At 56.8% G+C, this 56936-nt stretch carries 53 protein-coding genes, 6 tRNA genes and 2 rRNA genes (2 of these 61 cut by a window edge); 17 read left to right on the forward strand and 44 right to left on the reverse strand.

Translation table 11 applies throughout. From position 1 onward, the window contains the following. A protein-coding gene (gene recQ, locus LGL98_RS24080) for an ATP-dependent DNA helicase RecQ (RefSeq protein ID WP_136031870.1) crosses the window boundary here: on the reverse strand, positions 1 to 479 show its 5' portion. Its footprint begins 1348 nt before the window's first position; the window shows 479 of its 1827 coding nt (coding positions 1-479); its start codon is at positions 477 to 479; the stop codon falls past the left edge of the window. A 67-nt stretch (positions 480 to 546) separates the two neighbouring features. Beyond that, the gene (gene pldA, locus LGL98_RS24085; RefSeq protein WP_136031872.1) at positions 547 to 1407 is read right to left on the reverse strand and encodes a phospholipase A; all 861 of its coding nucleotides are present in this window, start codon (positions 1405 to 1407) and stop codon (positions 547 to 549) included. 152 nt (positions 1408 to 1559) lie between these two features. Between pldA and yigI the strand changes: the two genes are divergently transcribed. Both yigI and rarD read left to right on the forward strand, forming a co-directional pair. Beyond that, positions 1560 to 2024, forward strand: a complete 465-nt coding sequence (yigI, locus tag LGL98_RS24090) for an acyl-CoA thioesterase YigI (protein WP_002883404.1) — start codon at positions 1560 to 1562, stop codon at positions 2022 to 2024. A 48-nt stretch (positions 2025 to 2072) separates the two neighbouring features. Then, on the forward strand, positions 2073 to 2966 hold the full coding sequence (rarD, locus tag LGL98_RS24095; RefSeq protein WP_004187777.1) for an EamA family transporter RarD: 894 nt from the start codon (positions 2073 to 2075) through the stop codon (positions 2964 to 2966). A gap of 43 nt (positions 2967 to 3009) precedes the next feature. Here the strand turns inward: rarD and corA are convergent, their stop codons facing one another. The 8 genes from corA to lptM form a co-directional block, all read right to left on the reverse strand. Beyond that, entirely contained in the window at positions 3010 to 3960 is a 951-nt protein-coding gene (corA, locus tag LGL98_RS24100; protein WP_002883400.1) for a magnesium/cobalt transporter CorA, read from the reverse strand. 150 nt (positions 3961 to 4110) lie between these two features. Then, complete coding sequence (gene ysgD, locus LGL98_RS26375; RefSeq protein ID WP_349815745.1) at positions 4111 to 4167, reverse strand: YsgD/CorL family protein; 57 nt, start codon at positions 4165 to 4167, stop codon at positions 4111 to 4113. A 148-nt stretch (positions 4168 to 4315) separates the two neighbouring features. Continuing rightward, the gene (uvrD, locus tag LGL98_RS24105; protein ID WP_136031873.1) at positions 4316 to 6478 is read right to left on the reverse strand and encodes a DNA helicase II; all 2163 of its coding nucleotides are present in this window, start codon (positions 6476 to 6478) and stop codon (positions 4316 to 4318) included. Positions 6479 to 6541: 63 nt separating this feature from the next. Continuing rightward, entirely contained in the window at positions 6542 to 7258 is a 717-nt protein-coding gene (gene yigB / locus LGL98_RS24110) for a 5-amino-6-(5-phospho-D-ribitylamino)uracil phosphatase YigB (RefSeq protein WP_136031875.1), read from the reverse strand. Further along, positions 7258 to 8160 carry a tyrosine recombinase XerC gene (xerC, locus tag LGL98_RS24115; protein ID WP_136031877.1) on the reverse strand — a complete coding sequence of 301 codons (903 nt, stop codon included), beginning with the start codon at positions 8158 to 8160 and terminating at the stop codon, positions 7258 to 7260. The genes yigB and xerC overlap by 1 nt, the downstream gene beginning before the upstream one ends. Beyond that, positions 8157 to 8864, reverse strand: coding sequence for a DUF484 domain-containing protein (locus tag LGL98_RS24120; protein ID WP_136031879.1), 708 nt, complete (start codon positions 8862 to 8864; stop codon positions 8157 to 8159). The genes xerC and LGL98_RS24120 overlap by 4 nt, the downstream gene beginning before the upstream one ends. Continuing rightward, positions 8861 to 9685: a diaminopimelate epimerase gene (dapF, locus tag LGL98_RS24125; RefSeq protein WP_002883394.1), complete on the reverse strand. Its 825-nt coding sequence runs from the start codon at positions 9683 to 9685 to the stop codon at positions 8861 to 8863. The genes LGL98_RS24120 and dapF overlap by 4 nt, the downstream gene beginning before the upstream one ends. Before the next feature lie 35 nt (positions 9686 to 9720). Next, positions 9721 to 9924 (reverse strand): LPS translocon maturation chaperone LptM, encoded by a 204-nt coding sequence (gene lptM, locus LGL98_RS24130; RefSeq protein ID WP_004886794.1) that lies wholly within the window; start codon positions 9922 to 9924, stop codon positions 9721 to 9723. Between the two features lie 146 nt (positions 9925 to 10070). On the opposite strand from lptM, the gene cyaY reads away from it, so the two are divergent. Further along, on the forward strand, positions 10071 to 10391 hold the full coding sequence (gene cyaY / locus LGL98_RS24135; RefSeq protein WP_136031881.1) for an iron donor protein CyaY: 321 nt from the start codon (positions 10071 to 10073) through the stop codon (positions 10389 to 10391). Positions 10392 to 10524: 133 nt separating this feature from the next. Here the strand turns inward: cyaY and cyaA are convergent, their stop codons facing one another. Continuing rightward, complete coding sequence (cyaA, locus tag LGL98_RS24140) at positions 10525 to 13077, reverse strand: class I adenylate cyclase (protein WP_002883383.1); 2553 nt, start codon at positions 13075 to 13077, stop codon at positions 10525 to 10527. A gap of 357 nt (positions 13078 to 13434) precedes the next feature. Between cyaA and hemC the strand changes: the two genes are divergently transcribed. The 4 genes from hemC to hemY are packed head-to-tail and all read left to right on the forward strand — an operon-like array spanning position 13435 to position 17516. Then, complete coding sequence (hemC, locus tag LGL98_RS24145; protein ID WP_136031883.1) at positions 13435 to 14376, forward strand: hydroxymethylbilane synthase; 942 nt, start codon at positions 13435 to 13437, stop codon at positions 14374 to 14376. Continuing rightward, positions 14373 to 15113, forward strand: coding sequence for a uroporphyrinogen-III synthase (gene hemD / locus LGL98_RS24150; RefSeq protein WP_136031885.1), 741 nt, complete (start codon positions 14373 to 14375; stop codon positions 15111 to 15113). The genes hemC and hemD overlap by 4 nt, the downstream gene beginning before the upstream one ends. A gap of 21 nt (positions 15114 to 15134) precedes the next feature. After that, the gene (hemX, locus tag LGL98_RS24155; protein WP_136031886.1) at positions 15135 to 16316 is read left to right on the forward strand and encodes a uroporphyrinogen-III C-methyltransferase; all 1182 of its coding nucleotides are present in this window, start codon (positions 15135 to 15137) and stop codon (positions 16314 to 16316) included. Positions 16317 to 16319: 3 nt separating this feature from the next. Beyond that, positions 16320 to 17516: a protoheme IX biogenesis protein HemY gene (gene hemY / locus LGL98_RS24160; RefSeq protein WP_025711227.1), complete on the forward strand. Its 1197-nt coding sequence runs from the start codon at positions 16320 to 16322 to the stop codon at positions 17514 to 17516. Between the two features lie 460 nt (positions 17517 to 17976). Here hemY and LGL98_RS24165 read toward each other — a convergent pair. The 19 genes from LGL98_RS24165 to trxA all read right to left on the reverse strand — a co-directional run bounded on the left by LGL98_RS24165 (position 17977) and on the right by trxA (position 35048). After that, positions 17977 to 18053, reverse strand: a tRNA-Pro gene (locus LGL98_RS24165). 42 nt (positions 18054 to 18095) lie between these two features. Further along, a tRNA-Leu gene (locus LGL98_RS24170) sits at positions 18096 to 18182 on the reverse strand. A gap of 23 nt (positions 18183 to 18205) precedes the next feature. Beyond that, positions 18206 to 18281 (reverse strand) — tRNA-His (locus tag LGL98_RS24175). Positions 18282 to 18336: 55 nt separating this feature from the next. Beyond that, a tRNA-Arg gene (locus LGL98_RS24180) sits at positions 18337 to 18413 on the reverse strand. A gap of 102 nt (positions 18414 to 18515) precedes the next feature. Continuing rightward, complete coding sequence (thrP, locus tag LGL98_RS24185) at positions 18516 to 19901, reverse strand: bifunctional threonine/serine APC transporter ThrP (protein WP_136031888.1); 1386 nt, start codon at positions 19899 to 19901, stop codon at positions 18516 to 18518. A gap of 205 nt (positions 19902 to 20106) precedes the next feature. Beyond that, positions 20107 to 20847: a lipopolysaccharide N-acetylmannosaminouronosyltransferase gene (wecG, locus tag LGL98_RS24190; protein WP_136031890.1), complete on the reverse strand. Its 741-nt coding sequence runs from the start codon at positions 20845 to 20847 to the stop codon at positions 20107 to 20109. An 11-nt stretch (positions 20848 to 20858) separates the two neighbouring features. Then, on the reverse strand, positions 20859 to 22205 hold the full coding sequence (gene wzyE / locus LGL98_RS24195) for an ECA oligosaccharide polymerase (RefSeq protein ID WP_136031892.1): 1347 nt from the start codon (positions 22203 to 22205) through the stop codon (positions 20859 to 20861). Next, positions 22202 to 23278: a TDP-N-acetylfucosamine:lipid II N-acetylfucosaminyltransferase gene (locus LGL98_RS24200; protein ID WP_136031894.1), complete on the reverse strand. Its 1077-nt coding sequence runs from the start codon at positions 23276 to 23278 to the stop codon at positions 22202 to 22204. Before LGL98_RS24200 ends, wzyE begins: the two co-directional genes overlap by 4 nt. Then, positions 23275 to 24525 carry a lipid III flippase WzxE gene (gene wzxE / locus LGL98_RS24205; protein WP_136031896.1) on the reverse strand — a complete coding sequence of 417 codons (1251 nt, stop codon included), beginning with the start codon at positions 24523 to 24525 and terminating at the stop codon, positions 23275 to 23277. The genes LGL98_RS24200 and wzxE overlap by 4 nt, the downstream gene beginning before the upstream one ends. Position 24526: 1 nt before the next feature. Beyond that, positions 24527 to 25657, reverse strand: coding sequence for a dTDP-4-amino-4,6-dideoxygalactose transaminase (gene rffA / locus LGL98_RS24210; RefSeq protein ID WP_136031898.1), 1131 nt, complete (start codon positions 25655 to 25657; stop codon positions 24527 to 24529). A 4-nt stretch (positions 25658 to 25661) separates the two neighbouring features. After that, positions 25662 to 26336 (reverse strand): dTDP-4-amino-4,6-dideoxy-D-galactose acyltransferase, encoded by a 675-nt coding sequence (rffC, locus tag LGL98_RS24215; RefSeq protein ID WP_136031921.1) that lies wholly within the window; start codon positions 26334 to 26336, stop codon positions 25662 to 25664. Beyond that, positions 26314 to 27195, reverse strand: coding sequence for a glucose-1-phosphate thymidylyltransferase RfbA (gene rfbA, locus LGL98_RS24220; protein ID WP_002883307.1), 882 nt, complete (start codon positions 27193 to 27195; stop codon positions 26314 to 26316). Before rfbA ends, rffC begins: the two co-directional genes overlap by 23 nt. 18 nt (positions 27196 to 27213) lie before the next feature. Beyond that, entirely contained in the window at positions 27214 to 28281 is a 1068-nt protein-coding gene (gene rffG / locus LGL98_RS24225) for a dTDP-glucose 4,6-dehydratase (RefSeq protein WP_136031900.1), read from the reverse strand. Beyond that, positions 28278 to 29540 (reverse strand): UDP-N-acetyl-D-mannosamine dehydrogenase, encoded by a 1263-nt coding sequence (gene wecC, locus LGL98_RS24230; protein ID WP_136031902.1) that lies wholly within the window; start codon positions 29538 to 29540, stop codon positions 28278 to 28280. Before wecC ends, rffG begins: the two co-directional genes overlap by 4 nt. Further along, a complete protein-coding gene (gene wecB / locus LGL98_RS24235; RefSeq protein WP_136031904.1) occupies positions 29537 to 30667 on the reverse strand; it encodes a non-hydrolyzing UDP-N-acetylglucosamine 2-epimerase in 1131 nt (376 codons plus the stop codon). Before wecB ends, wecC begins: the two co-directional genes overlap by 4 nt. A 56-nt stretch (positions 30668 to 30723) precedes the next feature. After that, complete coding sequence (gene wzzE, locus LGL98_RS24240; protein ID WP_002883296.1) at positions 30724 to 31770, reverse strand: ECA polysaccharide chain length modulation protein; 1047 nt, start codon at positions 31768 to 31770, stop codon at positions 30724 to 30726. Between the two features lie 13 nt (positions 31771 to 31783). Continuing rightward, positions 31784 to 32887 carry a UDP-N-acetylglucosamine--undecaprenyl-phosphate N-acetylglucosaminephosphotransferase gene (gene wecA, locus LGL98_RS24245; protein WP_004886849.1) on the reverse strand — a complete coding sequence of 368 codons (1104 nt, stop codon included), beginning with the start codon at positions 32885 to 32887 and terminating at the stop codon, positions 31784 to 31786. Positions 32888 to 33128: 241 nt separating this feature from the next. Further along, the gene (gene rho, locus LGL98_RS24250) at positions 33129 to 34388 is read right to left on the reverse strand and encodes a transcription termination factor Rho (RefSeq protein ID WP_002883293.1); all 1260 of its coding nucleotides are present in this window, start codon (positions 34386 to 34388) and stop codon (positions 33129 to 33131) included. A 330-nt stretch (positions 34389 to 34718) separates the two neighbouring features. Continuing rightward, the gene (trxA, locus tag LGL98_RS24255; protein WP_002883224.1) at positions 34719 to 35048 is read right to left on the reverse strand and encodes a thioredoxin TrxA; all 330 of its coding nucleotides are present in this window, start codon (positions 35046 to 35048) and stop codon (positions 34719 to 34721) included. Positions 35049 to 35389: 341 nt separating this feature from the next. Here trxA and rhlB point away from each other — a divergent pair, with 341 nt between their 5' ends. The 5 genes from rhlB (at position 35390) to LGL98_RS24280 (ending at position 41142) form a co-directional block, all read left to right on the forward strand. Next, positions 35390 to 36655, forward strand: a complete 1266-nt coding sequence (rhlB, locus tag LGL98_RS24260) for an ATP-dependent RNA helicase RhlB (protein WP_095033586.1) — start codon at positions 35390 to 35392, stop codon at positions 36653 to 36655. 118 nt (positions 36656 to 36773) lie between these two features. Continuing rightward, positions 36774 to 38282, forward strand: a complete 1509-nt coding sequence (gene gppA / locus LGL98_RS24265; protein WP_168435307.1) for a guanosine-5'-triphosphate,3'-diphosphate diphosphatase — start codon at positions 36774 to 36776, stop codon at positions 38280 to 38282. Between the two features lie 19 nt (positions 38283 to 38301). Beyond that, positions 38302 to 39228: a LysR family transcriptional regulator gene (locus tag LGL98_RS24270; RefSeq protein WP_136031906.1), complete on the forward strand. Its 927-nt coding sequence runs from the start codon at positions 38302 to 38304 to the stop codon at positions 39226 to 39228. A 130-nt stretch (positions 39229 to 39358) separates the two neighbouring features. Continuing rightward, entirely contained in the window at positions 39359 to 40357 is a 999-nt protein-coding gene (locus tag LGL98_RS24275; protein WP_136025576.1) for an amidohydrolase family protein, read from the forward strand. Between the two features lie 62 nt (positions 40358 to 40419). Further along, positions 40420 to 41142 (forward strand): DUF554 domain-containing protein, encoded by a 723-nt coding sequence (locus tag LGL98_RS24280; RefSeq protein WP_136031907.1) that lies wholly within the window; start codon positions 40420 to 40422, stop codon positions 41140 to 41142. A gap of 4 nt (positions 41143 to 41146) precedes the next feature. Here the strand turns inward: LGL98_RS24280 and rep are convergent, their stop codons facing one another. Continuing rightward, on the reverse strand, positions 41147 to 43168 hold the full coding sequence (gene rep / locus LGL98_RS24285; RefSeq protein WP_136031909.1) for a DNA helicase Rep: 2022 nt from the start codon (positions 43166 to 43168) through the stop codon (positions 41147 to 41149). A gap of 112 nt (positions 43169 to 43280) precedes the next feature. Here rep and ppiC (LGL98_RS24290) point away from each other — a divergent pair, with 112 nt between their 5' ends. Together ppiC (LGL98_RS24290) and ppiC (LGL98_RS24295) are read left to right on the forward strand one after the other, a co-directional pair. Next, complete coding sequence (ppiC, locus tag LGL98_RS24290) at positions 43281 to 43562, forward strand: peptidylprolyl isomerase PpiC (RefSeq protein WP_002883181.1); 282 nt, start codon at positions 43281 to 43283, stop codon at positions 43560 to 43562. Between the two features lie 50 nt (positions 43563 to 43612). Then, on the forward strand, positions 43613 to 43894 hold the full coding sequence (gene ppiC, locus LGL98_RS24295) for a peptidylprolyl isomerase PpiC (protein ID WP_002883180.1): 282 nt from the start codon (positions 43613 to 43615) through the stop codon (positions 43892 to 43894). 98 nt (positions 43895 to 43992) lie between these two features. On the opposite strand, the gene ilvC is transcribed toward ppiC (LGL98_RS24295), so the two are convergent. After that, positions 43993 to 45468: a ketol-acid reductoisomerase gene (gene ilvC, locus LGL98_RS24300; RefSeq protein WP_136031911.1), complete on the reverse strand. Its 1476-nt coding sequence runs from the start codon at positions 45466 to 45468 to the stop codon at positions 43993 to 43995. A 152-nt stretch (positions 45469 to 45620) separates the two neighbouring features. Between ilvC and ilvY the strand changes: the two genes are divergently transcribed. Continuing rightward, positions 45621 to 46511 carry an HTH-type transcriptional activator IlvY gene (gene ilvY, locus LGL98_RS24305; RefSeq protein WP_136031913.1) on the forward strand — a complete coding sequence of 297 codons (891 nt, stop codon included), beginning with the start codon at positions 45621 to 45623 and terminating at the stop codon, positions 46509 to 46511. On the opposite strand, the gene ilvA is transcribed toward ilvY, so the two are convergent. From ilvA to ilvL, 7 genes are all read right to left on the reverse strand, one after another. After that, positions 46508 to 48052: a threonine ammonia-lyase, biosynthetic gene (ilvA, locus tag LGL98_RS24310; RefSeq protein WP_136031915.1), complete on the reverse strand. Its 1545-nt coding sequence runs from the start codon at positions 48050 to 48052 to the stop codon at positions 46508 to 46510. The genes ilvY and ilvA overlap by 4 nt on opposite strands. 2 nt (positions 48053 to 48054) lie before the next feature. Continuing rightward, a complete protein-coding gene (ilvD, locus tag LGL98_RS24315; protein WP_002883173.1) occupies positions 48055 to 49905 on the reverse strand; it encodes a dihydroxy-acid dehydratase in 1851 nt (616 codons plus the stop codon). 60 nt (positions 49906 to 49965) lie between these two features. Continuing rightward, positions 49966 to 50895: a branched-chain-amino-acid transaminase gene (gene ilvE / locus LGL98_RS24320; RefSeq protein WP_135719612.1), complete on the reverse strand. Its 930-nt coding sequence runs from the start codon at positions 50893 to 50895 to the stop codon at positions 49966 to 49968. 16 nt (positions 50896 to 50911) lie between these two features. Then, positions 50912 to 51169: an acetolactate synthase 2 small subunit gene (gene ilvM, locus LGL98_RS24325; RefSeq protein ID WP_004886870.1), complete on the reverse strand. Its 258-nt coding sequence runs from the start codon at positions 51167 to 51169 to the stop codon at positions 50912 to 50914. After that, on the reverse strand, positions 51166 to 52812 hold the full coding sequence (gene ilvG, locus LGL98_RS24330) for an acetolactate synthase 2 catalytic subunit (RefSeq protein WP_136031916.1): 1647 nt from the start codon (positions 52810 to 52812) through the stop codon (positions 51166 to 51168). Before ilvG ends, ilvM begins: the two co-directional genes overlap by 4 nt. A 2-nt stretch (positions 52813 to 52814) precedes the next feature. After that, on the reverse strand, positions 52815 to 52868 hold the full coding sequence (gene ilvX, locus LGL98_RS26380) for a peptide IlvX (protein WP_201281575.1): 54 nt from the start codon (positions 52866 to 52868) through the stop codon (positions 52815 to 52817). An 84-nt stretch (positions 52869 to 52952) separates the two neighbouring features. Further along, complete coding sequence (gene ilvL / locus LGL98_RS24340; RefSeq protein WP_001311244.1) at positions 52953 to 53051, reverse strand: ilv operon leader peptide; 99 nt, start codon at positions 53049 to 53051, stop codon at positions 52953 to 52955. 354 nt (positions 53052 to 53405) lie between these two features. On the opposite strand from ilvL, the gene LGL98_RS24345 reads away from it, so the two are divergent. Continuing rightward, on the forward strand, positions 53406 to 54926 hold the full coding sequence (locus LGL98_RS24345) for a YifB family Mg chelatase-like AAA ATPase (RefSeq protein ID WP_136031918.1): 1521 nt from the start codon (positions 53406 to 53408) through the stop codon (positions 54924 to 54926). Positions 54927 to 54950: 24 nt separating this feature from the next. Here the strand turns inward: LGL98_RS24345 and LGL98_RS24350 are convergent, their stop codons facing one another. Then, positions 54951 to 55289, reverse strand: a complete 339-nt coding sequence (locus LGL98_RS24350) for a MaoP family protein (RefSeq protein ID WP_004886877.1) — start codon at positions 55287 to 55289, stop codon at positions 54951 to 54953. A 118-nt stretch (positions 55290 to 55407) separates the two neighbouring features. Here LGL98_RS24350 and hdfR point away from each other — a divergent pair, with 118 nt between their 5' ends. Next, positions 55408 to 56229, forward strand: coding sequence for an HTH-type transcriptional regulator HdfR (gene hdfR, locus LGL98_RS24355; RefSeq protein WP_136031919.1), 822 nt, complete (start codon positions 55408 to 55410; stop codon positions 56227 to 56229). 109 nt (positions 56230 to 56338) lie between these two features. Here hdfR and LGL98_RS24360 read toward each other — a convergent pair. The 4 genes from LGL98_RS24360 to LGL98_RS24375 form a co-directional block, all read right to left on the reverse strand. Next, positions 56339 to 56414: transfer RNA gene (locus LGL98_RS24360), tRNA-Trp, on the reverse strand. Between the two features lie 53 nt (positions 56415 to 56467). Then, positions 56468 to 56544: transfer RNA gene (locus LGL98_RS24365), tRNA-Asp, on the reverse strand. Positions 56545 to 56601: 57 nt separating this feature from the next. Then, positions 56602 to 56717 (reverse strand): 5S ribosomal RNA (gene rrf / locus LGL98_RS24370). Positions 56718 to 56813: 96 nt separating this feature from the next. Continuing rightward, a 23S ribosomal RNA gene (locus tag LGL98_RS24375) occupies positions 56814 to 56936 on the reverse strand; it runs 2779 nt beyond the window's last position.

The following is a 56936-nucleotide window of genomic DNA, read 5'->3' on the forward strand; positions in this document are numbered from 1 at the left end:
GGACGGAAGTCATGGCCCCACTGGGAGATACAGTGCGCTTCGTCTACCGCCAGCATCGCCAGGTTCCAGTTCGCCAGATGCTCAAGAAAGTTATCCAGCATCAGCCGTTCCGGCGCGATATACAGCAGACGAACCTGCCCGCTGCGGCAACCGGCCATCACCTCCTGCTGCTGCTCGCGGCTCTGCGTCGAGTTCAGACAAGCCGCCGCCACGCCGTTGGCCAGCAGTTGATCGACCTGGTCCTTCATCAGCGAGATCAGCGGTGAGACCACCACCGTCAGACCGCCCATGACCAGCGCCGGCACCTGATAGCACAACGACTTGCCGCCACCGGTCGGCATGACCACCAGGCAGTCCCGGCCTTCGAGCGCCGTCTCGATAATCGTTTCCTGGCCAGGACGGAACTGCTGGTAGCCGAAGGTTTCTTGTAAAACCTGCTTAGCCAGCGATTCCTGATTTAATACTTCCGCCTGTGCCACGTTGACCCCATTTGCCTGAAAAGAAAACAGGCGCTATTTTCAGCGCCTGCGAGCCAGAGTGCAACGATTAAAACAGATCGTTGAGCATTAGCCCGACCCCGACGCGCGTTTGGTTAAAGTTATAGTCGATAAGCGACTCGCCATAGCCGCTGTAGATCTGCGTATAGGCGCGAACATGTTTAGTGATGGGGTAGCTCACCCCAAACTCCGCCCCGCCGTAGCCGGTGTTCCAGTTATATTGTCCCTGCGCGCTGAGGATCGCCTCCCCCAACTGGTAGCCCACCTTCAGGCGGTAATAGCCCATGTATTTAGTAATGTCCGGGTTATCATCGGTGCTGCCCACCACATACCAGGGTTTCACTTCCACCAGCCAGTTGCCGTTTTGCGCCATCAGCCGGGCGTAAAGCCGGTTCCAGCTGCGCGAGGTGGGGTCGGAACGGCCATTTGAGTCGTGGTTATACCCCATCTCAATGTCGCGCAGCGTCCAGCCGGCAAACTGATAGTCGGTCGCAAAGCCTAAAAACAGCTGTGGCTCGTAATTGGTTTCGCGAAATGGCGCCGACTCTTTGCTATTGGAGAGCTGCCACCAGGATTTCTGGGTGTACGACGCGCCGAGCAGGGAATTATCGCCCAGGATACCGCGCCACAGCGGGAACGCCAGGCTCAGCTGGAACTTTACTTCATCTTTACGGGCGTTTTCGGCCCAGTCATAGCTGCGGATCGCCTCTTTATTGAGGTCGCTGGTCCACGTATAGAGCAGGTAGTTGCTCTCATAAGGGTAAAGCAGGAAAGGATTATCATGGTCCTGTAGCAGGTTGGCGATAATGCTGCCGCGCACTGCTGGTTTGTCGTGTACCGACGCGTCCTGCGCCATAACACCAGCCGGTAGCGCGCACAGCGCCGCCAGGCAGGCCAAAGAGATACGCATGCTGGTCTCCTGATAAATAGTTTTTATTTTTGTTTAACCTGAAGACATTCTACCTGTTTATTAATCACCTGCCCCCTAATCCGTTCCGAAAGTGGAAATCAATATTTTAGAAGCATAAAATCAACATTTTGTTAACGAATGGAACCGGTGTTATGTCTGAACTTACTGCCGAAGCAGCCCTGAAACTGGTGGGTGAGATTTTCGTCTATCACATGCCGTTTAACCGCGCCCTCGGTCTCGAACTGGAACGCTATGAAAAAGCGTTTGCGCAGCTTAGCTTTAATAATCAGCCGATGATGGTCGGCAACTGGGCGCAAAGCATTCTGCATGGCGGGGTGATCGCCTCCGCGCTGGACGTCGCCGCTGGCCTGGTCTGCGTCGGCAGCACCCTCACCCGGCATGACACCATCAACGAAGAAGAGCTGCGCCAGCGGCTTTCCCGCATGGGAACCATCGACCTGCGCGTGGACTACCTGCGTCCGGGCCGCGGCGAACGTTTTACCGCCACCAGCACCCTGCTGCGCGCCGGCAATAAAGTGGCGGTTGCCCGCGTGGAACTGCATAACGAAGCGCAGGTCTATATTGCCAGCGCAACGGCCACCTATATGGTGGGTTGATTGGCCAAAATCGAGTAACATCACTCTCTTTGGCAATGGATTTTACCGATGGATGCGAAACAGACGCGGTTGGGGATCATTCTGGCCCTCGCCGCCTACTTTATCTGGGGTATCGCGCCAGCGTACTTCAAACTTATCTACTATGTTCCCGCCGATGAAATTCTGACCCATCGCGTGATCTGGTCTTTCTTTTTCATGGTGGCGCTCATCAGCGTCAGCCGCCAGTGGCCGCAGGTGAAAAAGCTGCTGAAAACGCCACGCAAGATCTTCCTGCTGGCACTCTCGGCAGTGCTGGTCGGCGGTAACTGGCTGCTGTTCATCTGGGCGGTGAATAACCACCATATGCTGGAAGCCAGCCTCGGCTACTTTATTAACCCGCTGGTGAATATTTTGTTGGGGATGATTTTCCTCGGCGAACGCTTCCGTCGTCTGCAGTGGCTGGCGGTGCTCCTCGCCTTTTGCGGCGTGCTGGTCCAGCTGTGGACCTTTGGTTCGCTGCCGATCATCGGCCTTGGGCTGGCCTTCAGCTTTGCCTTTTACGGCCTGGTGCGAAAGAAAATCGCTGTCGATGCGCAAACCGGCATGCTGGTGGAAACGCTGTGGCTGCTGCCGGTGGCGGCAATCTGGCTGTTCGGCATCACCGACAGCCCGACCAGCCATATGGGCGAGAACCCCTGGTCGCTCAATCTGCTGCTGATGGCGGCAGGCGTGGTCACGACCATTCCTCTGCTGTGCTTCACTGGCGCGGCAACGCGTCTGCGGCTTTCCACGCTGGGCTTTTTCCAGTACATCGGCCCAACGCTGATGTTCCTGCTGGCGGTGACGTTTTACGGCGAAGTGCCGGGCAAGGATAAAATGGTGACCTTTGGCTTTATCTGGGTCGCGCTGGCGGTGTTTATCGTCGATGCGCTGTATACCCAGCGCAGGCTGCGCAGAGGCTAAGCCTGCCTCAGCCAGTAAAAAAGGGAGCCAACGCTCCCTTTTTTTACAGCCAGTTTTTGCGCTTGAAGTAGAGATACGGCGCCAGGCCGGCCAGCATCATAAAGACGATCGCCCCCGGGTAGCCGAAGCTCCAGTGCAGCTCCGGCATAAATTCAAAGTTCATCCCGTAGCTGGAGGCCACCAGGGTTGGTGGCAGGAACACCACCGAGACCACCGAGAAGATCTTGATGATGCGGTTCTGTTCGATGTTGATAAAACCCATCGCCGCCTGCATCAGGAAGTTCACCTTCTGGAACAGCGATTCGTTGTGCGGCAGCAGGGATTCGATATCGCGCAAGATCTCTCGTGCCTGCTCCAGCTGGCCCGCTGGCAGGCGCGCCTTGCGCACGAGGAAGTTCAGCGCGCGCTGGGTATCCATCAGACAGAGGCGCACCTTCCAGCCGATATCTTCCAGTTCCGCCAGCGTCGACAGCGCTTCGTCGTACTCGTCGCCCTGATGGCCTTCCATAATGACACGGCTCAGCTTTTCCAGGTCGCTGTAGATGTTTTCAATTTCATCCGCCAGCTGCTCGATTTTGGTCTCGAACAGGTCGAGCAGCAGTTCGTAGGCGTTGCCGTCGACCAGCGTCTGGTTACGTACACGCATACGGTAGAGGCGGAAAGCGGGTAGTTCGCGCTCGCGCAGCGTGAACAGGCGGCCTTCGCGGATGGTAAACGCCACGGTAGAGTTACCGGCGTGATCGTCGGCATCTTCAAAAAAGAAGAACGAGTGGATGTGTAACCCGTCTTCATCTTCAAAGAAACGCGCGGAGGCTTCGATATCTTCCAGTTCCGGGCGCGTCGCCAGGTTTTGACCCAGTTCCGTCTGCACGCGGCTTCGCTCATCGTCGTCAGGCTCGACCAGATCGACCCACACCGAGCTGGCGAGGTGTTTGATCTCATCGGCTTCCAGGCGCGTTAAACGATTGTTTTCCAGTTGAAATGCGCTCAGCATGACCGGGACTCCCAATGCAAAAAAATTATCGGACAGTTCGGTGGGCACACAGAAACAAATTGGGTTTCAGACCATTAAGCCTGACTCAGCGCGACGGGAATGGGGCAGGTCGCTGACAACCGCTAAGGCTATCAGCATAAGAGGATAGCCTTAGGAGTTGTTCCTGAATGACAGGAAGTTGAGCCAGCATCTACTGGGTGTGTCCAAGGCGAATGTCCTCTTAGCGTAATCGTGCGCGCATGTTACGCCAGCGCAAAATCGGCGTCAACACGCAACGGAACGCGAAAGCGCAAATCAGGCGCCTTAACGTATAAAGGTAGCAGAATATTACAAAATAATGATATTTTTCTTAAAGTTACACTTCCTCCAGCCGGGCGTAAGCCGCCACCAGCCATTTGATTCCCTGGCCCTGAAAAGCCACCTGCAGCCGGCTGTGCTCGCCGCTGCCTTCGAGGTTGACAATAGTGCCTTCGCCAAACTTCGGATGCCGTACGCGCTGGCCTAACTTGTAACCGGTATCGCTCTCGGCAATAGGTGCGCCCAGTCGCTGATGGTTTACCGGGCGGCTCACCGTGGCTCGCAGACGCACTTCTTCTACGCACTCCTGCGGCAGCTCCCCGATAAAGCGCGACGGGCGGTGATAAACTTCTTTGCCGTACAGACGGCGGGCTTCCGCGTAAGTCAGCGTCAGCTTCTGCATGGCGCGCGTTACGCCAACGTAGGCCAGGCGACGCTCCTCTTCCAGACGGCCACCTTCATCAAGGGCCATCTGGCTCGGGAACATCCCTTCTTCGACGCCGACGATGAACACCTGCGGGAACTCCAGCCCTTTCGCCGAGTGCAGGGTCATCAGCTGAACCGCGTCCTGCCAGGTGTCCGCCTGCCCCTCGCCCGCTTCAAGCGCGGCGTGAGAGAGAAACGCCTGCAGCGGCATCAGATCTTCATCTTCTTCGTTGTAGCTGAACTGACGCGTCGCCGTCACCAGCTCCTCTAAGTTTTCAATACGGGTCTGGCCCTTCTCGCCTTTCTCCTGCTCGTACATCGCGCGCAGGCCGGAGTCTTTAATCACCCGATCGGTCTGAACGTGCAGCGGCATATCGGTGGTCTCCTGCGCCAGCGCGTCAATCAGCTCCATAAAGCGCTGCAGGGCGCTGGCGGCGCGACCGGCCAGCGCTTTCTCTTTCAATAGCTCGCGACTGGCCTGCCATAGCGTCAGCTGGCGATCGCGCGACGTCTGGCGCACCACGTCCAGCGTGCGGTCGCCAATACCGCGGGTCGGCGTATTGACGACGCGCTCGAACGCCGCGTCATCGTTGCGATTGGCGATAAGGCGCAGGTACGAGAGCGCGTCTTTGATTTCCTGACGCTCGAAGAAGCGCATGCCGCCGTAGATACGGTACGGCATGCTGGCCTGCAGAAGCGCCTCTTCCAGCACGCGCGACTGGGCGTTGCTGCGATAGAGGATGGCGCACTGCTCCAGCGCGCCGCCGCTCTCCTGCCAGGTTTTAATCCGGTTCACCACGAAGCGTGCTTCGTCGAGATCGTTGAAGGCGCAGTACAGCGAGATCGGCTCGCCGTCGGCGCCGTCGGTCCACAGTTTTTTGCCCAGGCGCCCGTTGTTGTTTTCAATCAGGGCGTTGGCGGCGCTAAGAATATTGCTGGTTGAACGATAGTTCTGCTCCAGACGAATAGTTTCCGCGCCCGGGAAGTCATTGAGAAAGCGCTGAATGTTTTCGACCTGCGCGCCGCGCCAGCCGTAAATCGACTGGTCATCATCGCCGACGATCATCACCTTGCCGGTATCGCCCGCCAGCAGGCGGATCCAGGCGTACTGGATGTTGTTGGTATCCTGGAATTCGTCGACGAGGATATTGGTGAAGCGCTCGCGGTAGTGCTGCAGGATATGCGGTTTGTTCAGCCACAGCTCGTGGGCGCGTAGCAGCAGCTCGGCGAAGTCCACCAGCCCGGCGCGATCGCAGGCTTCCTGGTAGGCCTGATAGACCTTCTGCCAGGTCTGCTCGACCGGGTTGCCGTAGCTCTGAATATGATGCGGACGCAGCCCTTCATCTTTCTGGCTGTTGATGTACCACATCGCCTGACGCGGCGGCCACTGTTTCTCATCGAGGTTCATCGCCTTAATCAGACGCTTCAGCAGACGCAGCTGGTCTTCGCTGTCGAGAATTTGGAAGTCCTGCGGCAGGTTGGCGTCCAGATGGTGCGCACGCAGCAGGCGGTGCGCCAGGCCGTGGAAGGTGCCCACCCACATGCCGCCCTGGGTAGTGCCCATCAGCTGGCCGATACGGTGGCGCATCTCCGCCGCCGCTTTGTTGGTAAAGGTCACCGCCATAATCGAGTACGGCGAGCAGTTCTCCACGCTCAGCAGCCAGGCGATACGGTGCACCAGAACACGCGTCTTACCACTGCCCGCCCCTGCCAGAACCAGCATATTGGTGCGCGAGGCCGCTACGGCTTCACGCTGTTTGTCATTAAGGCTGTCGAGCAGGTAAGAAACGTCCATTGGCACCGCCGGAAGAGAAGGGGTTCCACGAACCCCTGTTAATATATACAGAGTGACTGGTGATTATATCAGCGAGGTCAGAGATGCCAACCGTGAAATTTCAATATGCGGCAGCAGGCGGCTGTCCGCGGTGTGCATCAGGTCCGCGCCTTGCGGTTTGATCCAGCAGGCCTGCATCCCACAGCGCAGCGATCCGGCCACGTCGGTCGTCAGGTCATCGCCGACGTGCAGAATCTGCCCGAGCGGTAAGTCCAGACGCTCCGCCGCCAGGTGGTACATGTCGGCAAACGGCTTGGAGCGGCCATCCGGCCCGGCGCGCAGCACGAAACGGAAATAGTCATTCAGCCCGAACAGTTCCGGCTGAGCGTTACCGTTGGTGATAGCCACCAGCGGCCATTTCTTCGCCAGCTTCGCCAGCGTATCGTGGGTCTCCTGCGGAACATCGACGCGGCTGCGCCAGTGGGCGAAGTTTTCCATCGCCGCATCGGCCCCCGCTTTCGCCGCTTCGGCGGAGAGCCCGGCATTACGCATGCCTAACTCCAGCGCGCGGTGGCGCCAGACGGTCACGTCGTGGTAGATCTCCGGCTCAGATGCCAGCAGCGTCTGACGCAGCTGGTTAAGCTCATGGGCGTCGAACTGGCTGAGCGACGGATGGTAATTGCGCACAAAGGCCAGCGATTCATGCATCGTCCGATCAATCACCGGGCGGTTATCATATAGGGTGTCGTCCAGGTCAAACGTCAGCGCGGAAATCTGGCCCAGAGGTCGGTAAAAACGCATTATTTCCCCCGTTTAGCGCGCGGATGCGCGGCATCGTACACCGAGGCAAGGTGTTGAAAATCAAGATGGGTATAGATTTGGGTGGTGGAGAGGTTAGCATGCCCCAGCAGCTCCTGCACGCCGCGCAGATCGCCGCTCGACTCCAGCATATGGGTGGCAAAGGAGTGGCGCAGCTTGTGCGGGTGCACATGGCTGTTCAGCCCCTGCTTAATCCCCCACTCGGCAAACCGCTTCTGTACGTTGCGCGCCGAAATACGTTTGCCCAGCTTCGACAAAAACAGCGCGTCGTCGTCGGTACCGAACAGGCCGCGCAAATCCAGCCAGTGCTCAATCCACGTCACCGCGTTACGACCGATCGGTAAACGGCGCTCTTTGCTGCCTTTGCCCATCACCCAAACCTCACCGCTTTCGAGATCGAGGTGTTTGATATCAAGATTGACCAGTTCGGACAGACGCAATCCCGCCCCGTACATCACCTCCAGCATCGCCCGGTCGCGCACCGCCAGCGGATCGTTGAGATCGATATCCAGCAGCCGATTCACATCATCGACATCGATATTTTTCGGCAGGTGACGAGGAATTTTCGGCGCCGCAATTCCCTTCGCCGGGTTAGCGGCCAGCTCGCCCTGGCCGACCAGCCAGTCGAAGAAACTGCGCAGCGCCGACAGGCGAAGCGCCAGGCTCGCCGGGCCTAACCCCGCGCGGCGACTACGCACCGCAAAGCTTCGCACCTGAGCGGCATCGCACTGCGACCAGCTTTTCAGTCCCGCCTCATCCGCCAGGGCGATCAGCGCGTCCAGCTGCCGCTGGTAATTCAGTAATGTGATCGGGCTGAGCTGGCGTTCAACGCCAAGGTGGCGCAAAAAGCGAGCGACGGCGGAGAAGAGAGGAGAATCGGTCATGCGCGTTCAATCCAGCGCTCCAGCAGGCCAGGCAGCATCTGCGCAATCTCCTGCAGCAGTTGCGTCCCCTGCCCTGGCTGATAATGCTGCGCATCGCGGCTGCTAAAGAGCATCACGCCGGGGGCATTATCGCCGCCCAGCAGCGACATCGCCACGGATCCAATGGCTTTCGCCTCCGGCAGCACCACCAGCAGCTCCGGACCGTTCAGCGGCCCAAGATAGTGGCGCGCCTGGCCCAGACGTTGAATGCGGATCGGCTCAAACGCCTGCCGGCTTAATGCCAGATGGGTAAACTTCGAGGGGGCGCCGAGGCGCCAGCTGTCAGGGAACAGGCGCACCGTGGCGCCCGCCAGCCCCAGCTCGCGTGCCCAGCGATGAAGGCGGTTGAGCATATCATCGAGGCTATCCGCCGCCGCCAGCCGCGTTTGCAGCTGCAGCAGGCGCTGGAACAGGCTCTCATTGGCGACCGCCTGCTCCATCAGCAGCGACATATTCTCTTCCAGCACATGAATGTGGTTACGCGCCCGCATCATGTGCCACTCCACCAGCGAAATCGTACCGCGTACCGGATGCGGGACGCGGAGATGTTCGACCTGGGCGGCATTACGAATAAAAAATTCAGGATGTTGCAACAGATAGTCCACCACCGCGCGATCGTTCAACGCGCTGGCAATCTCCTGCTGTTCTTCCCCGATTGGTTTCATAAATGAATAAATCCATCATAGACATGGGCCGCCGGGCCGGTCATAAACAGCGGCTGGCCCGGGCCTTTCCAGGCGATATCAAGACGACCGCCGGGTAATTCCACGCGTACCGTTTCCGCCAGCAGCCCCTGCTGGATCCCCACCGCCACCGCGGCGCAGGCGCCGCTGCCGCAGGCCTGGGTTTCCCCCGCACCGCGTTCGTAGACGCGCAGACGGATATGGGACCGGCCGACCACCTGCATAAAGCCGATATTGGCGCGCTCCGGAAAACGCTCATGGCTTTCCATCACCGGGCCGAGCGTTTCCACCGCTGCTGTATCCACATCATCCACCTGGATGACGCAGTGCGGATTTCCCATGGACACCACGCCGCACAATACTGTCTGCTCGGCGGCACGCATGATATAGGTCTTTTCCGCTTTGTTGGCGCGGAACGGCACCTGGGACGGCTCGAAGTTGGGCTCACCCATGTTCACCCGCACCAGATCGTCTTCCGTTACGCTTAATACCATACGCCCGTTGGCCGTACTCACGCGGATATCACGTTTATTGGTCAGGCCTTTCAGCCGGACGAAGCGGGCAAAACAGCGCGCGCCGTTGCCGCACTGCGACACTTCGCTGCCGTCGGCGTTAAAGATCCGGTAATGGAAATCCAGATCCGGATCATAGGGCGGCTCGACGACCAACAGCTGATCGAACCCGACACCAAGGTGGCGATCCGCCAGACGGCGAATCAGCTCCGGCGAGAAAAAAACATTCTGCGTTACCGCGTCAACGACCATAAAATCGTTGCCAAGGCCATGCATTTTAGAGAACTGCATCATCTACTCCAGTTGCGCGGAACAGAACGTTATCGTTAGTAATTGACCTGGCTCGGACCACCAGTATCGCCACGATCGTTACGATCCGGCGTTGAGCTCTGAATACCTGGGTTAACCGGTTTGGTCGGCGGCGGCGCAGTTTTGTCCGCCGGCGGGAAATAGAGAGGCCCTTTCAGACCGCAGCCGGTCAGGCTGAAGATCGCAAACAAAACGGCAAGCGTAGGAAAAACATTTTTCATTGATAGTTGCCCGTGATTCATTCTTTCTGCTTTCTATCATCGCAGGAGAAGACGTAAAAGCAAGCCTTTAGCATCCGACTGCGCGCGCTTTTGTTTCGCGCTATACTGCGACCCATCTTCAAAAATCAAAAAAGCAGAATAAAATTATGAACGACAGTGAATTCCATCGCCTGGCCGATAGCCTGTGGATGACCATCGAAGAACATCTGGACGACTGGGACGGCGATAGCGACATCGACTGCGAAATCAACGGCGGCGTGCTGACCATCAGCTTTGAAAACGGCAGCAAAATCATTATTAACCGTCAGGAGCCGCTGCACCAGGTGTGGCTGGCCACCAAACAGGGCGGGTATCACTTCGATCGCAAAGGCGACGAGTGGATCTGCGATCGCAGCGGCGAGACCTTCTGGGATCTGCTGGAGCAGGCGGCGAGCCAGCAGGCCGGTGAGACAGTGAAATTCCGTTAATGACGTGTTTCCCGGATGGCGGCGCATCGCGCCTTATCCGGGCTACCCGACGACCTGGAACCGTAGCCCTGCTAAGCGCAACACCAGCAGGGAATATCTGCGGATAGCGGCTCACGCCTTATCCAGGCCAAATCTACGAGTAGCGCTGCTGCAGCACCGGCGAGGCGGTAACGTCCTGGCTGGTGGGTATCGCGGCGGCAATCGCCTGGGTGCGGAAAGGGATCACCTGCGTACGCCCGTCTACCTCGACAATCTGATAGAACTGCGGCAGGTTGAAGTTGATAAAGCTGGAGCCGTAGGTGAAACGATCGTGCGATGACGAATAGAAGCGGCTGACGTCGCGCACCAGCTCCTCTTTACTGCCCTCGCAGTGATGATAGACCTCGGCGCGGTTGCTCTCGTCGAGAATATAGATGTTAAAGCCGCTGTCGTTGTTATCCGCATCTTCAAAGAAGAACTGAATAATCCCTTCGCTGGCGAAGCCATCCACCACCGCCGGCAGCTTAACGTGATTGGTTTCCACCTGCACCGACAGCCCGTGCAGCTTGTTGTGCGAGATAGCGCCATAGAACTCAATGGCGTTTTCCAGCTTCTGCACCGAAACATTGAGACGCTCGAAGAACAGCCCCCAGGTCTGGCCGGAGACGCGCAGCGCTTTAAAGCGCCCGGTATCCTGGCGGGTGCTGGACAGACGAAGTTCGATGCACTCGGAGATCATCTGCTGCACACGGGTGCGGATCAGGCCGCGCAGGTGCTGGCTATAGCAGAACACCTCCACGCTGTCCGGCGGCGCGGCGTCCTGATGCATTTTGCCGAGAATCGTCTTCAGCGCCTCGATCATCGCCTGCTCGCCGTTAAAGTGCAGCGTACGCACTTCGTTCCACGAGTTGCGATACAGCAGATCGACGCTGCCGATCAGGCATTTTTGCTCTTCGCCGAAGCTAAAGACATCCAGCTTACGGAAATCGAAGTGCACCACCTGGTTGCGGAAGGCCGCGGTTGGGTCATATTCGAGGTTGACGATAATCGCCAGGTGGCGGATTTCGCATGGGCTGTACAGCGCTTTTGGCGTCGGCGCCGGCAGGCGCAGCGGGAAGTGGTGCGACACGTCGGCCACCATCTCCTGCAGCTTCGCCAGATCGACGATGCCGTTGCCCTTAATAAACAGGCGGGTGCGTGAGGTCAGCAGGCCGTTAAACCAGGCCCAGGCCACCAGCTTATTAAGATAACGGTTATATTCCAGCGGCTGATGGCTGATGATCGATTCCATATCCGGCGCGCGGTTATACAGATACCAACCGGTACGGTTGGCACGGCCCGGCGGCACGTGGATAAAGGTCAGGTTCGGTTCCGACAGATCCGGCGAAATTTGCGGGTTCACCAGCGTCACTTTCCCCGGCAGCGCTTCAAAGGCCGCATATAGCTTACGCGTCAGCACGCCGATATCCTGCGGACTGGCGGAGACGCTGAGGTTATTGCGCCGTGCGAAGCGGATCAGATTACGATAGCTCTGCATCATGGCGTCGAGCAGTTCGTTGTGCGCCTTGCGCACTTCATCAATTTTCCAGTTGGCGCGGTTGTCGAGCATCATCAGACGCTTTTCGTCCCAGCCCCAGGCATTCACCAGCTGGCTGACAACTTCGCGACGCCAGCCGACGCAAGCGCGTTCGCGGCTGAGTTTTTCGCACACTTTCAGGTAGAAGCAGCGGCGCACCAGGTCGAGGCGGGTTTCATCTTCGATGGCCTGCAGATAGGTGGTCACGCGCTCCAGCATCATGCAGTACGGGTCGAGGCCGAAGGAGACAATCTCGCCGTCATGCAGACGCTGTTTGATATCTTTCGCCAACAGGCGGTTATTGGGGTATTCCCAGGAGTAGGCTTCCAGCAGCAGCGTTTTCAGCACTGCTTTATAGGGGGAATCAATACTCTTATACAGCTGCCACAGGCTGGCGCCGAAGTACTCTTCCGCCGACAGCGAACTGAGGCCGCCAAGATCGAGCCATTCGTTAGGCGTCAGCACGCCTTGGGCATACAGCCCCATAACGTAATCGTCGTAATGCTCTTCTTCGTCGCACGGCACCATATTCCACAGAATACGTTTCCCGGCGAGACGCACGGCGGTGCGGTAGAATTCATCGAGCAATAAAATATGCTGGGTCGAACCGCAGTCTTCGCCACCGAGGCTACCGCTTTCGTTATGGCGGAAGCGGTTTTCGTCGATCAGGAAGAAGCTGACTTCCACGCCGAGCGAGGCTGCCCAGCTCTCAAGCAGGCTGCATTTTCGCTGCAGTAGCTGACGCTCTTCGCTATCGAGCCAGGCCTGGTGACATACCCAGATATCAAGATCGGAAGAACAGCTCTGGCCGACGGAGGAAGTACTGCCCATCGAGTAGACGCCGGTGATCGGCAGCTCGCCTTTCGGCGGCTCCTGGGTCTGCATACCGCGATGCAGCTCCAGCTCTTCAAGATAGTGGCGTTGGGTTTCATCAGGCGTGTAGAGGCAAATGCCACGGGGAACGTTACCGTCAAGGTAACCCGGCATCAGCGGGTGATGATAATGTAATAACGTTGGCAGTAGACTGTAAACCTGCTGGAAAGCGGGTCCCATGGCAGCAAGGGCGCGATCCACGCGCAATTGGTTGATGGCATCCAGTCTCTGTTTCAGTGTCTCAATATAGAGGTACAAGACATATCGCCTGATGTTCAAAAACCCGAGGTACAATAGTACGGAGGATTTCAGTATTTCAACAAAAACCGTCACCATTCGTCGTCGGTGTGGTTGTGATGAGCAGCGGACGGACAAATGGTTTAAAACGTGATCAATTTAACACCTTGCTCATTGACCGTAAAGAAAGATGCGCTACATACAAGTGTAGCACCGTTTATTGCCTGTAAATTCCTCACTACGCCTCCGGCAACCGCCTCGCGCATGAAAGGTTAAAAAAGAGTAGGCCGGAGCCATCTCCCACATAAACCGTGAAAACTAACATCCGTAAGACAACAATGTTAGGATGGATAGTGGTCGATAATGACGGTAACAAGCATGTTAGACAAAGTTTTGAAAATTGCCACACGGCAAAGCCCGCTTGCGCTATGGCAGGCGCAGTATGTTAAAGCACGCCTGGAACAAGCGCATCCTGGACTGAACGTCGAGTTAGTGCCGATGGTCACGCGCGGGGATGTCATCCTTGATACGCCCCTGGCAAAGGTGGGCGGCAAGGGCTTATTTGTAAAAGAGTTAGAGCTCGCCATGCTCGAAGGGCGGGCCGATATCGCCGTCCATTCGATGAAAGATGTGCCCGTGGAATTCCCGGAGGGCCTGGGGTTGGTCACCATCTGCGAGCGCGACGATCCGCGCGACGCGTTTGTCTCCAATCACTATGCCTCGATTGATGAGCTGCCGGCCGGCAGCGTCGTTGGCACGTCAAGTTTACGCCGTCAGTGTCAGCTGGCCGCTACCCGTCCGGACCTGGTGATCCGCTCTCTGCGCGGTAACGTCGGTACCCGGCTGAGTAAGCTGGATAACGGCGAGTATGACGCCATTATCCTTGCTGCCGCCGGGTTGAAGCGCCTGAAACTGGAAGCGCGTATTCGCCAGCCGCTGTCGCCCGAGCAATCCCTGCCGGCCGTCGGCCAGGGTGCGGTAGGTATAGAATGCCGTCTTGATGATGCATGGACCCAGGCGCTGTTAGCGCCCCTCAATCATGCGGAAACCGCGGTACGCGTGCGCGCTGAGCGGGCGATGAATACCCGCCTTGAAGGCGGCTGCCAGGTGCCGATCGGCAGCTATGCGGAACTGAAGGACGGGGAACTGTGGCTGCGGGCGCTGGTTGGCGCTCCGGATGGTTCACAGCTGGTGCGCGGCGAACGACGCGGGCCAGCGGAACAGGCGGAAGCCCTCGGCATCTCGCTGGCGGAAGAGCTTCTGGATAACGGCGCCCGCGACATCCTCGCGGCGGTTTATGATGGAGAAGCCCCGCGATGAGCATCCTGGTCACCCGTCCGCTACCGCAAGGTGAAGAGTTAGTCAGCCGCCTGCGCGCGCTGGGACGCGTGGCCTGGAGCTTTCCGCTGATAGAATTTACCCCCGGGCGGGAGCTTCCCGCGCTGAGCGACCATCTTGCCCATCTGGGGTCCGAGGATCTGCTGTTTGCGCTATCCCAACATGCGGTGGAATTCGCCCATGCCCGTCTGCAGCAGCAGGGCCTGCTCTGGCCCACTTCTCCGCACTATTTTGCCATTGGCCGCACGACGGCGCTGGCCCTGCATACGGTCAGCGGGCAGCATATCCGTTACCCGTTAGATCGGGAAATTAGCGAAGTCTTGCTACAATTACCTGAATTACAAAACATTGCCGGAAAAAATGCGCTGATCTTACGCGGCAATGGTGGGCGGGAACTCTTAGGCGCGACGCTGACCGAGCGCGGCGCCAGGGTCACATTTTGTGAATGTTATCAACGTAGTGCAAAACATTACGATGGCGCAGAAGAAGCGATGCGCTGGCAATCTCGCGGGGTCACCACGCTGGTGGTCACCAGCGGCGAGATGCTGCAGCAGCTGTGGTCGTTAATACCGCAATGGTATCGCGAACAATGGCTCCTGCACTGCCGCGTTATCGTTGTCAGTGAACGTCTGGCCCTTCAGGCCCGGGAACTGGGCTGGCAGGCGATTCAGGTTGCCGATAGCGCCGACAACGATGCGCTGCTACGCGCATTACAATAACTCTCAACATTGGAAGCCATAATGACGGAACAACAAAATCAATCCGCCGTGGTTGAAGAGACCAGGGAGGCCGTGGATACCACACCACAGCCAGAGAACACTGAGAAGAAGAAGGCAGGCAATAAAACCAGCCTGGCGCTCAGCGCGATCGCTATCGCCATCGCGATAGCCGCCGGCATCGGCCTGTATGGCCTGAACAAACAGCAGGCCACGCGGCAAAACGAAACCACCTCTGAATTATCAAGCCAGGTCGCGGCGCTGCAAAAAGCGCAGGAAAATCAAAAAAGTGAACTGGAAGGTATTATCAAACAGCAGGCCGACCAGCTAAACGAAGCCAAACACCAGCAGGAGACGCTGGCCAAACAGCTGGATGAGCTGCAGCAAAAAGTGGCGGTGATTTCCGGTAGCGATGCCAAAACCTGGCTACTGGCCCAGGCCGATTTTCTCGTCAAACTGGCGGGACGTAAGCTTTGGAGCGATCAGGATGTCACCACCGCCGCCGCGCTGCTGAAAAGCGCCGACGCCAGCCTCGCCGACATGAACGACCCGAGCCTCATCGGCGCCCGCCGGGCGATCACCGACGACATCGCCACCCTCTCAGCAGTAAGCCAGGTGGACTACGACGGTATGATCCTCAAGGTGAATCAGCTGGCAAACCAAATCGACAACCTGCGGCTGGCCGATAATAACGATGACGATTCGCCGATGGACTCTGATAGCGACGAGCTCTCCAGCTCTATCAGCGAATGGCGCGTCAATTTGCAGAAAAGCTGGCAGAATTTTATGGACAACTTTATCACCGTGCGCCGCCGCGATGAAACAGCGGTCCCGCTGCTGGCGCCAAATCAGGATATCTACCTGCGGGAAAATATTCGCTCTCGCCTGCTGGTCGCCGCGCAGGCAGTGCCGCGCCATCAGGAAGAGACCTGGAAACAGTCGCTGGATAACGTCTCGACCTGGGTACGCGCCTATTACGATACCGATGATGCCACCACCAAAGCCTTCCTCGACGAGGTGGATAAGCTCAGTCAGCAAAGTATTACCATGACGGTGCCAGAGACGCTGCAGAGCCAGGCGTTGCTGGAAAAACTGATGCAGACCCGGGTGCGTAACCTGATGGCACAGCCTGCCGTCTCCGCGAGCAGTGCGCCCTCACCAGCCCCTGCTGCACCGGCCGCCCCTGCTGCGCCGCAAGGAGAGTAACGCATGCTGAAAATTCTTTTACTCTTCGCACTGTTGATCGCCGGGATCGTGCTTGGCCCGATGATCGCCGGGCATCAGGGCTACGTCCTGATCCAGACCGATAATTACAATATCGAGACCAGCGTGACCGGGCTGGTGATCATCCTGATCCTCGCCATGGTGGTGCTTTTCGCCATTGAATGGCTGCTGCGCCGCATTTTCCGCACCGGGGCGCATACGCGCGGCTGGTTTGTCGGCCGTAAACGCCGTCGCGCGCGTAAGCAAACCGAGCAGGCGCTGCTCAAACTGGCGGAAGGTGATTACCAGCAGGTTGAGAAGCTGATGGCGAAAAATGCCGATCACGCCGAACAGCCGGTGGTGAACTATCTGCTGGCGGCGGAAGCGGCCCAGCAGCGCGGCGATGAAGCGCGGGCCAACCAGCATCTGGAGCGCGCCACCGAGCTGGCGGGCGATGACCTGATCCCGGTGGAAATCACCCGCGTTCGCCTGCAGCTGGCACGTAATGAAAATCACGCCGCGCGCCATGGCATCGATAAGCTGCTGGAAATTACCCCGCGTCATCCGGAAGTGCTGCGCCTCGCCGAACAGGCATACACCCGCACCGGCGCCTGGCAGTCGCTGCTGGACATCATTCCGTCGATGGCGAAAGCTAACGTCGGCGATGAAGAGCATCGCGCTGCGCTGGAACAGCTGGCATGGGTTGGCCTGATGGATAAAGCGCTGGCCGACGGCGGCAGTGAAGGGCTGCGCGAATGGTGGCGCAACCAGAGCCGTAAAACGCGGGCGCTGGTGCCGCTGCAGGTAGCGATGGCCGAGCGCCTCATCGAGAGCGACGATCACGATACCGCACAGCAAATTATCATTGATGGTCTGAAGAAACAGTATGATGACCGTCTGGTGATGCCGATCCCGCGTCTGAAGACCAATAACCCGGAACAGCTGGAGAAAGTGCTGCGCCAGCAAATCAAAGCCGTTGGCGACCGTCCGCTACTGTGGAGCACCCTGGGCCAGTCGCTGATGCGACACGGCGAATGGCAGGAGGCCAGCATCGCCTTCCGCGCCGCGCTTAAGCAGCGTCCGGATGCCTTTGATTACGCCTGGTTAGCCGATGCCCTTGACCGCCTGCATCAGCCAGAGGAAGCCGCTACGATGCGCCGCGATGGTCTGCTGCTAACGCTGCAGAAGAACCCTCTGCAATAACCTGCCTTTGCTATCGCCTCTTGTGGGGCGATAGCCCTTCTCCCCCCCTTCGCATTGACGGATCCCTGAAAGAAAAAAACGCCTGCGCTGAAATCAGGGCAGGCGTTAAAACAGGTCTGTTTGACAACAAATTGGGTGCTTCACTCAACGTAATGTCCATGGTGTTTGATGAGGCATAAATGCGACATCTGTCAGTGGACGATAAGCACCGTAAGAACGGCTCTGCATCATTCCGGAGTTTATGAGGCACGAAGGCGAACATAAGAGATGGAATGAGCATCTACCCAGTTATTATCGCACAGGATCCCGGGGAATTGCATCTACCACAGTGATGAATTGAGAGTTTTCCTGACCCATATTCTTATGCGCGTCGAAGATTTTTTATTAGCAAGATCAGGGGAATAAGGAATGACAGGAAACGGCAGAAAACAAAAAACCCCGCCGAAGCGGGGTTCAAAATTGGTCGGCGAGAGAGGATTCGAACCTCCGACCCACTGGTCCCAAACCAGTTGCGCTACCAAGCTGCGCTACTCGCCGAAATACTGCTTTTTGAATTTTTAGTTCAATTCGTTAAAGTCGTGGTGCGAGGGGGGGGACTTGAACCCCCACGTCCGTAAGAACACTAACACCTGAAGCTAGCGCGTCTACCAATTCCGCCACCTTCGCAAATTCACAACTCTATCAAATAATGGGGTGGCTAATGGGATTCGAACCCACGACAACTGGAATCACAATCCAGGGCTCTACCAACTGAGCTATAGCCACCACTGCAAACCTTTTACGCGGTATTAAAACCACCGCAGCTCCAGCACCGGGTTAATGGTGCGCCCGACAGGATTCGAACCTGAGACCTCTGCCTCCGGAGGGCAGCGCTCTATCCAGCTGAGCTACGGGCGCTTAGCGCCGTTGCGGGGTCGGATAATACGGACTTCCTCCCCCGCTGTCTAGTGCCTTTTTAAAGAAAATTATCGTTTGCTCATGCTTTGTTCGTTTTGACGCTTATTCAGCCGTATTATTGATTTGTCCCTGTCTCCCGAGGCCAAACAGCTTATAAATCAGGGTAACGGCGGCCAGGAAAATAATGCCGACAAAGAGCGACATCCGGGTTTCATCATTCAGTCCCATCCCGACCAGCACGCAGATCAGGAAGGCCATCGTGAAATAGTTGGCCCACGGAAAAAGCAGCGAACGGAACGGATGGCTGGCAATCGCCGCCCGGTGAACGCGACGGAAACGTAACTGACTAATCAGGATCACAAACCATGGCACCATCCCTGGCAACACGCTGGCGCTGTAGACATAGACAAACACCCGCTGCGGATTAGTAATGATGTAATTCAGGCAGGAGCCCACCAGCAGGATCAGAATCGACAGCGCCACGCCGACGACCGGAACGCCGTTGCGCGATACCTTACCGATCGCCGCCGGCAGTTGGCGGTTCTTCGCCAGGGCGTACAGCATACGTCCACAGCTGTACATTCCGCTGTTGCAGCCGGAAAGCGCCGCCGTCAGCACCACGAAGTTGATAATTCCCGCCGCCGCGGTAATCCCGATTTTGGCAAACGTCAGTACGAACGGGCTGCCGTTGGAGCCGATTTGATCCCACGGGAAGATAGTGACGATAACGAAAATCGCGCCGACGTAGAAAATCAGGATCCGCCACAGCACTTTGCCCACCGCGCTGCGCAGGGTCACCTGCGGATTTTTCGCTTCACCTGCGGTAATGCCGATGAGCTCCACCCCTTGATAGGACGCAACCACGATACACAGCGCCGTCAGGAAGCCCTTCCAGCCGCCGGCAAAGAAACCGCCATGTTCGGTCAGGTTGCCAAAACCAATGGAGTGGCCGCCGTTGCCAAAGCCGAAGAAAATGACGCCCAGGCCTACGACGATCATCACGATAATGGTGGTCACTTTAATCATGGCGAACCAGAACTCGATTTCACCGTACAGCCGGACCGCCGCCAGGTTAGCCAGCGCCACCAGCCCCACGGCAATTAACGCCGGGATCCACTGCGCCATCTCCGGGAACCAGAACTGCACATAGACCCCGATGGCGGTAATCTCCGAGATGCCCACCGCCATCCACATAAACCAATAGGACCAGGCCGTGAGATAGCCGAAGAACGGGCTCATATAACGGTGCGCGTAAACAGCGAACGAGCCGGTTACCGGTTCGAGGAACAACATTTCGCCCATCGAACGCATGATAAAGAAAACAAATAAACCGGCGATAATATACGCCAGCAGCACGGAAGGCCCAGCCCACTTCAAGGTACTGGCCGCCCCCATAAACAATCCCACGCCAATCGTCCCGCCAAGGGCGATCAGTTCAATATGCCGGGCCTCCAGTCCACGCTGGAGCTCCGCTTTTTTCTCAGTCATATATCCTCTTGTGTTTGCTGTATTCCGGGTACTCCCGGTTATTGTTATTAACTGAAACCATAGCCTTGCCGACGCGCAGGTCTCCCCCGCGCGTATGAAGCCTGCGAATGGTTAATTAATTTTGCGGAAATGGCAAATAAAGTATCAGGCGAGTGAAGAGATTACATAGAATATGTATGCAAACTCGCCTGGTTGCAGTGGAATATCAGAGCTTACCGGAATAATGCCAACGTAAATAGCGCAGTAGGCGGAACTGTCTCTTGATGCGGCTCGGCTGCAAAAGCAGGCGATAGAACCACTCCAGCCCCAGATCCTGCCAGAACTTCGGCGCCCGATGGACGTGCCCGGTAAAAACATCGTAAGTGCCGCCGACGCCCATATACAGCGCGTGCGGATACAGGCGCCGGCAGTCGCGCATGAAGATCTCCTGGCGCGGCGACCCCATCGCGACGGTGACGATTTTCGCCCCGCTGTCGCGAATGCGTTCGAACAACGCCTGGCGCTGCTCAGGGGTGAAATAACCGTCCTGACTACCGACGATGTTCACCTGCCAGCGCTGACGCAGCCTGGATTCTGTCTGCGCCAGGACCTCAGGTTTACCGCCGACCAAAAACACCGGTGTCCCTTCAGCGCCGGCGCGCTGCATGAGCGCTTCCCAGAGATCGGCCCCCGCCACGCGGGACACCTGCGCCTGCGGGTATTTTTTGCGCAGCGAACGCACCACGCTGATGCCATCGGCATATTTAAACTCTGCTGCCTCAATCAGCGCCCGCACCTCCGGGTTATCTTCTATGGCCAGCATTTTCTCGGCATTAATCGCCACCAGCGTTCCCTCCCGGAGAGCGCCGTCGGCATACAAATAATCCAGAGCGTGCTGCATATCGCGCCAGCCTATGAGCTGCAGCCCTCTTAACAGGTACAACGGCGCGGAAATGGTCCCAGTCATGTCCATCCTTCTCAGACTTGCGGTTGCGAAAGCGGTTTTACGCGCTTATGAATCAGTCCCACGCTATCCAGGAACCAGTACAGCAGTTTCGCCGCCAGCAAGCAGATACCAAAGATCACGAGGAAAAACACCACGCGTGAGCCGAACGAATCCAGTCCCTCGCGCGCCAGCACTATCATGTTGAAGATAGCGCCGAAACAGAAACTGTGCAGGATAGCCGCTTTATAGCGATTGCTCTCCCGGTTGCCCAGCTCATACAGCCAGTCGAACCATTTAATAATCAACCCGACCGCCACGGCGCCCAGCGGCACAAACCAGACGCCGCCCATCACCACCAGCGAGCCAATCAGCGTCGGCGAGATCGCCAGCCCCGAATGGTTGTTTAATACTTCCCAGGTGAAGTAGTTGGCGGTATTGAGCACCATCGTCGGGCGACCGTGCCACATCCAGCTGGGGATAAAGACGTAGAAGTCGCGGATCATCGGCGCCAGACCCTGGAAATCGATCTTGTCGTAGTTCTGCAGCAGCAGCGCCAGGTTTTCCCACGGTGAGAAGGTATCGCGCGTGAGATACAGGAAGGTATAAAACGCTTCGTCGCCGCTGACGTTCATTCCGTAGCGCTTCAGCGCCAGCCAGAACATGCCGACGATACCCAGCACGCCCGCCGCCGCCAGCATCCACAGGCTGATCCAGCCGCGAATAATGCCGATAAACAGGAAGATGGCGAAGGCGATGATGATATTGGCGCGCGTCCCGCCGACGATGGCGTAGGTCAGCAGACCAAAGGCCACGGTGCTGACGAGGAAGAAGATCCACGCCTTATAATCCTGGCGCAGGAAATAGACCACCAGCATCGCCGGAATAAAGAAGTAGAAGAAGCGCTTCAACGCCACGCCAGACACTTCGGCAGAGAAGATCTGGCTATAGGAGTTGAGCTTAAACAGCAGGAAACCGTTGTGGGCGAAGAAGATGCCGACGCACAGCAGCGCCAGCCCCATCAGTATGCCCCAGGCCAGATGGGTTTCCACCCGGTTCATGGTAAACAGCGGGCGATGCACAACCTCACGCGATGCCGGACGCAGCCGTGTTTTATAGGTCACGTAGTAGACTGCGTAGAAGCACACCGCGATCAGCAGCGTCTGCAGCAAAATCTCCGGCGGCGCCACGCTGACGTCAAAGCGGAACACCAGAATACTGGTCAGCGGGAAGCCGAAGAAAAAGGTCAGCAGAAACAGCAACGAGAAAAAGACGTTGAAGTTAAAGCGTACCCGACGGAACTCAAACCAGGTGGCGGTGGCGATGAACAGCGTCGACAGCAGCCAGACCACCAGCAGCCCGCTAAATTGCATTAACGTCATGCCTGCCCCTCCGCCGCTAACCGTAGCGCCCGCTGCCAGCCCGTCAGATAGTTCGGCCGGAAGAAAGCGATAGCGGATTTATCCACGCTCGCCAGCTGACGCTGCGCTTCGCGCACCACGCTGACGTCCAGCGCGTCGCTGGTGAACAGCACCGGCACATGCTGCTCGGCCATATCCTGCCAGAACGGGTTTTCCCGATTGAGCACGCAGGGGATGCCCGCCTGAATCAGCAGGCACAGGGTGCCGATCCCCTGCTGGCGGGCAAACAGAAAATAGCCCAGATCGCAGCGGCGCAGCAGCGCCAGATAATCATGAAACTCCAGCTTCTCGCTGAGGATCTGCAGATGCTCACCGCTAAACAGCGCCGCCCCCGCCTCGCGAACCTCGTTGATATAGGCGTCGTTTTTCGCTGGATAGCCCATCGGCACGATCACGTTTACCGTATCGCCAAACTGCTGATGGATTGCCTTCAGCGCGGCAATATGTTCATTGCTGCGATCCCCGGAGTTGCCGACCAGAATAGTCAGGGTATCACCGCGCGGAGCGTTATCGGCCAGGGTATTCAGCGCCGGATCCATACGGGTCGGGAAGTAGAGCAGCTCGCCCGGGACGCGTGGATGGCGGTTAGCGAACCAGCTGAGATCGCCGCGGGTGGCGAAAACGCGCCCTACCCGCCCCTGCGCCAGGCGGCGCAGCGGATAGAACAGGCGAAATTTCAGGCTGGTAGCGTTTTCGTACAGATCCGCCCCCCAGATATGCCAGTTAAACTGCGACGGGCGGATGCCGCCACTCAACAGCGCCAGCCACAGCCCGGTATTGAATTGGCCGTGGAAGAAAAAGCGCTGCTGGCGGTTGGCTTTCGCTGTGGCAATCACTGCCTGCGCCAGCGCTTTCTTTCCTGGATAGCAGGTGATGTCCAGTGCCGGATATCCATCACGCACGCTGGCCTCATTACCGACGACCATAAATCTCCTGGCCTGCGGATCGGCGGCCAGTTCGTCGTTAAAGAACCGCAGTACGGTCTGGTTATGATGCGGGATATCCGATCCCAGTACATGTATCAGTGCTGTCATGCCCGTTTACGCCAGAGTAAAAACACGCCACTACAAAGGGCGAAATAAACAATATAAGTGGCCATATACGCCTGCGCCGCGCCAACCGCGCCGTGCGCCGGTATAAGCCAGTGTGAGAATGCGGTCAGCAGCGCGAACTGGCTGATTTCCGTCAGAATATAAAAACGCAGCGACGCTTTGGCGATCACCAGATAGCCATAGACGTAGGCGCCTACTTTTAAAACGTCGCCCACCAGCTGCCAGGCGAACAGATCACGCATCGCGGTAAAGCGATCGGAAAACAGCAGCCAGATGGCAAAATCGCGCAGCAGCCAGACCGTCAGGCTCGCCGCCGCTACTGCCGGCAGGACGAATTTCAGCGACTTGACTATCTCGCGGGTGATATCCGTTTTGGCGCTCAGCCGCGACAGCGTCGGCAGGAGATAGACGCTAAACGAGGCGGTAATAAACTGCAGGTAGGCATCGGAAATGCTGCTCACCCCCTGCCAGATGCCGACCGCCTCCCAGCCGTAATGCGCCGCCAGCAGATTACGCATCATCACATAGGCTACCGGCAGGGTCACCGAAGTTATGAGCGCCATCAGGGTAAATTTCGATAGCTGTCCCGCCAGACCGTTATCCCAGCGCGGGCGCAGGGCGCTCAGCGGAATATTCCCCCGCCGCCAGAGCATAATGCCCGCCGGGATCACCACCAGCGCCGGCACTAATGCCAGCCCCAACAGCGCCCCCTGGTAACCACCGAAGTAGTAACAGGCATAATAGGCCGCGACGCCAATCAGGCTCCCGGCAATCAGCGAGAAGGCGTTACCCGCCGCATCGCGAAAGCCTTTCATCAGCGCCAGCAGGAAGTTCGCCCAGGCGATCCCCATCTGAACCAGCGCCACCAGCCGTACCAGACCCTGATAGTGCGTATGGCCGAACAGCCCCTGGCTTATCGGCGCCGCCGCGACTAAAAACACCAGCGCCAGCAGCGTGGAAAAGCCAAGCACCATCGCCGACGAGGTGCCCACCACCTGCTTCAGGCGCGGGGGATCGTCGTGATGCTGAGCCACCAGCTTCGTGACACCGTTAAATATCCCGGCCCCGGCCAGCACGCCGAGCACGGTAACCAGTTGCCGGAAGTTACCGGCCTGGCCCACACCCGCCGGCCCAAACGAGACGGCCAGCAGCTTCACAACCAGCAGCCCGGCGCCGATTTTGACCAGCGTCGATGCCGCCGTCCACAATGAGGCTTTTGCTAACGACATATCAGGAGAAATAGCTCAGCAGCGAGTTAATCACCGTCCGCTGGTTCACCACAGACAGATTATAAAACAGCGGCAGACGCACCAGGCGCTCGCTCTCCTGAGTGGTGTAGCGGTCTTCACCATGGAATTCGCCGAAGTGTTCGCCGGCCGGGCAGCTGTGCAACGGAATATAATGGAATACCGCGAGGATCTCCGCCTCTTTCAGCCAGGCGATCAGTTTGCTGCGATCCTCGATATCGCGCAGCTTAATGTAGAACATGTGCGCGTTTTGCCCACAGTCGGCCGGAACCGTCGGCAGTTCGATACGCCCGGCGCGCGCCAGCGGCAGCAGCGCATCGTAGTAGTTCTGCCACAGCGCCAGGCGCTGCTGGTTGATGCGCTCCGCTGCTTCCAGCTGCGCCCACAGATAAGCGGCCTGCAGGTCGGACATCAGATAGCTGGAGCCAATATCCCGCCAGGTATATTTATCCACCAGGCCGCGAAAGAACTGGCTGCGGTTGGTGCCTTTTTCGCGAATGATCTCCGCGCGTTCCACCAGCGTGCGATCGTTGATAAGCGTCGCCCCGCCCTCACCGCCGGCGGTGTAGTTTTTGGTTTCATGGAAGCTGAAGCAGCCGATATGGCCGATAGTACCCAGCGCACGCCCCTTGTAGGTAGACATCACCCCCTGCGCGGCGTCTTCCACCACGAACAGGTTGTATTTGTCGGCGATGGCCATGATGGTGTCCATCTCGCAGGCTACGCCGGCATAGTGCACCGGGACAATCGCCCGGGTTTTATCGGTGATGGCGGCTTCGATAAGCGTTTCATCGATATTCATCGTATCGCGACGGATATCAACGAAGACGATTTTCGCCCCGCGCAGCACAAAGGCGTTGGCGGTGGAGACAAAGGTATAGCTGGGCATAATCACTTCGTCGCCCGGCTGGATATCCAGCAGCAGCGCGGCCATCTCCAGCGAAGCCGTGCAGGACGGGGTCAGCAGGGCTTTTGCCGTGCCAAATCGCTGTTCCATCCACTGCTGGCAGCGGCGCGTAAAGCCGCCGTCGCCGCACAGCTTGCCGCTGTTCATCGCAGACTGCATGTAATCAAGCTCGGTTCCAACCACCGGCGGCGCGTTAAATGGGATCATGGGGTCACCTGTATAGCCAGTAGGCGGTGCTTTCCACGTTAGCACCGCTGAGAATATAACGTTTAAGCGCGGCGGTGTTGCCCATCTGGGTCGCCACCCGCAGTGTAGAAAGTCCGCGCGAAGCGGCCCAGTACCGCGCCGCCTGCATCAGCTGCGCCCCGGCGCCGCGCCCGGCCAGCAGGCCGATACGCGCTTCGGTGGCACTGAGCTGGCGCAGGGAGACAAAAGCGCGAATATCGCCCTCAGGATGGCGGTAAATCAGGCACTGATGATCGAAGGTGCCGCGCACCGCATTTTCTATCCACTGGGCATAGAAGCGGCTGCTGGCATCGGCAGCGTACCAGGGCGCACGAAAGCGGCTCATGGCAAAGGCCTGCGCCGCCTGCTCGCGCAGCGGCGCAATATCCGATTCCACGGCGACGTCGGCGCCGGCATCAGCAGGGTTGCCCACCGGTAGCGTCAGATCGACCTCACCTTCCACCAGCTGAAAACCCAGCTGCTGTAGCGCGTCCAGCCGGACGGTGTCGCTGGCGGCGATCTTCGCCTGCACCCGCGACCACCCCGCCAGCGCCTCAGGCGTCAGCCGCGGCGCGTGCTCGTCAAAGCGCACGATCGCGCTGTTCACGGCAAAGAAGCGGTTCTCCCACTCCAGGGGATCAATACTGGCGCGGACGGGCACGGAGCAGGTCCAGCAGATATTGGCCGTAGCCGGTTTTTTCCAGCCTTTTCGCGGCGCGTTTGACGCCATCGTCGTCCAGCCAGCCGTTGCGCCAGCCGATCTCTTCCAGACAGGCGATTTTAAAGCCCTGACGCTTCTCTACCGTCTGCACGAACATGCTGGCCTCGATCAGGCTATCGTGGGTGCCGGTGTCCAGCCAGGCAAAACCACGGCCGAGCAGTTCGACGGTCAATGCGCCATCTTCAAGATACATCTGGTTGATGGAGGTGATTTCCAGCTCGCCGCGCTCGGACGGCTTGACCCGTTTGGCGTACTCCGTCACCTTGCCATCGTAGAAATAGAGGCCAGTGACCGCCCAGTTCGACTTCGGCTGCTTCGGCTTCTCTTCCAGCGACAGCGCGCGGAAGTTATCATCAAACTCCACCACGCCAAAGCGCTCAGGATCCATCACCTGATAGCCAAAAATCGTCGCTCCTTCCGTACGGGCAGCCACGCTGCGCAGCTTCGGGCTAAAGCTCTGGCCGAAGAAGATATTGTCGCCTAACACCAGGCACGCCGGTTCGCCGTTAAGAAAGGCTTCGCCGATGATAAACGCCTGGGCTAAACCATCCGGCGTCGGCTGTACGGCATAGTGCAGCGCAATGCCAAACTCTGAACCATCGCCGAGCAGGCGCTGGAAATCGCGCAGATCGTCCGGCGTGGTGATGATCAGGATCTCACGGATCCCGGCCAGCATTAATACCGACAGCGGGTAGTAGATCATCGGCTTATCGTAGATCGGCAACAGCTGCTTCGATACGCCGCGGGTGATGGGATGCAGTCGCGTTCCGGAACCACCCGCCAGAATAATACCTTTCATCATTCCCCCCAGAGATGATTAGCCTTGCAGCCCAAGACGCTCGCCCTGATAGCTTCCGTCCTGAACCTGACGCCACCATGTCTCATTCGCCAGATACCACGCCACGGTCTTACGCATACCGGAGGTAAAGGTCTCTGCCGGCGTCCAGCCCAGCTCGCGGGCAATCTTAGAGGCATCAATGGCATAGCGCAGATCGTGGCCCGGACGGTCGGCAACGAAGGTGATCAGATCGCGATAGTGCGCCACGCCCTGCGGTTTATGCGGCGCCAGCTCTTCCAGCAGCTGACAAATGGTTTCCACCACCTCGATGTTTTTACGTTCGTTATGACCGCCGATATTATAAGTTTCGCCCGGTTCGCCGCGGGTGGCCACCAGATACAGCGCCCTGGCATGATCTTCCACATATAGCCAGTCGCGGATCTGCTGCCCATTGCCATACACCGGCAGCGGCTTGCCCGCCAGCGCGTTGAGGATCGTCAGCGGGATCAGCTTCTCGGGGAAGTGATACGGGCCGTAGTTATTGGAGCAGTTGGTGATAAGCGTCGGCAGGCCATAGGTCCGCAGCCAGGCGCGCACCAGGTGGTCGCTGCTGGCTTTCGAGGCTGAATAGGGGCTGCTTGGCGCATAGGGCGTGGTCTCGGTAAAGAAATCATCGCTGCCGTGCAGATCGCCATACACTTCGTCGGTCGAGATATGATGAAAACGAAACGCCGATTTTTGCGCCGTAGCCAGGGTATTCCACCAGCTGCGGGCCGCCTCCAGCAGCGTATAGGTGCCTACGATATTGGTCTCGATAAACGCCGCCGGGCCGTCAATCGAACGATCGACATGGCTTTCCGCCGCCAGGTGCATCACCGTATCCGGTTGATGCTGACGGAAAATACGGTCCAGCTCGCGGCGGTCGCAGATATCTACCTGTTCAAAGGCGAAACGCGCATCCTGCGCCACTGGCGCCAGCGACATTAAATTGCCGGCATAGGTCAGTTTATCCACCACCACCACGCGATTGGCGGTGTGCTGGATAATCTCCCGCACCACCGCCGAACCAATGAAGCCCGCGCCGCCGGTGACCAGAATGGTTCTCACCGCCACACTCCTTTAGTGTCGACGATAAACGCCTGGGTAACGCTATCGCCGCTAACGGCTTTAAATTGGTTATGATCGACCAACATCACCAGCACATCGGCGCTAGCCAGCGCCGCCTCAAGGGTCGCCAGCGTACACAGACCGTCGAGTTTCTTCGGCAGCACGTGAATGTTGGGCTCAACCACCTGGGTCGTGCCGCTGTGCCAGCGGGCAATCTGCGCGGCAATTTCCATCGCCGGGCTTTCGCGCAGGTCGTCAATATTCGGCTTAAAGGCGAGGCCAAAACAGGCGATCGTCAGTTCGCTGGCCCGTTTGTTGGTGGCATTCAGGCAGTCCGCGACCTGGGCTTTCACCTGTTCGATAACCCATTCCGGCTTGTGGTCGTTGACCTCGCGAGCGGTGCGGATCAGACGCGCCTGCTGCGGGTTTTGCGCCACGATAAACCACGGATCGACAGCAATGCAGTGGCCGCCGACACCCGGGCCCGGCTGCAGGATATTGACCCGTGGATGGCGGTTTGCCAGGCGGATCAGTTCCCAGACGTTAATCCCCTGGTCGGCGCAAATCAGCGACAGTTCGTTAGCGAAGGCGATGTTGACGTCGCGGAAGCTGTTTTCCGTCAGCTTGCACATCTCGGCGGTGCGCGAGTTGGTCACCACGCATTCACCTTCGAGGAAAATTTTATACAGCTCGCTGGCGCGAGCGGAGCAGACCGGCGACATGCCGCCGATAACGCGGTCGTTTTTAATCAGCTCGACCATCACCTGACCGGGCAATACCCGCTCCGGGCAGTAGGCGATATTCACGTCCGCGGCGTCGCCCACCTGCTGAGGGAAGCTAAGATCCGGGCGCATCTCCGCCAGCCACTCGGCCATCTGTTCGGTGGAACCGACCGGCGAGGTGGACTCGAGGATCACCAGCGAGCCTTTCTTTAACGTCGGCGCAATGGATTTGGCGGCCGACTCGACAAACACCATATCCGGCTCGTGGCGATCTTTAAACGGCGTCGGCACGGCAATCAGGTAAGCATCCGCCGCCACCGGGGTGGTGGTGGCGCTTAAATACCCCTGCTCGACCGCGGTTTTCACCACGCTCGCCAGATCCGGCTCCACGATATGAATCTCTCCACGGTTAATGGTCTCCACGGCATGTTGATTAACATCAACGCCGACCACCCGCTTTTGCCGGGAGGCGAACGCGGCAGCGGTTGGCAGCCCGATATAGCCAAGGCCAATCACTGAAATGGTAGAAAAACTCATAACGTTACCTGATTATTTTTAAGTGCAGACAAAATGCGACGACATGCTTCGCCATCGCCATAGGGATTATGCGCGCGGCTCATCGCCTGGTATGCGGCATCATCCTCCAGCAGGCGCGTGACTTCCGCCACGATGCGCTGGCTGTCGGTGCCGACCAGACACACCGTGCCAGCGGCCACTGCTTCCGGACGTTCGGTCATATCGCGCATGACCAGTACCGGTTTCCCGAGAGAAGGGGCCTCTTCCTGAATGCCGCCAGAATCGGTCAGGATCAGCCAGGCGCGATCCATCAGCCAGACGAACGGCAGGTAATCCTGCGGCTCAATCAACATCACATTGTCAATATGACCAAGAATACGATTCACCGGCTCGCTGACGTTAGGATTCAGGTGAACCGGATAGACAATCTGCACCTCAGGGTGGGTATGGGCTATCTCCGCCAGCGCCTGGCAGATCTGTTCAAAACCGAGCCCAAAGCTTTCCCGCCGGTGGCCGGTAACCAGAATCATCTTTTTACCGTGGCTGATGAAAGGATAGCGCTGCAGCAGGGTCTCCCGTAGCGCTTCATCACCCCGCACCCGATCCCGCACCCAGAACAGGGCGTCAATGACCGTATTCCCGGTAACCGTGATGCGGCTGTCGGCAATATTTTCCCGCAGCAGGTTCTGCCGCGAGGTTTCCGTGGGGGCGAAATGGTATGTCGCCAGATGGCCGGTCAACGTACGGTTGCCCTCTTCCGGCCAAGGCGAACTTAAATCGCCGGTGCGCAGGCCGGCCTCTACGTGCCCCACCGGTATCCGCTGGTAAAATGCCGCCAGGCTCGCCGCCATGGTGGTCGTGGTATCGCCATGCACCAGCACCACGTCGGGTTTAAACGACTCCAGCACCGGCTTCAGCCCCTCAAGGATACGGCAGGTGATCTCAGTCAGCCCCTGCCCCGGCTTCATGATGTTGAGATCGTAGTCCGGGGCGATTGAGAATAATTTCAACACCTGATCGAGCATCTCCCGATGCTGCGCAGTCACGCATACTTTCGCCTCAAAATGAGGATCCTTTGCCAGCGCATGGACCAGAGGCGCCATCTTGATGGCTTCCGGCCTCGTGCCAAATACAGTTAGTACTTTCACATCGATTCTCTTCGATTAGGCAATGAAGGTCATCTGCCCTTCACCACAGGCCGCAATCACAGGACACGACGACGCGATAACGCCACGCCTGCGCCGATGAGCGCACCCACAATCCCCCACATCACCATCAGAAACACACGGCGCGGGCTATCGCGTTTTACAGGTTCTTCTGGCGTCCGCAAATACCGGTAAGTCTGAAAACGCGGATCCAACGTTGGACCGACGTTCAACGTGCTCAGCATGGCGCGATTCTGGTCGTAATCAAGATCATATTCCGGCCCGACGGCCTGCAGGTTTTCCAGCCTGGCCTGCAGCATCGGCCTGCCCAATAAAAATAGCTCTGAATCCGGCAACTGATCGGCAGGCACATCCGTTTCGCTACGTGAAATATTGTGTTGCTGGGCAACCTTCAGCGCCTGCTCCACGCTGTGCGTCCGGCGGTTGAAGATAGCCTCCGCCACCTCTTCCTGGCGCTTTACCTGCGCCTTCATCTGCACCGTCCGCGCCGCCCAAGCGCCTTTAAGCTCGTCGTTAAGATGGCCTGCCGCCCGCTGGCTGGCGAAAGCCACGTACTGACGCAGCAGATTATTGGCATCCTGCCCGGTTTCGGCGGTCAGTTTGACGCTGTCGTTAATGCTCTTGGCCGCATCGCCTGGCATAAACTGGATATTGTTAATCAGGTCATCCAGCATCGCCGCATCCGCGCGGGCGTTACCCGACTGACGCTGCTTGTAGTAGTCCGTTTGCAGCCAGAAATCGCGCCGGGTATCCCAGGAAGCCAGCTGCATGATGAACTCTTTATACGCTTCATCCATGGCGGAAGGCTGATCGACCGAGGCGAGGTCGGCTTTAATGTCCAGATTGCGTAAGAACTGCTGCTGGGAATAGTACCCCCCCAACATATTGACAGTAGGCCGATCGGTGATCGCCGTGGCGCTCCACTCCTGACGAGCAAAGAAGGTATACACCAGCACGATGGCGGCGAAGAGTACGGCGCCGCCGACTATCCAACCTTTTCCTGCCCATAAAGCGCGAAACAGCCCGCGAATATCCAGCTCGTTCTCAACGTTCACTGCTTGTGCTCCCGGTAATGGTTGAGTCATCACTTCCCCAGCTTTATTTGGTTAGTTTCGGATTATTGCCGCTGTGTCGCCGAATTCTGCGTCTGATGCGCTTAACCAGGCGCGCCACTTTCCAGGCGCGCTTAATACAGTAGCCATAAAGAAAGAAGGCTACCAAAAAGAGAATCAACATTACCCATTCCGGCACGATGCGGGTATATTCCGCCGCGACGCCAACCAGCGCCAGCAGAGCGGCGGCCAGGGTAATCAGGACGAACGCCTGGCGGGAAGTAAACCCAGCGCGCATGATCAAATGATGAATATGCTGACGGTCCGGTGAGAATGGACTCATGCCTTTGCGCAGACGGCGATACATAATCGCCACCATGTCCATCAACGGGATAGCGATAATCCACAGCGCGGTAACTGGGCTAATGGGATGCGTTTTACCTTGGGTGGTTTCCAGCAGGATCCAGATAATGGTGAAGCCAATCATCGTGCTGCCGGCGTCACCCATAAAGACTTTATAGCGGCGGCCGAGGGCGCCAAGGTTGAGAAGAATATAGGGCAGAATGGCGGCGATCATCGCGAAACACCACATCGCCAGGCTGTACTGACCATCAAACCAGAGGATGATCCCGGTTGCCGCAAAGGAGACCGAAGAGAGGCCGCCAAGCAGGCCGTCGATACCGTCGACCATGTTAAACGCATTGATGGCGGCCCATACGGCAAACAGGGTCAGGAAGAAGCCAAAAGGCCCCAGCACCAGTTCCCACGAGCCAAAAATAAAGCCCAGACTACTCAGATGCAGATTTCCTGCCATCATCATAATCACGGCGATCGCGGCCTGGATGACCGCGCGGATTTTTACGCTGATGTCGAAGCGATCGTCAAGCGCGCCAACCAGCACCAATACCCCCGCACAGGCCAGATACAGTGAGGCGTGAGGAATATAATAATCGGCGATGGCGAAGGTAAAACAGATGCCTGCATAAACTGAGATACCACCAACCAACGGAATCAACCCCTGATGCCGTTTGCGATAGTTTGGTTTATCCACTAACCCAATCTTTTTTGCCACTTTCCGCGCGACAAAAATAAAGAGGGTCGTGAATAAGAAAATACTGATTAATTCAGTAATAGCAGTGAGTAAATTCACAACGCATGTGCTCTCAGCATAGTTAATCCGGGAAGTATAGCGATGATGCCCCAACTCCAGAAGGGGAAAAGCAGAACATTACAAATTTATTGTATAGATTTTAGTCTGTTAAAGCTGTCTCCGCCTGCCGATCCGGCGCCATTATACGACAACTTTTGTCCGGCTTTCTCTGTCTCTGGATCATACAAACCCAAAAATGAAAACGCCACGCAAAGGCGTGGCGTTTTTGGCTTTTTTTACCTTACGAGCGCTTCATCATATCGAAGAAGTCATCATTCGTCTTGGTCATTGCCAGCTTATTGATGAGGAATTCCATCGCATCAATCTCACCCATCGGATGGATAATTTTGCGCAGGATCCACATTTTCTGCAGCTCTTCCTGAGTGGTAAGCAGCTCTTCTTTACGGGTACCGGAACGGTTGTAGTCGATAGCCGGGAAGACGCGTTTTTCAGCAATCTTACGAGAGAGGTGCAGTTCCATGTTACCGGTGCCTTTAAACTCTTCGTAGATAACTTCGTCCATTTTGGAGCCAGTATCGATCAGCGCCGTGGCGATGATGGTCAGGCTACCGCCCTCCTCGACGTTACGTGCCGCACCAAAGAAACGCTTCGGACGGTGCAGGGCGTTGGCGTCCACACCACCGGTCAGCACTTTACCGGAAGCCGGAACCACGGTGTTGTAGGCACGCGCCAGACGGGTAATAGAGTCGAGCAGGATGATAACGTCTTTCTTGTGTTCAACCAGACGTTTCGCTTTCTCAATAACCATCTCGGCAACCTGCACGTGACGGGATGCCGGCTCGTCAAAGGTGGAAGCAACCACTTCACCTTTCACCAGACGCTGCATCTCGGTCACTTCTTCCGGACGTTCGTCGATCAGCAGTACCATCAGCACACAGTCCGGGTGGTTGTATGCGATGCTCTGCGCGATGTTCTGCAGCAGCATGGTTTTACCGGCTTTCGGCGGCGCGACGATGAGGCCACGCTGGCCGCGGCCAATCGGGGAGGCCAGATCCAGTACGCGAGCGGTTAAGTCTTCGGTAGAACCGTTACCACGCTCCATACGCAGGCGAGAGTTCGCGTGCAGCGGCGTTAAGTTCTCGAACAGAATCTTGTTACGCGCGTTTTCCGGCTTGTCGTAGTTAACTTCGTTAACTTTCAGCAGCGCAAAGTAACGTTCACCCTCTTTCGGAGGACGAATCTTACCGGAAATGGTGTCACCAGTGCGGAGGTTGAAACGGCGGATTTGGCTGGGGGATACGTAGATGTCGTCAGGGCCGGCGAGGTAGGAGCTGTCTGCGGAGCGGAGGAATCCAAATCCATCCTGCAGTATCTCCAGTACGCCGTCGCCAAAGATATCTTCGCCACTCTTCGAATGCTGCTTGAGGATGGCAAAAATAATATCCTGCTTACGCATACGAGCCAGGTTTTCCAGCCCCATATTTTCGCCGAGAGTAATCAGCTCAGAAACCGGCGTATTCTTTAATTCGGTAAGATTCATAGTGGTGTGGGTTCTTAAACTCGGGGTAAATCTCGAACTTAATGTTGTGAATGGTATGGCAGGAACTTCCATGCCTGTTAACGGCCTTCATCTCGTGTCTGTACGTTGCCTGGTCACAGGAAAGAACGCAGAACTGAAACGACTAGACGGAATGAGTGAAAAGCCCGGAATTATTAGCTTCACGCGCATTTATGCGGGATGCTTCGGGTAAAACAAGATTCAAACAAGGTATGTTTAAAACGAAGTCTGTGGATTAACTTAGCACGACTCCAGCCGGGCGTCCAGAGTTCCGCAAAAAATAGGAATCTGGACGCCGGAACAGCAATTCGCTTACGCCAGGTTAGCGTCGAGGAACTCTTTCAGCTGACCCTTGGACAGTGCGCCAACTTTAGTGGCCGCCACTTCGCCGTTTTTGAACAGCAGCAGGGTTGGGATACCGCGAATGCCGTATTTCGGCGCAGTGCCCGGGTTCTGGTCGATGTTCAGCTTAGCTACGGTCAGTTTGCCCTGATACTCTTCAGCGATCTCATCCAGAATCGGGGCGATCATTTTGCACGGACCACACCACTCTGCCCAGAAATCGACGAGGGTCAGCCCGTCAGCCTTGAGTACGTCCGTGTCAAAACTGTCGTCAGTCAGGTGAATAATTTTATCGCTCATATTTAACTCCACAGGAATAAGCCTGGTGTGTTGGTGTCGTAGCCATCAACGACGCGCTGCGGCTACGTTATGCACGCTATTCTTCAGGATACCTCAATTCTCTGGCCTGCCAACTGGCGCAATCCATCATGGACTCGCCTGTTGACGCCAGGGTGCCCGAACGCGAACTGCATGCTGCAGATTTATCGCTCCCGACTCGCTTAGTGGTCTAAGCTATCCTGGATTCGTTCAGTTACCGTAGACGTACCTTGAATAATTTCGTACATCGCCAACGAAAGGTTGACGTTATTTCACCGGATACGCTTTCTTAATGCAATAGTTAGCTGATATTCTACCACACTATGAGCAAAACACATTTAACAGAACAGAAGTTTTCCGACTTCGCCCTGCACCCGGCAGTCATTGAAGCCCTTGAAAAGAAAGGGTTTCATAATTGTACACCCATTCAGGCCCTCGCCCTTCCGCTGACGCTGGAAGGCCGCGATGTCGCCGGGCAGGCGCAAACCGGTACCGGTAAAACGATGGCGTTTCTGACGTCAACGTTTCATTATCTTCTCTCTCACCCGGCTATCGCCGATCGCCAGGTTAACCAACCGCGCGCGCTGATTATGGCGCCGACGCGTGAACTGGCGGTACAGATCCACGCGGACGCTGAACCGCTGGCGCAGGCCACCGGTCTGAAGCTGGGTCTGGCTTACGGCGGCGACGGCTACGATAAACAGCTGAAAGTGCTGGAAAGCGGCGTCGATATTCTGATCGGTACCACCGGTCGTCTGATCGATTACGCAAAACAGAACCACATTAACCTCGGCGCGATTCAGGTTGTCGTGCTGGACGAAGCCGATCGCATGTACGATCTCGGCTTTATTAAAGATATCCGCTGGCTGTTCCGTCGTATGCCGCCGGCCGCACAGCGTCTTAACATGCTGTTCTCTGCCACCCTCTCTTACCGCGTCCGCGAACTGGCGTTCGAACAAATGAACAACGCCGAGTACGTGGAGGTAGAACCGGAGCAGAAAACCGGCCACCGTATTAAAGAAGAGCTCTTCTACCCTTCCAACGAAGAAAAAATGCGCCTGTTGCAGACGCTGCTGGAAGAAGAGTGGCCCGATCGCGCCATCGTCTTCGCTAATACCAAGCACCGCTGTGAAGATATTTGGGGCCATCTCGCCGCCGACGGCCATCGCGTAGGTCTGCTGACCGGCGACGTGGCGCAGAAAAAACGTCTGCGTATTCTCGACGAATTTACTCGTGGCGACCTCGATATTCTGGTCGCGACTGACGTTGCCGCTCGTGGCTTGCACATTCCGGCCGTGACTCATGTCTTTAACTACGATCTGCCGGACGACTGCGAAGATTACGTTCATCGCATTGGCCGTACCGGTCGCGCTGGCGCCAGCGGGCACTCTATCAGCCTCGCCTGTGAAGAGTATGCGCTGAACCTGCCGGCTATCGAAACCTATATTGGTCATTCCATTCCGGTCAGTAAATACAATCCGGACGCGCTGATGACCGATTTGCCTAAGCCGCTGCGCCTGACCCGTGCGCGCCCTGGCAACGGCCCGCGCCGCAGCGGTCCACCGCGCAATCGTCGTCGTTCAGGTTAAGAAATCTTATGTCATACACTCCGTCATTCAGAATCAGCCAGGGCGCCTTTCCCCGGCAACCCGCTCAGTTATATGGCTTGGGCACCACTGCCCTGTCGACCAGGGAGTCTTCTGAACGATGAAGAGTATGAGCTCCACCTCGCTGTATGCTGCCATTGATTTGGGCTCCAATAGTTTCCATATGTTGGTGGTGCGCGAGGTGGCAGGCAGTATCCAGACGCTGAGCCGCATTAAGCGCAAGGTACGTCTGGCGGCCGGGCTAAATAGCGACAATACGCTCTCCGCTGAGGCGATGGAGCGTGGCTGGCAGTGTTTACGCCTGTTTGCCGAACGCCTGCAGGATATTCCGCCGACGCAAATTCGCGTCGTGGCCACCGCCACGCTACGCCTTGCCGTCAATGCGGGTGATTTTCTGGCGAAAGCGCAGGAGATCCTCGGCACCCCAGTGCAGGTGATCAGCGGCGAAGAAGAAGCACGTCTGATTTATCAGGGTGTCGCCCACACCACCGGCGGCGCCGATCAGCGTCTGGTGGTCGACATCGGTGGCGCCAGTACCGAGCTGGTGACCGGGACCGGCGCACAAACAACCTCGCTGTTTAGCCTGTCGATGGGCTGTGTCACCTGGCTTGAACGCTATTTTGCCGACCGTAGTCTGACGAAAGAAAATTTCGATCTCGCCGAAGCGGCTGCACGCGAGGTGTTACTGCCTGTCGCCGATGTGCTGCGCTATCACGGATGGAAAGTGTGCGTCGGCGCTTCCGGCACCGTTCAGGCTTTGCAGGAAATTATGATGGCGCAGGGGATGGATGAACGCATCACCCTCGCCAAACTCCAGCAGCTTAAACAGCGCGCCATCCAGTGCGGACGTCTGGAAGAGCTGGAGATCGAAGGCTTAACCCTTGAGCGGGCGCTGGTGTTTCCTAGCGGGCTGGCGATCCTGATCGCTATCTTCAGCGAACTCAATATTCAGTGTATGACCCTCGCGGGCGGCGCGTTACGCGAAGGTCTGGTGTACGGCATGCTGCATCTCTCTGTTGAACAGGACATCCGCAGCCGCACCCTGCGCAATATTCAGCGTCGTTTTATGATCGACACCGAACAGGCCCAGCGTGTGGCCGCTCTCGCCAGCCATCTGCTAAACCAGCTGGATGGCAGTTGGGAGCTGGATCCGCTGAGCCGGGATTTGCTCCTCAGCGCTTGTGCGCTGCATGAGATTGGATTGAGCGTGGATTTCAAACGCGCGCCACAGCACGCTGCCTATCTGGTCAATAACCTCGACCTGCCGGGCTTTACCCCGGCGCAGAAGAAGCTGATTGCCACGCTGCTCCTTAACCAGACGAACGCTATCGACCTCTCTTCGCTTCATCAGCAGAATGCCGTCCCGCCGCGGGTGGCTGAGCATCTGTGTCGTCTGCTGCGACTGGCAATCCTGTTTGCCAGCCGACGGCGCGACGATCTGTTGCCCGCTATTCAACTGACCGCTCAAGACGAACAATTGACGCTGATATTGCCGGGAAACTGGCTTGATGAACATCCGCTGGGTCGGGAGATGGTCGATCAGGAGTGTCAGTGGCAAAGCTACGTCCACTGGATACTTCGGGTCGCCAGCGGCGATACGCTGAAATAATATCCAGCCAGGAGGGCGGATGCGGGAAGAACTGGATTTCAAATCGCTACGCTTTTTCTCTGCGCTCTACCGCTTGGGCAATGTTTCTCCAGCAGCGGACGCGCTCGATATCAGCCAGCCCACCGGCAGCCTTTTGCTGAAAAAACTACGGGACCATTTTGCTGACCCGCTGTTTGTCCGGGTCGGGCAGCGGATGATCCCGACGCCGCGAGCGGACGCGATCGCCCCCACCATCTCGACTCTTCTCCAGCTTGCCGATAACGATTTAGCGGTCAAACCTGAATTTCTTCCCCAGCAGAGCCAGCGTAATTTTACGATCGGTATGACCGATATCAGCCAAATGACACTGCTGCCTTTATTACAAATTGCGCTCCAGCAGCAGGCGGCGGACGGGATCACCTTTACAGTGCAGAATCTGGATGAGCAGACCCTCAACGCCCTTGAATCAGGGAAATGTGATCTCGCGATCGGCTATCTGACCCAGCTTCCGGACAGCATCTATCAACAACATCTCTTCGATCAATCGTATGTCTGCCTGGCGGCGGAAAATCACCCGCGTATTCGAACGCAGCTTCGCGCCGAAGACTGGCGGCAGGAAAAACATCTGGCGATCCGCGTGGAGGGTACCGCCCATGGCGATATGGATAAATTGCTGGATGAACACAGTATGCCCCGGCGAATCGCGCTGACGCTGCCGAGCTTTTTAGGGACTGGGGAGCTGGTGGCCGAGAGCGACATGATTGCCGTCGTCCCGGAACAGGTAGCGCGGCATATCACCCGGCGCTACCCCTGCCGGAGCTGGCCGCTGCCTTTTCCCCTCGCCAATATTGCCATCCGTCAGGTCTGGCATCAGCGGCTGCATCGCGATCCCGGCCATATCTGGCTGCGCTCGCTGGTCGCTACGCTTGCCGATCCCGCTCAGCAAAGTGACTCTATTAAGATTTAAGCTGCACGATATCCTGCTGTATTGGTTTTATTGATAACCCGTATTACGTTTGGTTTATTGCTGTCAATACGTGAAAGCTTTTATTCTCCTCGCATCAAGCCACACTGACTAATATAGTAAGGAATATATCATGCGCGGAAAAATCGCTTTAGAAGAACACGTCTCCACTCCTGAAAACAACCGTCTGTGGGATTCAACTGGTGAAGCCGGCCGTAACGGTACAGAATATATGAAAGACGTTGAACGTCGCCTGCTGGATCGCAGTATTCAGCTGGAAGAAATGGCGCAGCGTAATATTGACCATGTAATTCTTTCCCTGACCTCACCTGGTGCGCAATCTATTTTAGATAAAGCCAAAGCGGTCTCTTTTGCTCGTGACACTAACGATTTTATCGTTGAGAATTATGTGAAGCCAAATCCGGATAAATTCAGCGCCTTCGCGACCCTGGCATTGCAGAATCCGGAAGCGGCGGCGGAAGAGCTGGAACGCGCCGTGAAAAAATTAGGCATGAAAGGTGCGTTGATCAATGGCTACACCAACGTTAAAGATAGCGAGCATGGCCTGTATCTTGATGACGAATCCATGCTGGTATTCTGGGATAAGGTCAACGAGCTGAACGTGCCTGTTTACCTGCATCCTCGTGAACCGCTGGAAGGCCCGGCTCGTGGCATTTACACCGGTTACGAAAGCCTGATCGGCTCCGCCTGGGGCTTCGCTCAGGAAACAGCCGTTCATGCTATTCGTCTGATGATGAGCGGCCTGTTCGATCGTTATCCTAACCTCAATCTGGTCCTGGGCCACCTCGGCGAAGGGCTGGTTCATATGCTGCCGCGTACTCAACATCGTCTCTATCGTCAGCGTTTCGGCTGCGGTCTGGGTAAAGCGGAAAAACCGTTAATGCACTATCTGCAGAATAACTTCATTGTCACCACCAGCGGCCATTTCAATACCCATTCACTGAATAATGCCATTGAAGTCATGGGTGCGGATCGCGTGATGTTCTCTGTCGATTATCCATATGAAGATATTCATCAGGCTTGTGACTGGTTTGATCCTTTAGAACTTGAAGCAGGCCTGAAAGATAAAATCGCCTGGGGTAATGCCAGCCGCGTATTTAACATTAAATAATTAATTTAAATATTTCAGGGCCTGTATATTCAGGCCCTGACTTTTATTAGGGATAATAAATTATGGCTATAGGTATATTTGTCTGTAGCGGTTCACTTCTCGTCGGTGCGCTGGCGGGCGCTTCACTGAATCGTTTTATTCCGGAACATTTCAAAAAAACCTTACCGTTGATCGCCGGACTGATCTCAATCAGTATGGGCATATTCTTTGTCAATAAATTACATAACCTGCCACCCATTGCTCTGGCTATTATTGTCGGCACGATTATTGGCGGCCTGTTGAATATTGAAAAATGGATTGAACGAGCCGGAACCAAGCTGCGCAGCCCCATTGAACGTATTTTCCCGGCGCAGTCCAGCGCCAGCGTCAGTGCGGAAGACTTTATGAATCAGTTTATCGCTGTGTTGATCCTGTTCTGCGCCAGCGGTACCGGCATCTTCGGTGCCTTAACCGAAGGGATGACCGGCGACCCGACCATTCTGCTGACCAAGTCGATCCTCGACTTTTTCACTGCCGCGATTTTCGCCTCCACGCTGGGGTATATCATCACCGTGATCTTTATTCCCCAGCTGATTGTTTTCATTATCCTGTTTTTCGCGGCAACCTTTATCATGGCGTTAATTAATCCGTCAATGATCGCTGACTTCACCGCCTGTGGCGGCATCATTATGCTGGCGACCGGTTTTCGTCTGTGCGGGATCCGCGCCTTTCCCACCGCCAATATGCTACCCTCGCTGATTCTGGTGATGCCCTTCTCCGCCGCCTGGCAGCAGTTTGTAGCCTGAGACGTTAAGTTTTTTTCGCCTTTGCCAGCATCGCCCGAATATTGGCGACGTTGGCCTGGCCTTTTTGCATCCGCTCTTCAGGCGTAATGATTTTGCGTGCCTGCTCCCAGATAAGGTCGTCCTGAGGTAGCTCCAGCAGAAAACGGCTCGGTTCTGGACGCACCAGCTCGCCATACTGCCGGCGTTCCTTACAGAGCGTAAAAGTCAGCTCTTTCTGCGCACGGGTGATGCCGACGTAGGCCAGGCGGCGCTCTTCATCGACGTTATCTTCATCGATGCTGCTCTGATGCGGGAGTAACCCCTCTTCCATTCCCACCAGATAGACGTACGGGAACTCCAGCCCCTTCGATGCATGGAGGGTCATCAGCTGCACCTGATCCAGCTCTTCATCCGATTCGCCGCGCTCCATCATGTCGCGCAGGGTAAAGCGGGTGACCACCTGCGTCAGGGTCATCGGCTCATCTATTTCGCTGCCTTCCAGCATCTCGGTCATCCAGGTAAACAGCTGGTTGACGTTTTTCATGCGCATTTCCGCGGCTTTCGGGCTGGGCGAGGTTTCATACAGCCAGGATTCGTAGTCAATTCCGCGGATCAAGTCGCGCACGGCGTTGACCGGCTCGCGTTCGGCCAGCTGCTGGATCTCCCGTAGCCAGTGGGTGAAACGGGTGAGGGATTCATAGCCACGACCGGTCAGCGTCTGACTCAGGCCCATATCAAAGCTGGCGGTGAATAAGCCTTTGTTACGGCCCATCGCCCATTCGCCGAGCTTTTGCAGCGTCGCCGGGCCGATCTCGCGCTTCGGCGTGTTGACGATACGCAGGAAGGCGCTGTCGTCATCCGGGTTGGTCAACACGCGCAGATAGGCCAGCAAATCTTTAATTTCCGGACGCGAAAAGAACGACGTGCCGCCGGAGATTTTGTACGGGATGCGGTTCTGCATCAGCATCTTTTCAAAGACCCGCGATTGATGGTTGCCGCGGTAAAGGATCGCGTAATCTTTATAGTTGGTTTTATTAATAAAGTGGTGGGCGATCAACTCCCCGGCCACGCGCTCCGCTTCATGATCCTCATTGTTGGCAGAGAGCACTTTCAGCTCCGCGCCATATCCCAGCTCGGAGAACAGCCGCTTTTCAAAGACGTGTGGATTATTGGCGATCAAAATGTTGGCGGCTTTCAGAATACGCCCGGATGAGCGGTAGTTCTGCTCAAGCTTGATCACCTGCAGCGCCGGGAAGTCCTGGCTAAGCAGCACCAGATTCTGCGGCCGCGCGCCGCGCCACGAGTAGATCGACTGATCATCGTCACCTACCACGGTAAAGCGTGCCCGCTGACCCACCAGCAGCTTCACCAGCTCATACTGACTGGTATTGGTATCCTGATACTCATCCACCAGCAGGTAGCGGATCTTATTTTGCCAGCGCTCGCGCACCTCCTCGTTGCGCTGCAGTAGCAGCGTCGGCAGCAGGATCAGATCGTCAAAATCGAGGACATTGCAGGCCTTCATGTGCGCATCGTATAACCCATAGCAGTGGGCGAAAATACGATCCCGTTCGCCTTTCGCGCCAGCGGCGGCCTGCGCCGGGGTTTTCAGATCGTTTTTCCAGTTGGAGATCGTCGAGATCAGCTGCTGAAGCACCACTTTGTCATCTTCGATCAACCCTTCGGTCAGCTCCTTGAGCAGCGCCACCTGGTCAGTATCGTCGAATAAGGAAAAGTTAGACTTCATACCCAACGCAGCGTATTCCCGCTTGATGATATCCAGCCCCAGGGTGTGGAAAGTGGAGATCATCAGGCCGCGCGCCTCTTTGCGCCCCAGCGTTTGCCCAACGCGCTCTTTCATCTCGCGCGCGGCTTTGTTGGTAAAGGTTACGGCCGCGATATGGCGCGCCTGATAGCCGCAGCCGCGGATCAGGTGGGCGATTTTATTAGTAATAACGCGGGTCTTACCGGAACCGGCGCCCGCCAGCACCAGGCACGGTCCGGTAACGAATTCGACGGCTTGTTGTTGGCCAGGGTTTAAACGCATGGGAGTCTTGCTCAATCTTCGAACGGGGTGGGGATTGTAGCAGAAAGCGGAGCCGAGATTTACTGACTGATGGTAAAGTGTCAGCCACGCAAACCATCCTGAGAATAATGCCATGGCAAAAAGCGCAGCGGCCCTGCATATCCTGGTCAAAGAAGAGAAACTTGCACTGGAGATCCTCGCCAAACTGGAGCGGGGCGTCAGCTTCGATCATCTGGCAAAGCGCTATTCTAAATGTCCGTCGGGACGCAACGGCGGCGACTTAGGCGAGTTTCAGCAAGGCGCGATGGTCGGCCCGTTTGATCAAGCCGTCTTCAGCTGTCCGCTACTCAAACCCTATGGCCCGGTGAAAACCAAATTCGGCTACCATATTATCAAGGTGCTGTATCGCCGCTAGCGCGTGCTACTATGGCGCCCTGATTTTCCCAACTCAATCAAGGCGCAATCATGGCTAAAACCGCGGCAGCACTGCACATCCTGGTAAAAGAAGAGAAACTGGCTCTTGATCTGCTTGAGCAGCTTAAGAACGGCGCCGATTTCGGCAAGCTGGCAAAGAAACACTCCATTTGTCCGTCAGGCAAACGCGGCGGCGATCTGGGTGAGTTCCGTCAGGGCCAGATGGTACCGGCCTTCGATAAAGTGGTCTTCTCCTGCCCTGAACTGGAGCCAACCGGCCCGCTGCATACCCAGTTCGGCTACCACATCATCAAAGTGCTGTACCGGAAATAAACAACAAGGCCTTCTCAAAGAGAAGGCCTTTAATGTTTGCACCCTCTCCCTGTGGGAGAGGGTTGGGGTGAGGGCATCCGCCCGCACCTTTTGTTTTATCAACCGGCGACGGCAATACGCTTCATATCAGTCATATAACCGCGCAGTTTTTTGCCCACTTCTTCGATTGCGTGGCTGCGAATCGCTTCGTTCACGTCACGCAGCTGAGCGTTATCTACCGCACCTTCGGCAATCGCCGTGCCCAGGTCGCCCGTCTGCAGGGTGGTCATGAACTCTTGCAGCAGCGGTACACAAGCGTAAGAGAACAGGTAGTTACCGTATTCAGCGGTATCGGAGATAACCACGTTCATCTCATACAGACGCTTACGGGCGATGGTGTTGGCGATAAGCGGCAGCTCATGCAGTGATTCATAGTAAGCAGACTCTTCGATGATGCCAGAGGCCACCATGGTTTCGAAGGCCAGCTCAACGCCCGCTTTCACCATCGCGATCATCAGAACGCCTTTATCGAAGTACTCCTGCTCGCCGATTTTGCCTTCATACTGCGGCGCAGTTTCGAAAGCGGTTTTGCCGGTCTCTTCACGCCAGGTCAGCAGTTTCTTATCATCGTTTGCCCAGTCAGCCATCATGCCGGAGGAGAATTCGCCGGAGATGATATCGTCCATGTGTTTCTGGAACAGCGGCGCCATGATCTCTTTCAGCTGCTCGGACAGCGCATAAGCGCGCAGTTTCGCCGGGTTGGAGAGGCGATCCATCATCAGGGTGATGCCGCCCTGCTTCAGCGCTTCGGTGATGGTTTCCCAGCCGAACTGAATCAGTTTTTCTGCATACGCCGGGTCGGTACCTTCCGCCACCAGCTTGTCGAAGCACAGCAGAGAACCCGCCTGCAGCATGCCGCAGAGGATGGTCTGCTCGCCCATCAGGTCAGACTTCACTTCCGCCACGAAGGAAGACTCCAGGACGCCCGCACGGTGGCCGCCAGTCGCCGCCGCCCATGCTTTGGCAATGGCCATGCCTTCGCCTTTCGGGTCGTTTTCCGGGTGTACCGCGATAAGCGTCGGTACGCCGAAACCACGTTTGTATTCTTCACGCACTTCGGTACCCGGGCACTTCGGCGCCACCATCACCACGGTGATGTCTTTACGGATCTGCTCGCCCACTTCCACGATGTTGAAGCCATGGGAGTAACCCAGCGCTGCGCCGTCTTTCATCAGCGGCTGTACGGAACGCACAACGTCTGAGTGCTGTTTGTCCGGCGTCAGGTTAACGACCAGGTCGGCCTGCGGGATCAGCTCTTCATAGGTTCCGACTTTGAAGCCGTTTTCAGTCGCTTTACGCCAGGAGGCGCGCTTCTCAGCGATCGCTTCTTTACGCAGCGCATAGGAAATATCCAGGCCGGAGTCACGCATATTCAGACCCTGGTTCAGGCCCTGCGCGCCGCAGCCGACGATGACCACTTTTTTACCCTGAAGGTAGCTTGCGCCATCGGCGAATTCGTCGCGCGCCATAAAGCGGCATTTGCCCAACTGTGCCAGCTGCTGGCGCAGGTTCAGTGTATTAAAGTAGTTCGCCATGTCTGTAACTCCGTGATGTTGTGTCGTGCTTATTGTTCGGTTCGCTTTTGCGAGAATGAACTTACTATATGACAGGAATTTTATTGCGGAAATTGATATATTCACAACGTCACGTTGCATTTTATGAAATACAAAACCGGGGAGTACGCGCCGTGGATTTACGCGATCTGAAAACCTTTCTGCATCTGGCGGAAAGCCGCCATTTTGGCCGCAGCGCGCGGGCCATGCACGTCAGTCCATCGACGCTTTCGCGCCAGATCCAGCGCCTGGAAGAGGACCTCGGCCAGCCGTTGTTCGTGCGTGATAATCGCACGGTAACCCTCACCGAAGCCGGGGAAGAGTTACGCACCTTTGCCCAGCAAACTTTATTGCAGTACCAGCAGCTTCGCCACACGATCGATCAGCAGGGCCCTTCGCTCTCCGGCGAGCTGCATATCTTCTGCTCTGTCACCGCTGCCTATAGCCATCTGCCGCCAATCCTCGACCGCTTTCGCGCCGCGCATCCCTCGGTGGAGATCAAGCTCTCGACCGGGGACGCCGCCGACGCCATGGAGAAGGTGGTCACCGGCGAAGCCGACCTGGCGATTGCCGGTAAACCGGAGACCCTGCCGGGGTCGGTGGCGTTTTCGATGCTGGAGAATCTCGCCGTGGTGTTAATTGCCCCAGCCCTTCCCTGCCCGGTACGTAACCAGGTAACCGTCGATCGCCCCGACTGGTCGACGGTGCCTTTTATCATGGCCGATCAGGGGCCTGTACGTCGGCGCATCGAGCTGTGGTTTCGGCGGCATAAAATCAGTAACCCGTCGATCTACGCTACCGTCGGCGGACACGAAGCGATGGTGTCGATGGTCGCGCTCGGCTGCGGCGTGGCGCTACTGCCGGAGGTAGTGCTGGAAAACAGTCCGGAACCGGTACGCAACCGGGTGATGATCCTGGAACGCAGCGATGAGCAAACTCCGTTTGAGCTGGGCGTTTGCGCACAAAAAAAGCGGCTGCATGAGCCGCTTATTGATGCTTTCTGGAAAATTCTGCCTAACCACTAACCCGCGAGGAAAAAGCGGAATGCCGGGTTATGCGTTTCGTCGTGGCACTCATAGCCCAGTTCATTGAGACGGGTTTCAAAGTCCGGCTCGTGCTCGCCCAGCTCAAAGGCCGCTAACACCCGACCATAGTCGGTGCCGTGGCTGCGGTAGTGGAACAGCGAAATATTCCAGTGGGTGCCAAGGGTATGCAGGAACTTCAGCAGCGCCCCTGGCGATTCCGGAAACTCGAAGCTGAACAGACGCTCCTGCAGCGCTTTTGACGGCCGGCCGCCGACCATATAGCGCACATGGAGCTTGGCCATTTCGTCATCGGAAAGGTCAACGACGCTGTAGCCGCCATCGTTCAGTAACTGGAGGATCTCTTTACGCTCTTCCAGGCCACGACTCAGGCGTACCCCGACAAAAATGCAGGCGTCTTTGGCATCGGCAAAGCGGTAGTTAAACTCCGTCACCGAACGCCCGCCCAGCAGCTGGCAAAATTTCAGAAAGCTGCCCTTCTCTTCCGGGATCGTCACCGCCAGCAGCGCTTCGCGCTGTTCACCGAGCTCGCAGCGTTCAGACACGTAGCGCAGACCGTGGAAGTTGACGTTGGCCCCGGACAGAATGTGAGCCAGTCGCTCGCCGCGAATATTGTGCTGGGCGACATATTTCTTCATCCCCGCCAGCGCCAGCGCCCCGGAAGGCTCCGCCACCGCCCGCACATCCTCGAAAAGATCCTTCATCGCCGCGCAGATAGCATCGCTATCAACGGTAATGATGTCGTCCAGATACTCCTGGCACAAACGGAAGGTTTCATCGCCGATGCGTTTGACCGCCACACCTTCGGCAAACAAGCCGACGCGCGGGAGATCCACCGGATGACCGGCATCAAGCGCCGCTTTCAGGCAGGCGGAATCTTCCGCCTCCACCGCGATCACTTTGATCTGCGGCATCAACTGCTTGATCAGCACTGCCACGCCCGCCGCCAGACCGCCGCCGCCCACCGGGACGAATACGCGGTCAAGATGGGCATCCTGCTGCAGCAGCTCCAGCGCCAGCGTTCCCTGACCGGCGATGACCATCGGATGATCGAACGGCGGCACCCAGGTAAAACCTTGCTGTTGCGCCAGCTCAATCGCTCTCGCCTTCGCTTCGTCAAAGTTGGCGCCGTGCAACAGCACTTCGCCGCCAAAGCCGCGAACGGCATCGACTTTGATATCGGCGGTCGCTACCGGCATCACAATCAGCGCCTTAACGCCCAGCCGCGATGCGGAAAACGCTACGCCCTGGGCATGGTTGCCTGCCGAAGCGGTGATCACCCCGTGGGATTTCTGTTCCGCCGTCAGGCTGGACATCATCGCGTAAGCGCCGCGCAGCTTAAAGCTGTGTACCGGCTGGCGATCTTCACGCTTCACCAGAATAACGTTATCCAGCCGCGACGAGAGCTTATCCATTTTTTGCAGCGGCGTTTTCTGCACCGCTTCATAAACCGGTGCGCGCAGCACTGCTCGCAGGTACTCGGCGCCCTCAGGGGCGCCGGACAAGGGTTGTGAATCCGCCATGATTAGCCACCCAGCTTGGATTTATCGCGTACCGCGCCTTTGTCGGCGCTGGTCGCCAGGCTGGCGTAGGCGCGAAGGGCAAAGGAGACCTGACGCTGGCGATTCTTCGGCGTCCACGCCTGGTCGCCACGCGCTTCCTGGGCTTCACGACGCGCCGCAATTTCCGCATCGCTCAGCTGCAGCTGGATGCTACGGTTCGGAATATCGATAGCAATCATGTCGCCATCTTCAATGAGCGCAATGTTGCCGCCGCTCGCCGCTTCCGGAGAGACGTGACCGATAGAGAGCCCTGAGGTGCCGCCGGAGAAACGGCCATCGGTGATCAGCGCGCACGCTTTACCCAGCCCCATCGACTTCAGGAAGCTGGTAGGGTAAAGCATCTCCTGCATCCCCGGCCCGCCTTTCGGCCCTTCGTAGCGGATCACCACGACATCGCCTTCAACGACTTTGCCGCCGAGGATAGCCTCTACCGCATCGTCCTGGCTCTCATACACTTTCGCCGGACCGGTAAATTTCAGGATGCTGTCGTCAACGCCGGCGGTTTTCACGATACAGCCGTTTTCCGCGAAATTGCCGTACAGCACTGCCAGGCCGCCATCTTTGCTGTAAGCGTGTTCCAGAGAGCGGATACAGCCTTCGGCGCGATCGTCATCCAGGGTATCCCAGCGGCAGTCTTGCGAGAACGCCTGGGTGGTGCGGATGCCCGCCGGGCCGGCGCGGAACATTTTTTTCACCGCGTCGTCCTGGGTCACCATCACATCGTACTGTTCCAGGGTCTGCGGCAGCGTCAGACCGAGGACGTTTTTAACCTCGCGGTTCAACAGCCCGGCACGGTCCAGCTCGCCCAGAATGCCCAGCACGCCGCCGGCGCGATGCACATCTTCCATATGGTATTTCTGCGTGCTCGGCGCCACCTTACACAACTGCGGCACTTTACGGGAAAGCTTATCGATATCGCTCATGGTGAAGTCGATTTCAGCTTCTTGCGCCGCCGCCAGCAGATGCAGGACGGTATTGGTGGAACCGCCCATGGCGATATCCAGCGTCATGGCGTTCTCAAAAGCCGCCTTGCTGGCGATATTGCGCGGCAGCGCGGAAGCGTCATCCTGCTCGTAATAGCGTTTGGTCAGCTCCACGATACGTTTCCCGGCGTTCAGGAACAGCTCCTTACGATCGGCGTGGGTCGCCAGCAGCGAGCCGTTGCCCGGCTGCGACAGGCCCAGCGCTTCGGTCAGGCAGTTCATGGAGTTCGCGGTGAACATCCCGGAACAGGAGCCGCAGGTCGGGCAGGCGGAACGCTCTACCTGATTGCTCTGCTCGTCGGACACTTTCGGATCCGCCCCCTGAATCATCGCATCCACCAGGTCAAGCTTGATGATTTTATCTGACAGCTTGGTCTTCCCGGCTTCCATCGGGCCGCCGGAAACAAAGATCACCGGAATGTTCAGGCGCAGGGAGGCCATCAGCATCCCCGGGGTGATTTTGTCGCAGTTGGAGATACAGACCATGGCATCAGCGCAGTGGGCGTTAACCATATACTCCACCGAGTCGGCGATCAGCTCGCGGGATGGCAGTGAATAGAGCATACCCCCGTGGCCCATAGCGATCCCATCATCCACTGCGATGGTGTTGAATTCTTTGGCCACACCTCCGGCGGCTTCAATCTGCTCGGCAACCAGTTTGCCGAGGTCGCGCAGGTGCACGTGCCCGGGAACAAACTGGGTAAAGGAGTTAACGACGGCGATAATCGGTTTGCCGAAATCGGCATCGGTCATCCCGGTTGCGCGCCACAACGCGCGGGCGCCCGCCATATTGCGGCCATGTGTGGTGGTGGCGGAACGGTACTTAGGCATGCTCTTTTTACTCCCATCTGTGTTTATTAAATGGGACGGTGCGTGCCGTCCCATTTTTAATTACTTACTTACCGGATCCAACCAGCCCCATTTATCTTCTGTTTCACCGGTGAAGAGGCCAAAGAAGGCTTCCTGAATGCGTTTGGTTACCGGACCGCGACGGCCTGCGCCGACCTGGATACCATCCACGCTGCGTACCGGGGTGATTTCCGCCGCGGTGCCGGACATGAAGACTTCATCCGCCAGATACAGGGATTCACGGGACAACACCTGCTCGCGGACTTCGATACCAAGATCTTTCGCCAGCTTGATAATGGCGTCGCGGGTAATGCCCGGCAGCGCGGAAGAGGTAAACGGCGGGGTGAACAGTACGCCGTCCTTCACTTCAAACAGGTTTTCCCCTGCGCCTTCGGAGATATAGCCGTTAACATCGAGAGCGATACCTTCCTGATAACCATGGCGACGCGCTTCACTGCCGACCAGCAGCGAGGAAAGATAGTTACCGCCGGCTTTCGCTGCCGTCGGGATAGTGTTCGGCGCCGCGCGGTTCCAGGAAGAAACCATTGCATCGATCCCCTGCTCAAGCGCTTCTGCGCCGAGGTAGGCTCCCCACGGGAACGCCGCGATGATCACGTCAGTGTTATAACCCGGAGGCGGGTTAACCCCCATACCGACATCGCCAACAAACACCAGCGGACGGATATAAGCGCTGGTCAGATTATTGGTACGAATGACTTCGCGGCAGGCTTCCATCAGTTCCTCGACGCTCTGGGAGACCGGGAAACGATAAATTTTGGCTGAATCATGCAGACGCTGCATATGTTCGCGATGACGGAACACCACCGGGCCTTTGTGCGAGTCGTAGCAACGGATCCCTTCGAATACCGAGGTACCGTAGTGCAGCGCATGGGACATGACATGAACTTTCGCTTCGCCCCACGGAACCATCTCGCCATTGAACCAAATGTAATCAGCTTTTTTCGTCGTCATTTTTCTTCCTTTGCGCTCAGGCGCGGATTTGTTGTGATGTGGGTTGCTGGATCTCGACGCAGGCAACGTCGACCAGTTTGCTTAATTGACTAAACAGTAATTCGACGGGCCGCGGGCTGGCAACGGTCAATTCGATATTTATATTTTGCGCATCTGCCGCGGTTTCCATGTTCATTGCGCAGATTTGAAAACCCCGGTGGCGGACAACGCGCAGCACGCGCTCTAAGGTTTCCGGGTTGAAACGTGCCTGTAAAGCGACCTGATGTTGCATCATGATAATTTCTCCAGCATTTCAGAGTTACTGGCGCCGGGCGGCACCAACGGCCAGACATTCTCAAGTTCGTCGATTGAGACATGAAGCAGGTATGGCCCCTGGCTCGAAAGCATGGTGTCGAGTGCCGCTTCAACCTGGTCTTTACGGGTGATGTGTTGGCCAGGAATACCGAAGGCGCTGGCCAGCGTGAGGAAATCAGGGTTATCAGTCAGAGTGGTTTCGCTATAACGTTCCTGGAAAAACAACTGCTGCCATTGTCGAACCATCCCTAACCGCTGGTTGTCGAGTAATACGATCTTCAGCGGTAACTGCTTGCGTTTAACGGTGCCCAGCTCCTGCACATTCATCATGAAGGAGCCGTCACCGGAGATACAGATCACCGTATCGTCCGGACGCGCCACCTGGGCGCCAACGGCGGCCGGCAGGCCAAAGCCCATGGTGCCTAAGCCGCTGGAGGTGATGAAGTTTTCCGGGCGGGTATAGGTCATATGCTGAGCCGACCACATCTGGTGCTGGCCAACGTCGGTTGTCACTACGCTGTCCGCCGGCTTGCGGTCGGAAAGCTGCTTCAGCAGCAGCGGCGCGTAGATTGCCTCACCGGGATGATCGTAACGCCAGGCATGCTCGGCACGCAGTGCGGCACTCCGCTCGCGCCAGCCATCGATCGCTAACGGCTGCTGCAGCGCTGGCAGCAAGCGGTTCAGATCGCCTGTCAAACCGATGTGCGCCTGGCGCAGCTTGTTCAGTTCTGCCGGATCGATGTCCATGTGGATCACTTTGGCATGCGGCGCGAAGGTATTGAGCTTACCGGTCACGCGATCGTCAAAGCGCGCGCCGACGGCGATCAGCAGATCGCACTCCTGTACCGCCAGGTTGGCCGCCTTAGTGCCGTGCATTCCCAGCATGCCGAGATAATAGGGATAATCGGCATCCACCACCCCCAGCCCTTTCAGGGTACAGGTTGCCGGCATTCGGGTCGCCGCCAGGAATTCGCGCAGCGCCGGTACCGCCTGCGCCATGCCGACCCCACCACCAACATACAGCATCGGTTGCTGCGATTGAGCCAGCATCTGCAGAGCCTGCGCCACTTCCGCTTGCGGAAATGCCATCTCATCGGCAACGGTAGAGAAATGGGGATCGAGGTCGCCCTGCGCCATCTGAATATCCTTAGGGATATCAACCAGCACCGGACCTGGACGGCCTGAGTTTGCCACCTGGAAAGCTTCAGCAATAACCCGCGGCAGCTCGTCCAGAGACTGCACAAGGAAACTGTGCTTAGTACAGGCCAGTGACAAACCGAGAACGTCTACTTCCTGGAACGCATCCGTGCCGATGAAGGGTGCGGCCACCTGGCCGGTGATAGCTACGATGGGTATAGAGTCAAGCAGGGCGTCCGCCAGGCCGGTGATCAGATTGGTCGCGCCCGGGCCGGACGTCGCGATACACACCCCGGTTTTACCAGTTGCTCGCGCATAACCAATGGCCGCCATGGCTGCCCCTTGCTCATGCCGGCACAGCAGATGCTCCACGCCGCCGTCATACAGTGCATCGTAAACCGGCATAATTGCGCCACCCGGATAGCCAAAAACTGTGTCGACTCCCTGTGTCCGCAAAGCATGTACCACCCACTGCGCGCCATTCATAGTTAGTTCCCCGTCATAAATCGGGAGAAACAGAATTTTATGCTAAAAGTCATCATCTGCTCCTCGCTTAGGTTATTTCAGTTATAAAAAAACCCCCGGACCTTTCGGTGCGGGGGTCTTAGTTCGTTAAGGCTTGATTTCTAAGCCTTTCCTCGTCCAAGTGCAGCCCCGCACGGTGGGATAATAATCACCACCACGCTAATCACGACCAGGCTAATCACTCGTAGAAGGGCTGTCATTTTCTGTACTTTCTGGCTTCTTGTTCGAAGGAATACCTAAAGAGGTACCACAGACATCACATAAAACACAAGATTTTTTTATATCTTCGTTGCTGAGCAGACTAACGGTTTCAATAAAAATAATTGTTTTATATGAAAAAAATTAAAAATGAAAAAAATTCAGTTTTCTCACGCCGGCCGGGCTCTTCTGCGCCCTTTTTGCCAACATAGCTCTGCTTTGCGAGCGAACTTCCATTTTCGGCTAAATGTAACGATATGCCGCGAAAAGTATGGATACGTCGTTCTAACTTCGCACTTTTTCCGTTCTCGCTTTACGTCACGCCCACCATAATTCTTCTCTGTCCAGGAGGATTTATGTCGCTCGCTATCGTCTATACTCGCGCGGCGCTCGGTATCGAAGCGCCATTGATTACTGTTGAGGTTCATATCAGCAACGGTCTCCCAGGTCTGACTATGGTCGGGCTGCCGGAAACCACCGTGAAAGAGGCCCGCGACCGGGTCCGCAGCGCCCTGATCAACAGCGGCTACGCTTTCCCTGCGAAGAAGATAACCATTAACCTGGCGCCAGCAGATCTGCCCAAAGAAGGCGGACGATACGATCTGCCCATCGCTCTCGCGCTTCTCGTTGCCTCAGAGCAGCTCAACACGACGCGACTGACTCAATATGAGTTTGTAGGCGAACTCGCCCTTACAGGTGGGTTACGCGGCGTTCCAGGGGCGATCCCCAGCGCAATGGAAGCCATCAAAGCCGGCCGGCGCATTGTCGTCTCCTCTGACAATGCGGCTGAGGTGGGTCTAATCGGCGGCAGCGATTGTCTGGTCGCCGACCATCTGCAGGAGGTGTGCGCCTTTCTTGCGGGTCAGACATCGCTTTCGCCGCCTCTCGCCGAGGCGCCTGCTCTGGATAAACACTACGACGATCTGCGCGATGTTATCGGCCAGCAGCAGGGCAAACGGTCGCTGGAGATTGTAGCAGCCGGTGGCCACAATCTGCTCCTGATAGGCCCCCCCGGCACCGGGAAAACCATGCTTGCCAGCCGACTCCCCGGTCTCCTGCCGCCATTAAGCAATCAGGAAGCACTGGAGAGCACAGCCATACAGAGTCTGGTTAATCTCCACACCGCGAAGTCGCGGTGGCGGCAAAGACCGTTTCGCGCTCCTCACCATAGCGCCTCGCTGGCAGCCATGGTAGGCGGAGGCTCAATACCTGTTCCCGGGGAGATTTCACTGGCCCACAATGGCGTGCTGTTTCTTGATGAACTGCCAGAGTTTGAACGGCGGGTACTGGACGCGCTGCGTGAGCCCATTGAGTCAGGCAAGATCCACATATCACGATCGCGCGCCAAGATTGACTATCCGGCACGCTTTCAGCTTATCGCGGCGATGAACCCAAGCCCGACAGGGCATTATCAGGGTAAACATAATCGTGCCTCGCCTGAGCAGACCTTGCGTTACCTTGGACGTCTGTCAGGCCCCTTCCTTGACCGCTTCGATCTCTCCTTAGAGATCCCGCTGCCGCCGCCAGGGATACTGAGCCAGGGCACGCAGGGTGAAGAGTCTAGCGCAACGGTTCGACGACGGGTGCTGGCAGCGCGTGAACGGCAAATACGCAGGCAAAATAAGCTCAATGCCCATCTTGAGAATCGTGAAATGAAGAGCTGCTGCCACTTACGCCGGGAAGACGCTGTCTGGCTGGAACAGACGCTAACGCAGCTGGGGCTCTCTATTCGAGCCTGGCAGCGTCTGTTAAAGGTGGCGAGAACCATTGCCGACCTGGCAGAAGCTGAAGAGATTGAACGCCATCATTTGCAGGAAGCGCTCAGTTATCGGGCAATAGACCGAATGCTCAGCCATCTGCAGAAGATGATGGCGTAAAAAAAGGGCTTACGCCCTTTTTTCTTAGTCATCGCTTTCGGTGTAATCGTCAGCGCCTTCCATCTGCGGTTTGCCGCCGGAAAGAGTATGGAAACGCTTCGGCCGCTTGATACGCGCCATATACTTGATCCATACACGTTCTGCTTCCGTTACCGGCTCACGTTCACCACGGCACACCGAGACAAATTGCTTTTCATCGTCGGTAACAGGTTCGCGTTTACCCAGTTCCAGTTCGTTAAAGGCATAACCATGACGTTCCAGCAGTTGCGCCTCTTTGATGGTGAAATCACCGTGACGGGAGAACCCGCGTGGATAATTTTTATTGTCGAAAAAACGATTAGTCGTCGTAAAGCTTTCCGCCATCCTACACGCTCCTGATTCTTTGGCCGAGCTATTTATGGCGCGGAGTATTAGTTACGCTTGACAGAGCGTCAAACAAAACATTTAAATCATCACGACAAATAATTTTGTGGAGAACGGTGTGGATACGGAATTGCTCAAGACTTTCCTGGAAGTGAGCAGAACTCGTCACTTTGGGCGAGCAGCAGAGGCGCTTTACCTGACGCAGTCAGCGGTCAGCTTTCGTATTCGTCAGCTGGAAAATCAACTTGGTGTGAACCTGTTCACCCGTCATCGTAATAACATTCGCCTGACGACTGCCGGCGAAAAGCTCCTGCCCTACGCTGAAACGCTAATGAATACCTGGCAGGCTGCGCGCAAGGAGGTGGCACACTCTTCCCGACATAATGAATTCTCCATCGGGGCCAGCGCCTCCCTATGGGAATGTATGCTTAACGGCTGGCTAGGCACGCTTTATAACGCTCCCTACAATCTCCAGTTTGAAGCGCGTATTGCGCAGCGACAGTCGCTGGTTAAACAGCTTCACGAACGCCAGTTGGATCTGCTGATCACCACCGAATCGCCGAAGATGGATGAATTAAGCAGCCAGCTGTTGGGTAATTTTACTCTTGCCCTGTATTGCGCATCGCCTGCAAAAAACAGAAATGAATTGAATTACCTGCGCCTTGAATGGGGGCCTGATTTTCAGCAAAACGAAGTGGGACTGATAGGAAGCGATGATGTTCCGCTGCTCACTACCTCTTCAGCTGAACTGATCTATCAGCAATTATCGCGCCTGAACGGCTGCTGTTGGCTACCTGTTCGCTGGGCGAAAGAGAAGCATGGGTTACATACGGTCATGGACAGCGCTACGCTTTCCCGTCCACTCTATGCGATCTGGTTACAAAATAGCGATAAGCAGGCGCCGATCCATGAGATCCTGAAAAACCCTATCCTGGAATAAGCGCTACTCTCCATGGACGGAGATCAGCAAGGTATTTTCGTAGGGGCTATTGCAATTGGAGAGTTGAGATAAAAAAAAATCCTTTGCCTGAGCAAAGGATTCTTATAAATGGCAGGGGCGGAGAGACTCGAACTCCCAACACCCGGTTTTGGAGACCGGTGCTCTACCAATTGAACTACGCCCCTAAAATTTTCTTACCACTAAGCCTGCTATCTGAGCAGGCTTAATGTTAAATAAGTGGCGGAACGGACGGGACTCGAACCCGCGACCCCCTGCGTGACAGGCAGGTATTCTAACCGACTGAACTACCGCTCCACCGAATTTCTTCGCTTTATTACCACCGGTTGTCATCCCGGCTTACTGCAATTTGATGCCTGGCAGTTCCCTACTCTCACATGGGGAGACCCCACACTACCATCGGCGCTACGGCGTTTCACTTCTGAGTTCGGCATGGGGTCAGGTGGGACCACCGCGCTAGTGCCGCCAGGCAAATTCTGTTTTATCAGCCCGTCTTTAAGACGTACTGATTAATCTGTATCAGAGCTGAAAATTCTCTCAATCCGCCAAAACATCTTCGGCGTTGTAAGGTTAAGCCTCACGGTTCATTAGTACCGGTTAGCTCAACGCATCGCTGCGCTTACACACCCGGCCTATCAACGTCGTCGTCTTCAACGTTCCTTCAGGAGACTTATAGTCTCAGGGAGAAC

Origin of the sequence: Klebsiella africana (assembly GCF_020526085.1) — a bacterium.
Lineage (GTDB): Bacteria > Pseudomonadota > Gammaproteobacteria > Enterobacterales > Enterobacteriaceae > Klebsiella > Klebsiella africana.

Excerpts from the sequence above, each read along its gene's own strand:
- pldA (WP_136031872.1), bottom strand. The coding sequence starts at position 1,407 with ATGCGTATCTCTTTGGCCTGCCTGGCGGCGCTGTGCGCGCTACCGGCT.
- yigI (WP_002883404.1), top strand. The coding sequence starts at position 1,560 with ATGTCTGAACTTACTGCCGAAGCAGCCCTGAAACTGGTGGGTGAGATT.
- rarD (WP_004187777.1), top strand. The coding sequence starts at position 2,073 with ATGGATGCGAAACAGACGCGGTTGGGGATCATTCTGGCCCTCGCCGCC.
- corA (WP_002883400.1), bottom strand. The coding sequence starts at position 3,960 with ATGCTGAGCGCATTTCAACTGGAAAACAATCGTTTAACGCGCCTGGAA.
- uvrD (WP_136031873.1), bottom strand. The coding sequence starts at position 6,478 with ATGGACGTTTCTTACCTGCTCGACAGCCTTAATGACAAACAGCGTGAA.
- yigB (WP_136031875.1), bottom strand. The coding sequence starts at position 7,258 with ATGCGTTTTTACCGACCTCTGGGCCAGATTTCCGCGCTGACGTTTGAC.
- xerC (WP_136031877.1), bottom strand. The coding sequence starts at position 8,160 with ATGACCGATTCTCCTCTCTTCTCCGCCGTCGCTCGCTTTTTGCGCCAC.
- LGL98_RS24120 (WP_136031879.1), bottom strand. The coding sequence starts at position 8,864 with ATGAAACCAATCGGGGAAGAACAGCAGGAGATTGCCAGCGCGTTGAAC.
- dapF (WP_002883394.1), bottom strand. The coding sequence starts at position 9,685 with ATGCAGTTCTCTAAAATGCATGGCCTTGGCAACGATTTTATGGTCGTT.
- lptM (WP_004886794.1), bottom strand. The coding sequence starts at position 9,924 with ATGAAAAATGTTTTTCCTACGCTTGCCGTTTTGTTTGCGATCTTCAGC.
- cyaY (WP_136031881.1), top strand. The coding sequence starts at position 10,071 with ATGAACGACAGTGAATTCCATCGCCTGGCCGATAGCCTGTGGATGACC.
- hemC (WP_136031883.1), top strand. The coding sequence starts at position 13,435 with ATGTTAGACAAAGTTTTGAAAATTGCCACACGGCAAAGCCCGCTTGCG.
- hemD (WP_136031885.1), top strand. The coding sequence starts at position 14,373 with ATGAGCATCCTGGTCACCCGTCCGCTACCGCAAGGTGAAGAGTTAGTC.
- hemX (WP_136031886.1), top strand. The coding sequence starts at position 15,135 with ATGACGGAACAACAAAATCAATCCGCCGTGGTTGAAGAGACCAGGGAG.
- hemY (WP_025711227.1), top strand. The coding sequence starts at position 16,320 with ATGCTGAAAATTCTTTTACTCTTCGCACTGTTGATCGCCGGGATCGTG.
- thrP (WP_136031888.1), bottom strand. The coding sequence starts at position 19,901 with ATGACTGAGAAAAAAGCGGAGCTCCAGCGTGGACTGGAGGCCCGGCAT.
- wecG (WP_136031890.1), bottom strand. The coding sequence starts at position 20,847 with ATGACTGGGACCATTTCCGCGCCGTTGTACCTGTTAAGAGGGCTGCAG.
- wzyE (WP_136031892.1), bottom strand. The coding sequence starts at position 22,205 with ATGACGTTAATGCAATTTAGCGGGCTGCTGGTGGTCTGGCTGCTGTCG.
- LGL98_RS24200 (WP_136031894.1), bottom strand. The coding sequence starts at position 23,278 with ATGACAGCACTGATACATGTACTGGGATCGGATATCCCGCATCATAAC.
- wzxE (WP_136031896.1), bottom strand. The coding sequence starts at position 24,525 with ATGTCGTTAGCAAAAGCCTCATTGTGGACGGCGGCATCGACGCTGGTC.
- rffA (WP_136031898.1), bottom strand. The coding sequence starts at position 25,657 with ATGATCCCATTTAACGCGCCGCCGGTGGTTGGAACCGAGCTTGATTAC.
- rfbA (WP_002883307.1), bottom strand. The coding sequence starts at position 27,195 with ATGAAAGGTATTATTCTGGCGGGTGGTTCCGGAACGCGACTGCATCCC.
- wecC (WP_136031902.1), bottom strand. The coding sequence starts at position 29,540 with ATGAGTTTTTCTACCATTTCAGTGATTGGCCTTGGCTATATCGGGCTG.
- wzzE (WP_002883296.1), bottom strand. The coding sequence starts at position 31,770 with ATGACTCAACCATTACCGGGAGCACAAGCAGTGAACGTTGAGAACGAG.
- rho (WP_002883293.1), bottom strand. The coding sequence starts at position 34,388 with ATGAATCTTACCGAATTAAAGAATACGCCGGTTTCTGAGCTGATTACT.
- trxA (WP_002883224.1), bottom strand. The coding sequence starts at position 35,048 with ATGAGCGATAAAATTATTCACCTGACTGACGACAGTTTTGACACGGAC.
- rhlB (WP_095033586.1), top strand. The coding sequence starts at position 35,390 with ATGAGCAAAACACATTTAACAGAACAGAAGTTTTCCGACTTCGCCCTG.
- gppA (WP_168435307.1), top strand. The coding sequence starts at position 36,774 with ATGAAGAGTATGAGCTCCACCTCGCTGTATGCTGCCATTGATTTGGGC.
- LGL98_RS24270 (WP_136031906.1), top strand. The coding sequence starts at position 38,302 with ATGCGGGAAGAACTGGATTTCAAATCGCTACGCTTTTTCTCTGCGCTC.
- LGL98_RS24275 (WP_136025576.1), top strand. The coding sequence starts at position 39,359 with ATGCGCGGAAAAATCGCTTTAGAAGAACACGTCTCCACTCCTGAAAAC.
- LGL98_RS24280 (WP_136031907.1), top strand. The coding sequence starts at position 40,420 with ATGGCTATAGGTATATTTGTCTGTAGCGGTTCACTTCTCGTCGGTGCG.
- rep (WP_136031909.1), bottom strand. The coding sequence starts at position 43,168 with ATGCGTTTAAACCCTGGCCAACAACAAGCCGTCGAATTCGTTACCGGA.
- ppiC (WP_002883181.1), top strand. The coding sequence starts at position 43,281 with ATGGCAAAAAGCGCAGCGGCCCTGCATATCCTGGTCAAAGAAGAGAAA.
- ppiC (WP_002883180.1), top strand. The coding sequence starts at position 43,613 with ATGGCTAAAACCGCGGCAGCACTGCACATCCTGGTAAAAGAAGAGAAA.
- ilvC (WP_136031911.1), bottom strand. The coding sequence starts at position 45,468 with ATGGCGAACTACTTTAATACACTGAACCTGCGCCAGCAGCTGGCACAG.
- ilvA (WP_136031915.1), bottom strand. The coding sequence starts at position 48,052 with ATGGCGGATTCACAACCCTTGTCCGGCGCCCCTGAGGGCGCCGAGTAC.
- ilvD (WP_002883173.1), bottom strand. The coding sequence starts at position 49,905 with ATGCCTAAGTACCGTTCCGCCACCACCACACATGGCCGCAATATGGCG.
- ilvE (WP_135719612.1), bottom strand. The coding sequence starts at position 50,895 with ATGACGACGAAAAAAGCTGATTACATTTGGTTCAATGGCGAGATGGTT.
- ilvM (WP_004886870.1), bottom strand. The coding sequence starts at position 51,169 with ATGATGCAACATCAGGTCGCTTTACAGGCACGTTTCAACCCGGAAACC.
- ilvG (WP_136031916.1), bottom strand. The coding sequence starts at position 52,812 with ATGAATGGCGCGCAGTGGGTGGTACATGCTTTGCGGACACAGGGAGTC.
- ilvL (WP_001311244.1), bottom strand. The coding sequence starts at position 53,051 with ATGACAGCCCTTCTACGAGTGATTAGCCTGGTCGTGATTAGCGTGGTG.
- LGL98_RS24345 (WP_136031918.1), top strand. The coding sequence starts at position 53,406 with ATGTCGCTCGCTATCGTCTATACTCGCGCGGCGCTCGGTATCGAAGCG.
- LGL98_RS24350 (WP_004886877.1), bottom strand. The coding sequence starts at position 55,289 with ATGGCGGAAAGCTTTACGACGACTAATCGTTTTTTCGACAATAAAAAT.